The organism is Streptomyces sp. NPDC057010 (genome assembly GCF_042673805.1).
Classification (GTDB): Bacteria; Actinomycetota; Actinomycetes; order Streptomycetales; family Streptomycetaceae; genus Streptomyces.
In genome coordinates this window covers 1-46,429 of record NZ_JBHUSC010000053.1, presented here as the reverse complement: position 1 = coordinate 46,429, position 46,429 = coordinate 1, and the positions used below count along the sequence as shown (strand labels likewise).

44 protein-coding genes and 1 other RNA gene are annotated in these 46,429 nt (G+C 72.8%); 18 read left to right on the top strand and 27 right to left on the bottom strand.

Annotation, left to right across the window (positions count from 1 at the left end):
* Positions 1-801: histidine phosphatase family protein (locus ACFTXQ_RS30490; protein WP_382646873.1), on the top strand; the 801-nt coding region annotated here is incomplete at its 5' end.
* Between the two features lie 20 nt (positions 802-821).
* Here ACFTXQ_RS30490 and ACFTXQ_RS30485 read toward each other — a convergent pair.
* Positions 822-1,898: a hypothetical protein gene (locus ACFTXQ_RS30485; protein WP_382646870.1), complete on the bottom strand. Its 1,077-nt coding sequence runs from the start codon at positions 1,896-1,898 to the stop codon at positions 822-824.
* A gap of 302 nt (positions 1,899-2,200) precedes the next feature.
* On the opposite strand from ACFTXQ_RS30485, the gene ACFTXQ_RS30480 reads away from it, so the two are divergent.
* Positions 2,201-2,839: a hypothetical protein gene (locus ACFTXQ_RS30480; RefSeq protein ID WP_382646867.1), complete on the top strand. Its 639-nt coding sequence runs from the start codon at positions 2,201-2,203 to the stop codon at positions 2,837-2,839.
* 80 nt (positions 2,840-2,919) lie between these two features.
* On the opposite strand, the gene ACFTXQ_RS30475 is transcribed toward ACFTXQ_RS30480, so the two are convergent.
* From ACFTXQ_RS30475 to ACFTXQ_RS30465, 3 genes are all read right to left on the bottom strand, one after another.
* Entirely contained in the window at positions 2,920-3,870 is a 951-nt protein-coding gene (locus tag ACFTXQ_RS30475; RefSeq protein ID WP_382646864.1) for a hypothetical protein, read from the bottom strand.
* Positions 3,871-4,292: 422 nt separating this feature from the next.
* An RNA gene (gene rnpB, locus ACFTXQ_RS30470) (RNase P RNA component class A) lies at positions 4,293-4,694 on the bottom strand.
* A 67-nt stretch (positions 4,695-4,761) separates the two neighbouring features.
* Entirely contained in the window at positions 4,762-6,219 is a 1,458-nt protein-coding gene (locus ACFTXQ_RS30465; protein WP_382646861.1) for a ribonuclease catalytic domain-containing protein, read from the bottom strand.
* Positions 6,220-6,415: 196 nt separating this feature from the next.
* Between ACFTXQ_RS30465 and yaaA the strand changes: the two genes are divergently transcribed.
* On the top strand, positions 6,416-7,216 hold the full coding sequence (yaaA, locus tag ACFTXQ_RS30460; protein ID WP_382646858.1) for a peroxide stress protein YaaA: 801 nt from the start codon (positions 6,416-6,418) through the stop codon (positions 7,214-7,216).
* Positions 7,217-7,249: 33 nt separating this feature from the next.
* Here the strand turns inward: yaaA and ACFTXQ_RS30455 are convergent, their stop codons facing one another.
* A complete protein-coding gene (locus ACFTXQ_RS30455; protein WP_382646855.1) occupies positions 7,250-7,999 on the bottom strand; it encodes a bifunctional DNA primase/polymerase in 750 nt (249 codons plus the stop codon).
* A 165-nt stretch (positions 8,000-8,164) separates the two neighbouring features.
* Complete coding sequence (locus tag ACFTXQ_RS30450) at positions 8,165-8,776, bottom strand: TetR/AcrR family transcriptional regulator (RefSeq protein ID WP_382646852.1); 612 nt, start codon at positions 8,774-8,776, stop codon at positions 8,165-8,167.
* Positions 8,777-8,896: 120 nt separating this feature from the next.
* On the opposite strand from ACFTXQ_RS30450, the gene ddaH reads away from it, so the two are divergent.
* Positions 8,897-9,745 carry a dimethylargininase gene (gene ddaH / locus ACFTXQ_RS30445; RefSeq protein ID WP_382646849.1) on the top strand — a complete coding sequence of 283 codons (849 nt, stop codon included), beginning with the start codon at positions 8,897-8,899 and terminating at the stop codon, positions 9,743-9,745.
* A 108-nt stretch (positions 9,746-9,853) separates the two neighbouring features.
* Here ddaH and ACFTXQ_RS30440 read toward each other — a convergent pair whose 3' ends face one another.
* A complete protein-coding gene (locus tag ACFTXQ_RS30440) occupies positions 9,854-10,849 on the bottom strand; it encodes a small ribosomal subunit Rsm22 family protein (protein WP_382646846.1) in 996 nt (331 codons plus the stop codon).
* A gap of 58 nt (positions 10,850-10,907) precedes the next feature.
* The gene (locus tag ACFTXQ_RS30435; RefSeq protein WP_382646843.1) at positions 10,908-12,227 is read right to left on the bottom strand and encodes a multidrug effflux MFS transporter; all 1,320 of its coding nucleotides are present in this window, start codon (positions 12,225-12,227) and stop codon (positions 10,908-10,910) included.
* A 108-nt stretch (positions 12,228-12,335) separates the two neighbouring features.
* Between ACFTXQ_RS30435 and ACFTXQ_RS30430 the strand changes: the two genes are divergently transcribed.
* The 3 genes from ACFTXQ_RS30430 to ACFTXQ_RS30420 are packed head-to-tail and all read left to right on the top strand — an operon-like array spanning position 12,336 to position 14,598.
* Positions 12,336-13,097 carry an SDR family oxidoreductase gene (locus ACFTXQ_RS30430; RefSeq protein WP_382646840.1) on the top strand — a complete coding sequence of 254 codons (762 nt, stop codon included), beginning with the start codon at positions 12,336-12,338 and terminating at the stop codon, positions 13,095-13,097.
* A 45-nt stretch (positions 13,098-13,142) separates the two neighbouring features.
* Positions 13,143-14,009, top strand: coding sequence for a PhzF family phenazine biosynthesis protein (locus ACFTXQ_RS30425; protein ID WP_382646838.1), 867 nt, complete (start codon positions 13,143-13,145; stop codon positions 14,007-14,009).
* Positions 14,010-14,034: 25 nt separating this feature from the next.
* Positions 14,035-14,598 carry a GNAT family N-acetyltransferase gene (locus ACFTXQ_RS30420; RefSeq protein ID WP_382646835.1) on the top strand — a complete coding sequence of 188 codons (564 nt, stop codon included), beginning with the start codon at positions 14,035-14,037 and terminating at the stop codon, positions 14,596-14,598.
* 77 nt (positions 14,599-14,675) lie between these two features.
* On the opposite strand, the gene efeU is transcribed toward ACFTXQ_RS30420, so the two are convergent.
* From efeU to efeO, 3 genes are read right to left on the bottom strand one after another with little or no spacing between them, the layout of a single operon-like run.
* On the bottom strand, positions 14,676-15,524 hold the full coding sequence (efeU, locus tag ACFTXQ_RS30415; protein WP_382646832.1) for an iron uptake transporter permease EfeU: 849 nt from the start codon (positions 15,522-15,524) through the stop codon (positions 14,676-14,678).
* Between the two features lie 46 nt (positions 15,525-15,570).
* Positions 15,571-16,851 (bottom strand): iron uptake transporter deferrochelatase/peroxidase subunit, encoded by a 1,281-nt coding sequence (gene efeB, locus ACFTXQ_RS30410; RefSeq protein WP_382646829.1) that lies wholly within the window; start codon positions 16,849-16,851, stop codon positions 15,571-15,573.
* Positions 16,852-16,882: 31 nt separating this feature from the next.
* Entirely contained in the window at positions 16,883-18,037 is a 1,155-nt protein-coding gene (gene efeO, locus ACFTXQ_RS30405) for an iron uptake system protein EfeO (protein ID WP_382646826.1), read from the bottom strand.
* Positions 18,038-18,336: 299 nt separating this feature from the next.
* Here efeO and ACFTXQ_RS30400 point away from each other — a divergent pair, with 299 nt between their 5' ends.
* Complete coding sequence (locus ACFTXQ_RS30400) at positions 18,337-19,008, top strand: PhzF family phenazine biosynthesis protein (protein ID WP_382646823.1); 672 nt, start codon at positions 18,337-18,339, stop codon at positions 19,006-19,008.
* Here the strand turns inward: ACFTXQ_RS30400 and ACFTXQ_RS30395 are convergent.
* Both ACFTXQ_RS30395 and map read right to left on the bottom strand, forming a co-directional pair.
* On the bottom strand, positions 18,998-19,645 hold the full coding sequence (locus tag ACFTXQ_RS30395; RefSeq protein ID WP_382646820.1) for a heme oxygenase (biliverdin-producing): 648 nt from the start codon (positions 19,643-19,645) through the stop codon (positions 18,998-19,000). The genes ACFTXQ_RS30400 and ACFTXQ_RS30395 overlap by 11 nt on opposite strands.
* A 130-nt stretch (positions 19,646-19,775) precedes the next feature.
* Positions 19,776-20,633, bottom strand: coding sequence for a type I methionyl aminopeptidase (gene map / locus ACFTXQ_RS30390; protein WP_382646817.1), 858 nt, complete (start codon positions 20,631-20,633; stop codon positions 19,776-19,778).
* 72 nt (positions 20,634-20,705) lie between these two features.
* Between map and ACFTXQ_RS30385 the strand changes: the two genes are divergently transcribed.
* A complete protein-coding gene (locus ACFTXQ_RS30385; RefSeq protein ID WP_382646814.1) occupies positions 20,706-20,942 on the top strand; it encodes a hypothetical protein in 237 nt (78 codons plus the stop codon).
* Between the two features lie 9 nt (positions 20,943-20,951).
* On the opposite strand, the gene ACFTXQ_RS30380 is transcribed toward ACFTXQ_RS30385, so the two are convergent.
* Positions 20,952-21,557: a hypothetical protein gene (locus ACFTXQ_RS30380; RefSeq protein ID WP_382646812.1), complete on the bottom strand. Its 606-nt coding sequence runs from the start codon at positions 21,555-21,557 to the stop codon at positions 20,952-20,954.
* Positions 21,558-21,669: 112 nt separating this feature from the next.
* Between ACFTXQ_RS30380 and npdG the strand changes: the two genes are divergently transcribed.
* Both npdG and ACFTXQ_RS30370 read left to right on the top strand, forming a co-directional pair.
* Positions 21,670-22,386 (top strand): NADPH-dependent F420 reductase, encoded by a 717-nt coding sequence (npdG, locus tag ACFTXQ_RS30375; RefSeq protein ID WP_382646809.1) that lies wholly within the window; start codon positions 21,670-21,672, stop codon positions 22,384-22,386.
* 84 nt (positions 22,387-22,470) lie between these two features.
* On the top strand, positions 22,471-22,665 hold the full coding sequence (locus ACFTXQ_RS30370; protein ID WP_382646806.1) for a hypothetical protein: 195 nt from the start codon (positions 22,471-22,473) through the stop codon (positions 22,663-22,665).
* 5 nt (positions 22,666-22,670) lie between these two features.
* Here ACFTXQ_RS30370 and ACFTXQ_RS30365 read toward each other — a convergent pair whose 3' ends face one another.
* The gene (locus ACFTXQ_RS30365; protein WP_382646803.1) at positions 22,671-23,471 is read right to left on the bottom strand and encodes a site-2 protease family protein; all 801 of its coding nucleotides are present in this window, start codon (positions 23,469-23,471) and stop codon (positions 22,671-22,673) included.
* Positions 23,472-23,544: 73 nt separating this feature from the next.
* Between ACFTXQ_RS30365 and ACFTXQ_RS30360 the strand changes: the two genes are divergently transcribed.
* Positions 23,545-26,904, top strand: a complete 3,360-nt coding sequence (locus ACFTXQ_RS30360) for a BTAD domain-containing putative transcriptional regulator (protein WP_382646800.1) — start codon at positions 23,545-23,547, stop codon at positions 26,902-26,904.
* 59 nt (positions 26,905-26,963) lie between these two features.
* On the opposite strand, the gene ACFTXQ_RS30355 is transcribed toward ACFTXQ_RS30360, so the two are convergent.
* The 3 genes from ACFTXQ_RS30355 to panB form a co-directional block, all read right to left on the bottom strand.
* Positions 26,964-27,818: an ABC transporter permease gene (locus ACFTXQ_RS30355; RefSeq protein WP_382646797.1), complete on the bottom strand. Its 855-nt coding sequence runs from the start codon at positions 27,816-27,818 to the stop codon at positions 26,964-26,966.
* On the bottom strand, positions 27,815-28,804 hold the full coding sequence (locus tag ACFTXQ_RS30350; RefSeq protein ID WP_382646794.1) for an ATP-binding cassette domain-containing protein: 990 nt from the start codon (positions 28,802-28,804) through the stop codon (positions 27,815-27,817). The genes ACFTXQ_RS30355 and ACFTXQ_RS30350 overlap by 4 nt, the downstream gene beginning before the upstream one ends.
* 111 nt (positions 28,805-28,915) lie before the next feature.
* On the bottom strand, positions 28,916-29,782 hold the full coding sequence (panB, locus tag ACFTXQ_RS30345) for a 3-methyl-2-oxobutanoate hydroxymethyltransferase (protein WP_382646791.1): 867 nt from the start codon (positions 29,780-29,782) through the stop codon (positions 28,916-28,918).
* Positions 29,783-30,091: 309 nt separating this feature from the next.
* On the opposite strand from panB, the gene ACFTXQ_RS30340 reads away from it, so the two are divergent.
* Entirely contained in the window at positions 30,092-31,120 is a 1,029-nt protein-coding gene (locus ACFTXQ_RS30340) for an endonuclease/exonuclease/phosphatase family protein (RefSeq protein ID WP_382646787.1), read from the top strand.
* A 59-nt stretch (positions 31,121-31,179) separates the two neighbouring features.
* Here the strand turns inward: ACFTXQ_RS30340 and ACFTXQ_RS30335 are convergent, their stop codons facing one another.
* From ACFTXQ_RS30335 to ACFTXQ_RS30325, 3 genes are all read right to left on the bottom strand, one after another.
* A complete protein-coding gene (locus ACFTXQ_RS30335) occupies positions 31,180-32,934 on the bottom strand; it encodes an NAD+ synthase (protein ID WP_382646785.1) in 1,755 nt (584 codons plus the stop codon).
* 81 nt (positions 32,935-33,015) lie between these two features.
* Positions 33,016-34,656, bottom strand: coding sequence for a multicopper oxidase family protein (locus tag ACFTXQ_RS30330; protein WP_382646782.1), 1,641 nt, complete (start codon positions 34,654-34,656; stop codon positions 33,016-33,018).
* 124 nt (positions 34,657-34,780) lie between these two features.
* Positions 34,781-35,128, bottom strand: coding sequence for a hypothetical protein (locus ACFTXQ_RS30325; RefSeq protein ID WP_382646779.1), 348 nt, complete (start codon positions 35,126-35,128; stop codon positions 34,781-34,783).
* Positions 35,129-35,199: 71 nt separating this feature from the next.
* Here ACFTXQ_RS30325 and ACFTXQ_RS30320 point away from each other — a divergent pair, with 71 nt between their 5' ends.
* Both ACFTXQ_RS30320 and ACFTXQ_RS30315 read left to right on the top strand, forming a co-directional pair.
* A complete protein-coding gene (locus tag ACFTXQ_RS30320; protein WP_382646776.1) occupies positions 35,200-35,901 on the top strand; it encodes a DUF998 domain-containing protein in 702 nt (233 codons plus the stop codon).
* The gene (locus tag ACFTXQ_RS30315; protein WP_382646773.1) at positions 35,898-36,821 is read left to right on the top strand and encodes an alpha/beta fold hydrolase; all 924 of its coding nucleotides are present in this window, start codon (positions 35,898-35,900) and stop codon (positions 36,819-36,821) included. The genes ACFTXQ_RS30320 and ACFTXQ_RS30315 overlap by 4 nt, the downstream gene beginning before the upstream one ends.
* Here ACFTXQ_RS30315 and ACFTXQ_RS30310 read toward each other — a convergent pair.
* The 4 genes from ACFTXQ_RS30310 to ACFTXQ_RS30295 all read right to left on the bottom strand — a co-directional run bounded on the left by ACFTXQ_RS30310 (position 36,806) and on the right by ACFTXQ_RS30295 (position 39,163).
* Entirely contained in the window at positions 36,806-37,225 is a 420-nt protein-coding gene (locus ACFTXQ_RS30310; protein ID WP_382646770.1) for a CBS domain-containing protein, read from the bottom strand. The genes ACFTXQ_RS30315 and ACFTXQ_RS30310 overlap by 16 nt on opposite strands.
* A gap of 138 nt (positions 37,226-37,363) precedes the next feature.
* Positions 37,364-38,044 (bottom strand): DUF305 domain-containing protein, encoded by a 681-nt coding sequence (locus tag ACFTXQ_RS30305; protein ID WP_382646767.1) that lies wholly within the window; start codon positions 38,042-38,044, stop codon positions 37,364-37,366.
* Positions 38,041-38,721, bottom strand: coding sequence for a DUF3105 domain-containing protein (locus ACFTXQ_RS30300; RefSeq protein ID WP_382646764.1), 681 nt, complete (start codon positions 38,719-38,721; stop codon positions 38,041-38,043). The genes ACFTXQ_RS30305 and ACFTXQ_RS30300 overlap by 4 nt, the downstream gene beginning before the upstream one ends.
* A 58-nt stretch (positions 38,722-38,779) precedes the next feature.
* Positions 38,780-39,163 carry a hypothetical protein gene (locus tag ACFTXQ_RS30295; RefSeq protein WP_382646762.1) on the bottom strand — a complete coding sequence of 128 codons (384 nt, stop codon included), beginning with the start codon at positions 39,161-39,163 and terminating at the stop codon, positions 38,780-38,782.
* A gap of 174 nt (positions 39,164-39,337) precedes the next feature.
* Here ACFTXQ_RS30295 and ACFTXQ_RS30290 point away from each other — a divergent pair, with 174 nt between their 5' ends.
* The 3 genes from ACFTXQ_RS30290 (at position 39,338) to ACFTXQ_RS30280 (ending at position 41,730) form a co-directional block, all read left to right on the top strand.
* Positions 39,338-40,699 carry a glutamine synthetase family protein gene (locus ACFTXQ_RS30290; RefSeq protein WP_365167959.1) on the top strand — a complete coding sequence of 454 codons (1,362 nt, stop codon included), beginning with the start codon at positions 39,338-39,340 and terminating at the stop codon, positions 40,697-40,699.
* An 80-nt stretch (positions 40,700-40,779) separates the two neighbouring features.
* Positions 40,780-41,202 carry a helix-turn-helix transcriptional regulator gene (locus ACFTXQ_RS30285; protein ID WP_382646759.1) on the top strand — a complete coding sequence of 141 codons (423 nt, stop codon included), beginning with the start codon at positions 40,780-40,782 and terminating at the stop codon, positions 41,200-41,202.
* A gap of 93 nt (positions 41,203-41,295) precedes the next feature.
* Positions 41,296-41,730, top strand: a complete 435-nt coding sequence (locus tag ACFTXQ_RS30280) for a hypothetical protein (RefSeq protein ID WP_382646756.1) — start codon at positions 41,296-41,298, stop codon at positions 41,728-41,730.
* 34 nt (positions 41,731-41,764) lie between these two features.
* Here ACFTXQ_RS30280 and ACFTXQ_RS30275 read toward each other — a convergent pair whose 3' ends face one another.
* Positions 41,765-43,819 (bottom strand): PIG-L family deacetylase, encoded by a 2,055-nt coding sequence (locus ACFTXQ_RS30275; protein WP_382646753.1) that lies wholly within the window; start codon positions 43,817-43,819, stop codon positions 41,765-41,767.
* Positions 43,820-44,069: 250 nt separating this feature from the next.
* On the bottom strand, positions 44,070-46,429 hold a 2,360-nt coding region (locus ACFTXQ_RS30270; protein WP_382646750.1), incomplete at its 5' end, for a PIG-L family deacetylase.

The window sequence follows — 46,429 nt, the reverse complement described above, 5'->3', positions numbered from 1 at the left end:
GTCGCATCCCGTACGACGGCCCCCGGGGCGGCGCTCGCGGAGGCGGGCGCCGACACCCTGTTCGCGGAGCCCGGCCCCGCCGCGGCGCCGCCGGCCGCGCACCCGGCACCCCACCGCGACCAGGCCGACCACACCCCCAAGGCCCCGGCCCAGGGGCAGGGCTGGGGCCCCGACATGGGACCGCCCGCCACGTTCGTGCTGCTGCGGCACGGGGAGACCGCCCTCACCCCGCAGAAGCGCTTCTCCGGCAGCGGCGGCTCCGACCCCGAACTGTCCCCGGCCGGGCGGCGCCAGGCCTCCGCGGTCGCCGAGGCGCTGGCCGCCCGCGGCACGATCCAGACGGTCATCAGCTCCCCGCTGCGCCGCTGCCGCGAGACCGCCCAGGCCGTAGCCGACCGCCTGGGCCTCCCGGTCACGGTCGAAGAGGGCCTGCGCGAGGTGAACTTCGGCGCCTGGGAGGGGCTGACCTTCGCCGAGGTGCGGGAGAGGTTCCCGGACGACCTCCAGGCGTGGCTGGACTCCCCGAAGGCCGCCCCCACCGGCGGCGGCGAAAGCTTCACCGCCGCCACCCGCCGGATCTCCGCCACCCGGGACCGGCTGCTGGCCGCCCACGCGGGCCGCACGGTCCTGCTGGTCACCCACGTGACCCCGGTCAAGATCCTGGTCCGCCTCGCCCTGGGCGCCCCGCCGGAGTCCCTGTTCCGCATGGAACTCTCCGCGGCCTCCCTCTCGGCGGTGGCGTACTACGCGGACGGCAACGCCTCGCTCCGCCTCCTGAACGACACGTCCCACCTGCGGTAACCGGCCCGGGTGGGGCGGCGTCAGGAGGCGGTGCCGTACCGGTTGACCTTGACCACGTTGAACGAGGGGACGGTCAGGGTCCCGCCGAGGGCCGTCCGGTAGCTGTACGAGCCCAGGCACTGCACGTAGAGGACCACCAGGTCGTCTTCCACGACGTCCTCGATGACGGTGGACACGCCCAGGAAGTAGGCGTTGTCGTCGTAGTCGTACGACTTGGACGCCGCGAGCCGGCCGGGGCCGATGTTCGCCCGGAAGATGTTCCTGCCGGTCGCCGCGTCGAACTGGGTGATCCTGCCGTAGATCTTGTAGCTCTTCCCCACGTGGGCGTCGGGGTCGCGGACCATCTTCTTGTAGTCGCGCTCCTCCAACTCCGTGTAGTCCGACTCCTTGAACACGAACGACGGCGTCGGACTCGGCGTCGGGGTGGGCGTGGGCTTCGGCGACGGGGTGGGGGAGGCCGTCGGGGTCGGCGGCCGGCCCGGGTCCGCGTGGTACGCCTCGTAGGCCTTCACCACGAACCCGCTCGCCTGGTCGCAGGTGTTGGCGTACGAGGCCGTCGCGAAGCCGTCCGCCGGGCTCGGGCCGTTGGGCTGGACCGGGCCGGGGTCCTTCTCCTCGGGGGCGTCGGAGAACGTGACCGTGGTCTGCTGCATGCAGCCCGCGGCGTTGGCTATGCCGATCTTGGAGACGATGTCCTGGGCCTTGCCCGTCCAGTTCATCGCGGTCAACTTCACCTGCACCTTGCCTTCCTGACAGGTGATGCCGGTGACCTGGATGCCGAAGGCCTGGTCCCGGTGTAGGTAGGGGTTCTCGGACTTCTGGCTGACGCCCATGCAGTCCTTCCACCCGGACGCGGCGACGCCGGCCGACGCCGTCCCCTCAGGCCTGTCGGCTCTGCCGGCTCTGTCGGCACTCTCGCCGCCGCCACCGGACAGGACGGCGCCCGCGGCGGCGGAACCCGCCAGGGCCAGTAAGGATGCGGCGGCGACGGCGACCGCCCGCTGGCGGTTCCGCGGCACGGGAACCGGCGGCGCCGCCGCGGGCGGGTCGTACGGGGGTGGCGGGGGCGGAGTCTGGGGCGGAGGCGGGGTGTCCACGGGGCATCTCCTCGAATCGGTCGCGCCCCACCGGCTGTTACCTCAGGTAAGGGCCGGTGGATGTTAACGAGGTATCGGCGACACCTGAAGCCCCGTCTCACGCCCCGGCACTCCCCGCGAGCACACCGACGGGCCAGCGCGCACATGCGCCCGCCCCCGGATTTGCTTCGGACCCCGCGGGGGCTTCGTGCTGCCGTCTCAAGATGCGCACGAGGCCAGCGATTTCACGGCGCTCTGTGTAGCCTCCCCTGGCCGCTGGCACCTTTTGCCGGCAGGGCATCCCGTGACCAGAAGGATCCGTTTTGAAGAAGGCCATCTCCCTCTCGCTGGCTGTCCTCGGTGCCCTGGCGCTGTCCGGCTGCGGCCCGTCGGAAGACAGCGCCAAGCCCGCTGCGGACGTGTCGCCCACGCTGGTGACGTCCACGCCGTCCCCCGCCGCGCAGACCGTCGACCTGACCTGTGCCGTGCCCGGTAAGAAGGTCCCGATCTCGGCGGACTACCGGGTCCTCAAGCCGGGTGACACGACCACCGGCGGGAAGAAGTTCGACATCACCGTGAAGGAGGTCACGGACCCCTACCCGATCGGCAACGAGTACACGAAGCGGGACATGGAGGCGGCGGGCAAGCGTGTCATCGGGCTCACCCTGTCGGTCACCAACAAGGCGGGCGAGCCGCAGAGGTTGGACCGGGGCATCTTCTCCGCGGCCGTGGACGAAGACCTGAACTGTGCCTCCGTGAGCGACGTGCTGGGCGTGGTGGATTCGGATGACCCGAAGTTCCCCGCGTACATGGCGGAGCCGCTGGACAAGAACCTGGGCGCGGGCAAGACCACGGAGCTGCACCTGGCGTACGACACGGGCAAGGACATCAAGACGCTCACCCTGTACTTCGTGACCGGCTCCGACACGGCGTCTCAGGTCTTCGCCGGCGTCGCCCTCTAGCCGCACGCGCCCCTGCGACAGACTGGTCGTCGACTCACTCGCGCCGCCGTGTGCGGACGGCGGCAGCGGTGGGGGCCGGGTCAGTCAGTGCTGCCGTACCGGTCGATCTCCTTGACGTAGAACGTCGGCGCGGTCATGGAGCCGCCCAGGGTGGTCTGGTAGGTGGTGTCGAACCCCACCTGGACCTTGGCCTCGAAGAGATCACCCTTGACGACGCCGTTCAGCTTCCCGGTGGGGACCAGCTCGGTGAGGATGCTGTTCGTGTCGCAATCGGCGAGGAACCCGTACTTGGGCTGCTTCTTCTCCCCGCACGTGTTCGCACGGACCGACGTGGTGCCGGTCGCGGAGTCGGCCTGGACGATCTCGCCGTAGAGGGTGAAGCAGCCCATGAGGTGAGCGGTGGTGTTGCGCACCATCTGCTTGAACTCCCGGTCGGAGACCTTCTTGTACTCGCCGGTCTCGGTGCACGACGGCTTCGGCTTCGGCTGACCGTGCTTGACGGGGCAGGTGGAGCCCTTCTCGATGACGGACAGCTCGACCGTGGACGCGGCGGTAACGGTCACGGTGCTCGAAGTGACCAGGCCGCAGACGGTCATACCGTTCGGGTCCGTGGGCTTGGGCTGGTCGGAGAACGGCGACACCCAGGAAATGTTGTCCTTCGTGATACCGGCAGCGGTCAGAGCGGTCACGGACTGCTCGTAGGGGACGTTCACGACACCGCTGATGTTGGAGATCAGCTTCGTGGGTGTCGGGCTCGGTGACGGGGAGGTGGCAGCGGAGCGGGATGCGCTCGGGCTGCTGCTCGTGTCCGGCGTGGCCGTGCTGGTGGTGTTGCCGCCGGCGAGGAGGTAACCGGCCGTGGCGGCGGTGATGCCGACGACGACGGTGGTGGCGATGACCGGGATGAGCCAGGCCGGGCGCGTACGGGGCTCAGGCTGCGGGGCGGGCACGGTCGGTGGCTGCGGCGGTATGGGCGGGGTGGCCACGGTGCCGGTCTCGGCGGCTTCGGGGCTGTCGGGCTGGTCGGACATGAGGTGGGTTCCTTTCAGGGAGCTGTGGCTGGTGGTGTTCGTCGGGCGTCCTGGCCGGCGTCGCCCTCTGAGGTGCGGTGACAGAGGACGTCCCCGGACACGTCACGGGGTGTTCCTCGGTGGCGTGGGGCGGGGCTGGCCCGGGTCCGGGCAGGCGTGCGCCCACCAGGCGTTACTTCAGGTAAGGGGCGGGTGATGCTAACCAGGGATTCGCGTCACCTGAAGGGCCGTCTCATACGGTGGGAGTCGCCGGCCGGCGGCGCTGCGGATCTCGGCAAAACTCGTTCCCGGAAAGGGACATGGGGGAGCGCCCCTCGGGTCGCCGGCCGCGCCGTGGACCCGGCACCGAGCCCGTCCGAGGAGGGGCCGCGGGGAAAGCGCGAGGCCCTGACCTGGGCACGCCAGGTCAGGGCCTCGGTGGCAGAGCGAGCCGGCCTGTACGCCGGGTTCTGTCGCCCGGTGACCTCGCGGTCGCCGGGGAGACGGCCATCCATCTAGGACCGGCGTTGCCGCCGGCCTCGTGCGGTCTACCCGCGAACTCGGGCGAGCAGCCCTCAAGCGTCCGCGCAGACCCGTCCGGGGACGGATCCTCTTGACCTTGCTCCAGGTGGGGTTTACCTAGCCGCCTGAGTCACCTCAGGCGCTGGTGGTCTCTTACACCACCGTTTCACCCTTACCGGAGGCCGAAGCCCCCGGCGGTCTGTTTTCTGTGGCACTGTCCCGCGGGTTACCCCGGGTGGGCGTTACCCACCACCCTGCCCTGTGGAGCCCGGACGTTCCTCGGCGGGATCCGAAGACCCCGACGCGGCCGTCCGGCCGACTCGTCTGCCGTGGTGGCCATGTTACCCGGGGCGACCGGCTCGCCCGACCGTGCCCGTGGCCCGGCGGCCGTCACGGCACGCTGAAGAGGATCTTCTGTACGTTGAGGCCCGCCTCCGGGTCGGCCAGATCGAGCTTGGCGTGGATGCTCGCACCGAGCACGAGGCCCGCGCTCGCCGACGTGACCCGCCCCATCACGGGGGGCTCCGCCAGGTACGCCAGACCCCCCGACGCCGGCGCGGGCGCGTCCACGTCGGTGTCGATGACCGCGGCGTCGAAGATCTCGCCCTCCCGCTTCCTGAGCAGGGCCGCCTCCACGATGTCCACGGATTCCCGGTCCGCCGTGCCTCCCTTTCCGCCGGCCATCCTGGCCGGCAGGCCGTCCAGGGCGGCGAGCACCCAGGCCGGCGGGGGCTGGCCCGCGCAGGCGGCCACGCACAGCTCACCGCCGTACCGGTCGACCAGGCGCCGCATCGGAGCCGTGCAGTGCGCGTACGGGGCCGCGATCGACGCGTGCAGGGGGAACGGGGGGAGGACGCCGTCGCGGAAGGTCGTGTACTCCGCCCGCTTGAACAGGCGGGTGGCCTCGTGGAGGAAGGCCGCGTGGTTCTGCAGGGCCGGGTCGAGGGTGCGGATCCGCTCGGCGTACGACATGTGGTCCGGCCAGTCGATGCCGAGCTGCCGGGCGATCACGCGCAGGCCCGGCACCGGGTCGGGCGTCCGCTTCCGCTGGGTCCGCAGGACGCCCGCACCCGTGTCCAGCATGATCTTCGCCGCGGCCATTCCGGTCATGAGGGAGATCTGCTCGTTCCAGCCGTCCGTGCCGAGCGGCGCCCGGTAGTGCAGCCGGAACTCTCCGTCCTCGAAGGTGACCTCCTGCTCCGGCAGGAGGAGCGAGACGGCGCCGCGCTCGGCCTCGACGGCCTCGCGCAGCGTGCCGATCTCGCGCAGCAGGGCGACGGACTCCGGGGCCGTACCCGCCTCGATGTCGTGCTGGACGCCCGCGTAGTTCAGCTTGGCCTGGCTGCGGACCAGGGCGCGGCTCACGTTCGAGTCGGTCACCTCGCCGTGGGCGTCCAGGTCGTGCTGCCACAGCAGGGCGGGGACGGTCTGGTACGGCAACAGGCTGGCCGCGCCCTCGGAGAGCACGGGCGGGTGCAGGGGCACCTTGACGTCGGGGAAGTACAGCGTCTCGACGCGTTTGTTGGCCTCGGCGTCCAGCGGGCCGCCCGGCGTGACGAAGGCGGCCATGTCGGCGATGGCGTAGTGGACGCGGTACCCGCCGCCCGGCCGCCGTTCCAGGTACATGGCCTGGTCGAGGTCCTGCGATTCCGGCGGGTCGATCGTGAAGAACGGCAGGTGGGTGGCGTCCTTGTGGGACAGCGCGGGTGCCTGCGCGGCCGCTGCGGCGGCCTCGAGCACGGGCGCGGGGAAGTCCGCGGGGGTGTGCAGCTCGGCCCGGAGCTTCTGCAGGGCGGTGCGCAGTGCGGCCTTGGCCGCGTCGGACATGTGCATCGGACGACGGGGCATGGCCCGAGCGTAGGTCGGCGGGCACGGAGCGGCACGGCGAGCGGGGCCGGGCGGGGCCGGGCGGGGCCGGGGCGGGCCGGGGCAGGGGCCGGGGCGGGGCCCGGCCGGGCGAGGGGGAGGGGTGCCGCGCGGGAGGGCCTACGCTGTCATGTCGGGGCCGCACCCCCGCGCTCGTACGCGAAGAAGGAGAACCACCGTGCTCGTGCTGCTGCCGCCGTCCGAGGGAAAGGCCGCCGGCGGCTCCGGCGCACCCCTGAAGCCGGAGGCGCTGTCCCTGCCCGGCCTGGCCGGGGCGCGCGCGGCCGTCCTGGAGGAGCTGGTCGAGCTGTGCGCGGCGGACGAGCTCAAGGCCCGTGAGGTGCTCGGCCTGAGCGAGGGGCTGCGGGGCGAGGTCGCGAAGAACGCGGAGCTGCGCACGGCGGTGGCCCGCCCGGCGGGGGAGATCTACACGGGCGTGCTGTACGACGCCCTGGGGCTCGCCGGCCTCCCGGCGCAGGCGCGGGCGGCGGCCGAGGACGCGCTGCTCGTGTTCTCGGGGCTGTGGGGCGCGGTGCGGATCACCGACCGGATCCCCTCGTACCGCTGCTCGATGGGCGTGAAGCTGCCGGGGCTGGGGGCGCTCGGCGCGTACTGGCGCGGCCCCATGGCGGAGGTCATGCCCGGGGCGGCCGGCGAGGGCCTCGTCCTGGACCTGCGGTCGGCGGCGTACGGATCCGCCTGGAAGCCGAAGGGGGAGGTGGCCGGGCGGACGGCCACCGTGCGGGTGCTGCACTCGCAGGTGGTGGACGGCGTGGAGAAGCGGTCGGTGGTCAGCCACTTCAACAAGGCGACGAAGGGCCGGCTGGTGCGGGACCTGCTGCTCGCGGGCGCGGCCCCCGCGTCCCCGGCGGAGCTGGTGACGGCCCTGCGGGACCTGGGCTACGTGGTCGAGTCCGAAGCGCCTGCCAAGCCGGGCAAGGCGTGGTCCCTCGACGTGGTGGTCACCCAGATCCACTGACCCCCGGGCCCGCACCCCCCTGCGTCACCGCCGTCAGCGGCCCAGGGGCCAGGCGACTGCCGCCGGGGTCTGGGCCGAGGTGCCCGCGTACTCGGCGCAGGCGTCCGTCAGGGTTTCCAGGAGGGTGAGGGGGTCCGGCAGGGGGAACTCCATGCCGCGCAGCCAGGTCACCGACTGGTCACCGGGGAGGGCCGCCGGCGGGACCAGGACGTAGCTGCCGCGGCAGTGCCACCGCAGCCCCGGGTGCTCGTCCATCGTCTCGGGATGGCAGTCCAGTTCGCACGGCCACCACTCGTCCTCGTCCTCCGGGGTGCCCCGCGTCGCGGTGAAGAACAGCATGCGGGCCTGGTCGCCCGTACCGCCCGACTCGGCCACGGGTCCGACCTCGATGCCCGCCTCCAGCAGGCGGGCCAGGGCGGCGGCCCCGGCCTCCAGCGGGACGTCGAGCACGTCGTGGACCATGCCGGTCGCGGTGATGAAGTTGGCCTGGGGCTGGTTGCGCGCCCAGCGCTCGACCTGTGCGCGGTCGGTGGTCGACTGGGTCTGCCAGGCGAAGGAGAGCGGGTGCCGGGCCGGCGTCGGACAGCCGATCCGGTCGCACGAACATCGGTAGCCGGCGGGATGGGCGGCGGGGGCGAGCGGCAGACCGGCGGCGGCGACAGCCAGCAGGAGGGCCTCGCGTTCGCGTCCGGGGTCCTCGGCGGCGGGTTTCCGGCGCCGAAGCAGCCACTGGGAAATCCTGCTCTGCTCGCCGCGTTTGAAGCGGCCGGACTCGGACCCCATCTAACCCCTCACCTCACCGTTGCCCCGGCGGACCTTCACATGGTCCCACCATCCTGAGCCCCGGGTGACCGCTCTCCACGACCGGGGGGTTCCGGATGGGCGGCCGTCAATCCCCATATACGTGTGGAATTCGGGCAATTGGGCTCCGGCGGGGCTGCGCTCCGGCTAGTCCGCGGTGACGGATGCCACCCCGCCCAGCACCCGGTCCACCAGCGCATCGGCATAACCATGCGTCAGCGGAGCGGTCCGCAGCAGCCAGCGGTACGTCAGCGGGCCGACCAGCATCTCCACCGTCAGTCGCAGATCCGTGTCCGGCGCGAGCCGGCCGGCCTCCCTCGCCGTGCGCAACCGCGCCTCGTACAGGGCCAGCTGCGGCTCCAGCAGCTGCTCGGTGAAGCGGGCCCCGAGCGCGGGGTCGCTCGCCCCGGCCGCCGTCAGGGCGCGGAGGGGGGCCTCGTACTTCTCGTCGTTCAGCTCGTCCACGGTCGCCCGCAGGACGTACTTCAGGTCGGCCGCGAGGTCCCCCGTGTCCGGGAAACCGGCCCACCCGTCCGCCGCCTCCGCGTCCCCGGCGAGCGCCAGCGAGGCTTCGAGGAGGACGGCGGCCTTCGACGGCCACCACCGGTAGATGGTCTGCTTGCCGACCCCGGCGCGCGCCGCGATGGCCTCGATCGTCAGCCTGTCGTAGCCGACCTCTCCGACGAGGGCGAGCGCGGCGTCGAGGATGGCGCGCCGGGAGCGGTCGCTGCGGCGGGTGGCGTCAGGGGTCTTGGACATGCGGCCAAAATATCAACCGAGACGTCTCGTCTTCCCCGCCTTCTCCTCGTCCCGTAAACCACCCGATCAGTTCACTGCGTTGTCCTGCTTGAGGAGAGACGATTCTCTCCACTGCTCGTCGTGAGTCGTGAAAGTCGTGTAAGTCGTGAGGAGCCTTCTTTGCGCAGAGACGCCACACCCCGGCGCTACCTGATGTGCCCACCCGCACACTTCAAGGTCACGTACTCCATCAATCCGTGGATGGACCCCACGAAACCGGTGGACCTGCCCCTCGCACTCGCCCAGTGGGAGGACCTGAGGGACCGCTACCGCTCCCTCGGGCACACCGTCGAAACCCTCGTACCGGACCCCGCCCTCCCCGACATGGTCTTCGCGGCCAACGGGGCCCTGGTCGTCGACGGCCGGGTGCTCGGCGCCCGGTTCGCCTATCCGGAACGGGCCCCCGAGGCCGAGATCCACCTCGACTGGTTCCGCGCCCACGGCTACCAGGACGTCCACGAGCCCTCCCACGTCAACGAGGGCGAGGGGGACTTCGCCGTCACGGCGGGCTACATCCTGGCCGGCCGCGGCTTCCGCTCCAGCCCGCTCTCGCACGACGAGGCGCAGGAGTTCTTCGGCCGCCCGGTCATCGGCCTCGACCTGGTGGACCCGCGGTACTACCACCTGGACACCGCGCTCAGCGTGCTCGACGGCGACGAGGTCATGTACTACCCCGGCGCCTTCTCGGCGGGCAGCCAGGCCGTGCTCAGGCGGCTCTTCCCGGACGCGCTGCTCGCCGACGACCAGGACGCGGCCGCGCTGGGACTGAACGCGGTCTCGGACGGCCTGCACGTGCTGCTGCCGCAGGCGGCGACCGGGCTGCTGGGGCCGCTGCGGGACCGCGGGTTCGAGCCGGTGCCGATGGATCTGGGCGAGCTGCTCAAGGGCGGCGGCAGCGTGAAGTGCTGCACGCAGGAGCTGCGGCCCTAGCGGGTCCCGGGCCGTCGGCGGTCTCCGGGCCGTCGGCGGTCCTCGGGCCGTCGGCGTTCCCCGGCCGTCGGCGGTCCTGTGCCGCCGACGGCCCCCGGACGCCCCCGGCTACGGCTGCGGCGGCCAGTCCTGGCCCCAGTCGGCGTCCCGCGCCGCCTTGTAGAGGTCGCCGTGGCGCTTGGTCACGGTGGCCCGGGTCAGCCCCGCCGCAGGACCTTCCTCGGGACCGCACAGGTCCAGCAGGACGAGCCCCTTGCGGATCTGCGGCTTCCGCGTGATCCGGGAGGGCGCCGGGCGGACCGGGAAACGGGCCGCGGCGACGTAGCTGAACTTCTCGTCCTCGTACGGCAGGGAGCCGCCCTTGACCTGCCGGTGCAGGGAGGAACGGCTGACGCGCGCCGAGAAGTGGCACCAGTCCTTGCCGACCTCGATCGGGCAGGTCCCGTCGTGCGGGCAGGGGGCGGCGACCTTGAGGCCCGCCGCGATCAGCTGGTCGCGGGCCTCGCGGATGCGGAGGTAGCCCTCCGGGGTGCCGGGCTCGATCAGCACCACGGCCTGGCCGGCGCGGGCCGCCTCGGCGACGACGGCGGTGCGGGCCTGCGGGGTCAGTTCGCCCAGCACGTACGAGACGGTCACCAGGTCGGCGTCGGGCAGGGACAGCCCGGCGCCGATGACGGCCCGCCGCCAGTCCGCCGCGCGGAGCACGGGCGAGCCGGAGGCCGCGGCGAGCTCCTTGCCGAGGGCCAGCGCGGGCTCCGCCCAGTCGAGGACCGTGGTCTCGCGGGGGCCGTCCCAGGTGGCGTCCACCGCCCAGGTCGCGGCGCCGGTGCCGCCGCCGACGTCCACGTGCGAGCCGGGGGCCCAGCCGGCCGCGGCCTCCGCGAGCCCGTCGAGGGCGGACCGGACGGCCTCGAAGGTGGCGGGCATCCGGTACGCCGCGTACGCCGCCACGTCGGAGCGGTCGCGCAGGACGGGGGAATCGGTGGGGGTCTGCCCCCGGTAGCTGGCGATGAGCCGCTCGACGGCGGCGGACGCCTGCTTGGGCGGGAGCCCGTCGAGCAACCCGGCGAGGGCGCTGCGGAGGGTCTCGGCGGTGGTGTTCACCAGCGAAGTTTACGGCCCCGCCCGGCCCCGCCCCCGCCGTCGCCCCCGCCCCCTGGGCTTACTCCGGGCGCGGACGCCAGGGGCGGCACATCGTGAGGAAGCAGGCCACCGACAGGAGGGCGCAGGTCACCTGCACCAGGGCCATGGGGACCGCCGTGGCCTCCCCGGCGATGCCGACCAGCGGGGACGCGATCGCGCCGACCAGGAAGGAGGACGTGCCGAGCAGCGCGGAGGCGGAGCCCGCCGCGTGCGGGGTGCGCATCAGGGCCTGGGCGTTGGTGTTCGGCAGGACCAGGCCCATCGCCGACATGAGGACGAACAGGGCGGCCGCGATCGGGGCCAGGCCGACCTCCCCGAACACCCCGGTCGACATGAGGAGGAGGGACACCGAGGCGAGGGTGATGACGCCGAGTCCGACGGCCAGCGCCTTGTCCAGGCTGACCCGCCCGACCAGCAGCTTGCCGTTGATCTGCCCGACGGCGATCAGGCCCACCGAGTTGACCCCGAAGAGGAGGCTGAAGGCCTGCGGCGAAGCACCGTAGATCTCCTGCACCACGAACGGGGACGCGGAGATGTACGAGAAGAGGACCGCGAAGGCGAAGCCTCCGCAGAGGGTGTAGCCGGTGAAGACGCGGTCGCCGAGGAGGCCGCGCATGGTCCGCAGGGACGAGCCGACGCCCCCCGTGTGCCGGCGCTCCGGCGGCAGCGTTTCCGCGAGACCGCGCCACACCGTCAGGGTGAGGACGGTGCCGACGGCCGTGAGGATGACGAAGACGCCCCGCCAGTCGGCGAAGCGCAGCACCTGGCCGCCTATCAGAGGGGCGATGATCGGGGCCGTGCCCGAGATCAGCATCAGGGTGGAGAAGAACCTGGCCATCTCGACGCCGTCGTACAGGTCGCGTACGACGGCTCGTGCGATGACGATCGCGGCCGCCCCGGCCAGCCCCTGGAGCAGGCGGAAGGCGATCAGCAGCTCCGCCGTCGGGGCGAGGGCGCATATCGCGGTGGCGAGGACGTACACGATCATGCCGGTGAGCAGCGGCCGGCGGCGGCCCCACTTGTCGCTCATCGGGCCGATGACCAGCTGGCCCAGCGCCATGCCGGCGAGGCAGGCGGTGAGGGTGAGCTGCACGGTCGCGGCCGGGCTGCGCAGCGCGGCGGTGACCTCCGGCAGGGCCGGGAGGTACATGTCCATGGACAGCGGGGGCAGGGCGGTGAGCCCGCCGAGTATGAAGGTGACGAGCAGGCCGGTGCGGCGTGCAGCCGTCAGGGGGGTGACGGCGACGGGGGAGGAAGGGGACGCGGGCGACGGCCCCGTCGCCTCGCTCGCCTCGGTGGGCTCGGCTGCGGGGGGCGTCGCGGGGGCTCTTTCCGACATACGGAACTCCAGTCCTCTGATCTGCGCTGTGCACCCCTGACCGCCCCATGCTCTCAGCTATCGGAACGTCCCGGGGCCGGAGCCCGGTGTGACGTACCCTGCGGCCCCATGAACGCAACTGCCAAGAAGATCGCCGTGGTGACCGGAGCCGGCTCCGGCATCGGCCGTTCCGTCGCCCTGGCCCTGGCCGCGGCCGGCTGGGCCGTGGCCGTGGCGGGCCGCCGGGCCGAACCGCTGCAGGAGACCGCCAAGGCGGCCGGGGACGACGCCGACGTGCTGTGCGTGCCGACGGACGTGAGCGATCCGGGTGAGGTGACTGCTCTGTTCGAGGCGGTCCGCGCGCGCTACGGGCGCCTCGACCTGCTCTTCAACAACGCGGGCACCTTCGGCCCGGGCGGGGTCCCGCTGGAGGACATCGGCTACGAGGCGTGGCGCTCCGTCGTGGACGTCAACCTGACCGGCGCCTTCCTGTGCGCGCAGGCGGCCTACCGGCAGATGAAGGAGCAGGACCCGCAGGGCGGCCGGATCATCAACAACGGCTCCATCTCCGCACACGTGCCGCGGCCGAACTCCATCGCCTACACGGCGACCAAGCACGCGATGACGGGCCTGACCAAGTCGCTGTCGCTCGACGGGCGCCCGTACCGCATCGCCTGCGGCCAGATCGACATCGGCAACGCGGCGACCGAGATGACCGAGCGGATGCAGACCGGCATCCTCCAGGCCAACGGGCAGCTGGCCGTCGAGCCGGTGATGGACGCCGCCGACGTGGCCCGCACGGTGCTGCACATGGCCGAGCTGCCGCTGGAGGCGAACGTGCAGTTCGCGACGGTGATGGCGACGACGATGCCGTACATCGGGCGGGGCTGAGCAACCCCGTTGCCAGGGCGGTGGGACGCGGTTGATCATGGTCGGATGACCACCGATACCGAAGTACTGCGCTACACCGCCTTCTCCCGGGACCCCGAGGGCGGCAACCCCGCCGGGGTCGTGCTCGACGCGGCCGGGCTGGACGACGCGGCCATGCTGGAGATCGCCGCCGGGCTCGGCTACAGCGAGACGGCCTTCCTGACGGCCCCGCCCGAGGGGCTCGGCGGGGAGCCCGGGCGGGCGTTCACCGTCCGCTACTTCAGCCCGAAGGTGGAGGTGCCGTTCTGCGGGCACGCCACCGTGGCCACCGCCGTTGCGCTGGGCGAGCGGCTCGGGCCGGGCGACCTCCTGTTCGCGACACGGGCCGGGACCGTGCCGGTTTCCGTCGCCGCCGAGGAGGGGGTGCTGCGGGCCACGCTGACCAGCGTCGAGCCGCACACCGAGGAGATCGGGGCGGCCGACCTCGCCGAGGCGCTGGCCGCGCTGGACTGGCCGGAGGCGGACCTGGACCCGGCGTTCCCGCCCCGGATCGCCTACGCGGGAGCCCGCCACCTGGTGCTCGGCGCCGCCACCCGGGCCCGCCTCGCGGACCTCGCCTACGACTTCGCCCGGCTGGAGGCGCTGATGCGGCGGCTGGACCTCGTCACGGTGCAGCTGGTGCACCGGGCGGGGCCGGCGGAGTTCCACGTACGGAACCCCTTCCCGGTCGGCGGGGTCGTCGAGGACCCCGCGACGGGCGCCGCGGCGGCCGCCTTCGGCGCGTACGCGCGGGAGCTGGGCCTGGTGCCCGAGGAGGCCGTCCTCACCCTCCACCAGGGTGCCGACATGGGGCGGCCGGGGGTGCTCACGGTGACCCTGCGGGCCGGCGACCCCCGGGTCAGGGTCGGCGGTACGGGGGTGCGGATCCCGTGAGCGGGTGCGGCCCGTGGGTCCGCGGATGAGGGTGCTCGGGTTCGCGGAGGCCGACGTGCCCGAGGGGCTGGCCCGGCAGGTCGCGGAGCTTGAGGACGCGGCCTGGCCGGGGGCCTCGCCCGGGCACGATCCGGCGCTCGCGCCGCGCGCACTGCTGCTGATCGACGCCGACGGCAACGTGGCCGCCTCGCTGGCGCTGCTGTTCAAGGAGATCCCGCTGGCGGGACGGACGTACCGGGCGGCCGGGCTCAGTGCCGTCGTCACCCGGCCGGAGGCACGCGGCCAGGGGCTCGGCGGCCGGCTCGTGGCGGCGGCCCGGGCCGCGCTGGCGGGCGATCCGGCCGTGGACCTGGCGGTGTTCAGCTGCGACCGGCCGCTGGCGCCGTTCTACGAGGCGGCCGGCTTCGCCGAGCTCCCCGGCACGGTCCTGGTCGGCGGGACGCCCGCGGAGCCGCTGGCCACCGACCGACCCGGCTTCGACAAGGCGGTGGTGGCGGCCTTCTTCACGCGGACCCCGGACCGGGACCGGGCGGCCTTCACCGGCGTCCGCGTCCCGCTGTACCCGGGCGTGATCGACCGGCTCTGGTGACCCGGATACGGCTCAGGGGCCGTCGGTGACCGGCGCGAACGCCGCTCACCGACAGCCCCTGCGGACGCCGGCTCCCGTCAGCTGACCTGCGTCGTGTCCTGCGGCTGCGCCTTCGGGGCCGCCGGGCGCGCCGAGTCGTAGAAGAACAGCACCAGCACCGGGATCACGTACAGCGCCCACACCGACAGCTGGAGCACCGTCGGGTCCGGCTGGAAGTTGAAGACGCCCTTGAGCAGGGTTCCGTACCAGCTGTCCGGCGGGATCGCCGAGCTGATGTCGAAGGCCCTGGTGTCCAGGCCGCCCAGGAAGCGGGCCTCCTGGAGGTCGTGCACCCCGTACGCGAGCACGCCCGCGGCCACGACCACCAGCATGGCGCCGGTCCACTTGAAGAACTTCGCGAGGTTGATCTTCAGGGCGCCCCGGTAGAACAGCCAGCCCAGCACTATCGCCGTCGCGATGCCCAGCAGCACGCCGATCAGCGGCGCCGACGAGCCCTCGCCGCTGGCCCGTACCGACGCCCACACGAACAGCGCGGTCTCCAGGCCCTCGCGGCCCACCGCCAGGAAGGCGGTGGCCACGAGCGCGCCGGTGCCCATGGCGAGCGCCGAGTCGAGCTTGCCGTGCAGCTCGGCCTTCAGGTGCCGCGCGGTGCGCTTCATCCAGAAGACCATCCACGTCACCAGACCCACCGAGATGATCGACAGGCTGCCGCCCAGCAGCTCCTGCGCCTCGAAGGTCAGCTCCTGCGTGCCGAACTCGAGCATGGCGCCGAACGTGAGCGAGAGCGCGCACGCGATCCCGATGCCGAGCCACACGGGACGCAGGGCGTCCCGGCGCTCGGTCTTGACCAGGTACGCGACGAGGATGCAGACGACCAGGCTGGCCTCCAGCCCCTCGCGCAGGCCGATCAGATAGTTGCCGAACACGGCGGTTGTTCCTCTCCAGGCTCTACGAGCGGTACGGCGACGGGGGCTACGCGAACAGCGTCCGGCCCCACCAGTCGTCCTTGTCGCGGACGCCCGGCGGGACGGCGAAGATCGCCGAACCCACGTGCTGGATGTACTCGTTGAGGACGTCGGACTTCGCCAGGTTGCGCTGGATCGGGATGAAGCCCTTGCGGACGTCGCGCTGGTAGGCGAGGAAGAACAGGCCCGCGTCGAGGCGGCCCAGCCCGTCCGTGCCGTCCGTGAAGGAGTAGCCGCGCCGAAGGATCGTCGCGCCGTTGTTGGTGTCCGGGTGCGCGAGGCGGACGTGCGCCTCGGGCTTCATCGCCTTCAGGAACGGCTCGTCGCGCTCCTTGGACTTGCCGACGGGGGCGCCTTCGCCCTTGTCGCGGCCGAAGATGTCCTCCTGCTCCTGGAGGGGGGTCCGGTCCCAGATCTCGATGTTCATCCGGATCCGCCGGGCCACCAGGTAGGAGCCGCCGGTCATCCACTCGCTGCCGTCGCCGGCGCCGACCCACACGTGCTTGTCCAGGGCCGCCTTGTCGGTGCCCGAGATGTTCCGGGTGCCGTCCTTGAAGCCCATCATGTTGCGCGGGGTCTGCTCTTCGGGCGTCGTCGACGAGGTCTTGCCGAAGCCCAGCTGCGACCAGCGCACGACGGTCTTGCCGAAGCCGATGCGGGCCAGCTGGCGGATCGCGTGCACGGCGACCTGCGGGTCGTCGGCGCAGGCCTGGACGCAGATGTCGCCGCCGGAGCGGGCCGCGTCCAGGTTGTCGCCGGGGAACAGCTCCAGGTCGACGAGCGCGTCGGGGCGCTTGCCCTCCAGACCGAACCGGTCCTTGGCGAACAGGCCCGGCCCGAAACCGATCGTCAGGGTGAGGCGGGAGGCCTTCAGGCCGAGGGCCTCGCCGGTGTCGGTGGGCGGGGCCTCGGGGGAGCCCTCGTACACGTCGCCGACGGGCAGGCCGGCCGTCATCAGGCGGGCCGCCTCGGTCCACTCCTTGAGGAGCTTGATCAGCTCCTCGCGGCTCTTCGTCTTCACGTCGAAGGCCGCGAAGTGCAGCCGGTCCTGCACGGCGCTCGCGATACCGGCCTGGTGCTCACCGTGGAACGGCACGGCCGAACCGGCGGAGGCCGCCGAGACCATGTCCGAACCGCTGCCGAACGCGGCCACCGCGCCGCCGGCCGCGGCCGCGCCGAGCGCGAGCCCGGCACCGCCCCAGCCCAGGAGGGCGCGCCGCGAGGGCGCGGCGGCTTCCTGCTGCTCCTGCTGCTGCGGCTGCTGCGCCGCGGACTCCGACTCGGTCATGGTGTTCTCCCGCCTCCTTCGACCCTGCTCGTTACTTGGTGACCGCGGCGGCGAGCTTGGAGAGCGGCTCGCCCAGCGCGCTGACGCCGTCCGAGAGCTCCTTGCGCTCCGGCTCGCCGACCTTGTCGTAGGCGGTGAAGTCGTAGGAGGCCTTGTCGGCGCGGTACTTGTCCAGCAGCTCGTTCATCGCCGTGAACTGGGCGTCCAGCTGCTTGACGAGCTCCGGGTCGTTCTTCGAGGCGATCGGCTTGAGCAGCTCGTACGCCTTCTGCGCGCCCTCGACGTTGGCCTTGAAGTCGACGAGGTCGGTGTGGGAGTAGCGCTCCTCCTCACCCGTGACCTTGCCGGAGGCGACCTCGTCGAGGAGCTCCTTGGCACCGTTGGCCATCGAGGAGGGGGTGATCTCGGCGGTGCCGACCTTCTTCTGCCAGTCGGTCAGGTCCGCGATCAGGGTGTCGGCGAGCTTCTTGTCGTTCTCGTCGATCTTGTTGTCGGCCCACAGGGACTTCTCCAGGCGGTGCCAGCCCGTCCAGTCCTTCGCCGGGTCCTGGCCGGCCTCCAGGCCGTCCTCGCGGACGTCGACCTTCGGGTCGATGTCGCCGAAGGACTCGGCGACCGGCTCGGTGCGCTCCCAGCCGATGCGGGAGGCGGCGTAGAGCTTCTTCGCGGTCTCGATGTCGCCGGCCTTGACGGCGTCGGCGAAGGCCTGCGCCTTGGGGAGGGTCTCCTCGGCCTGCTGGACCACGTACGCGCGGTAGGCGGCGACCGCGGCGTCCGCCTCGGGGCTGCGCTTCTCCTCGGCGGCGCCCTTGCCGGTGGCCTTGACCTTCTGGCTGATGCCGTCGCCCTTCATGCCCGGCTTGCAGACGATCTCGTACTCGCCCGCCTTGATCTCGGCGGTGATGGAGGCCTTGGTGCCCGGGCCGATGTTCTCGCGCTCGGTCACGATGCGGGCGTCCGGGAAGAGGACGTAGACCTCGGTGACCTTGGAGCCCTTGTTCTCGACGTCGATCTGCACCTTGCCGGCCGGGAACTCGGTCTTCGACACCTCGCAGGCGCTGTCCGAGGCCGCCACCTTGATCGCGCCGTCGCCGCCCGCGTCGCCCTTCTGGGAGCAGCCGGTGACGGCGGTCAGGGCCGCCGCGACGGATGCGGCGGCGATGACGGTGAGGCGGGCGGGGCGCATGGGGGCTCCTGGGCGTCGGACGTGGGGCCCGTCCCAGGGGGGAGGGCCGGTGAGGCGGACCTAACTTAACCGAGGCTTACCTGACCCATACCCACTCGTCCAGTGATTCAGCTCTCACCTCGCGGCGCCGGACACGGCGTCGTCACGGCACTGCCATGGCAAACCCATGGCCGAGTCAAGCGGAAGTCAAGTCGGAGTGACCGTTCCGTACGGTGGGACGGCCTTCGCCGCGTACTGGGACCACAAGCGGAGCGGCGGCGCACGCCCCCGCTCCGATCGGGCCGTGCTTGAATGCCCGGGTGAACGATCTCGACGTCCTGAGGGTCTTCTGCGCGGCCGACGGCCGGTTCGGCAACCTGCTCGGTGTCGTACGCGAGGGCCGCACCTGCCCCGACGACGCGTCCCGGCAGGCGCTCGCCGCCGAACTGGGCTACAGCGAGACGGTGTTCGTCGACGACCCCGAGCGCGGGGTCGTCGACATCCGCACCCCCGGCACGCGGATGTCCTTCGCCGGGCATCCGCTGGTCGGGCTGGCCTGGCTGCTGGACATCGAGGAGCTCCAGCCGCCGGCCGGCTCCGTATGGGCCCGTGACGACGGGGAGTTCACCTGGATCACGGCCCGCGCCGAGTGGGTCGAGGGCAAGCGCACCGAGCAGTACGGATCCGTCGCCGAGGTCGAGGCGCTGCCCGCCCCGCCGCCCGGCGACGGCTGGCTGTACGCCTGGGCCTGGGAGGACGAGGCCGCGGGCCGGGTACGCGCCCGAGGCTTCCCGCGCCGTGCCGACGGGGTCATCGCCGAGGACGAGGCCACCGGCTCGGCGGCGATCCTGCTGACCGCGCAGCTGAACCGCGCCCTGAACATCACCCAGGGCGCCGGCTCCCAGATCCTCACCGCCCCCGGCCCCGACGGCACGGTCGAGATCGGCGGCCGCGTCCGCTTCGCGGCGCCCCCCGCGGCGGCTACGCGCTGAGCGGGAACTGCTCGCCCAGCTCGCGGAAGACCGCGCCGTTGAAGTCGAAGGCGCGCTTGCACTCGTCGATGATGCGCTGCTTCTCCAGGTCGTCGGCGGCGATCGCGTCGAGCAGCTCGCGGTAGGTCCGCTTGAAGGCGGCCGGGTTGGAGATGTCGGCGAAGACGTAGAAGCGGACGCCGTCGCCCTTGCGCTCGAAGCCCCAGGTCCGCTCCGCCTTGTCGCGGATGATCTGGCCGCCGGAGAGGTCACCCAGGTAGCGGGTGTAGTGGTGGGCGACGTACCCGCCGGGCCACTCGGCCGCGCACTGCGCCACCCGGGCGGCGTAGGCCTCGGTCGCGGGCAGCGCCGTCACGCTGCCGCGCCAGTCCGGGCCCCGCAGGTGGGCCAGGTCCCGCTCGATCTCGGCGACGCGCATCAGCTCGGGCCGGATGAAGGGTCCGGCGACCGGGTCGTCCCTGAGGGACTCGGCCGCGTCCTCCAGCGCCCGGTACACGAACCACAGCTGCTCGGTGTAGCGCGTGTAGGCGTCGACGCCGAGCCGCCCGCCCAGCAGGTCGCTCATGAAGGTCGACGTCTCCGCCTCGGTGTGCTGCTCGTGCGAAGCGACGCGGATGACCGTGGAGAAGGCGTCCAAGACCGACCTCCGGAAATGGGGGAACAGGCGTGGCGGCCGCGCCGCCACACCCGATCCTCCTGCTTAGGTATGCCTAAGTCAATGTGTTCCCGACGCCTTGTCGGTAAAAAATGGGCCCGGCCGCGCGGAGCTACGGCAGGGTCAGGATGTCCGCCCCGCTGTCCGTCACGACCAGTGTGTGCTCGAACTGCGCGGTCCGCTTGCGGTCCTTCGTGACGACCGTCCAGCCGTCCGCCCACATGTCGTACTCGTGGGTGCCCAGGGTCAGCATCGGCTCGATGGTGAAGGTCATCCCGGGCTCGATGACGGTGGTGGCGTGCGGGCTGTCGTAGTGCGGGATGATCAGGCCGGAGTGGAAGGACGAGTTGATGCCGTGGCCGGTGAAGTCCCGGACGACGCCGTAGCCGAAGCGCTTCGCGTACGACTCGATGACCCGGCCGATGATGTTGATCTGGCGGCCCGGCTTGACGGCCTTGATGGCCCGGTTCAGCGCCTCGCGCGTCCGCTCCACCAGCAGCCGCGACTCCTCGTCCACCTCCCCGCACAGGTAGGTGGCGTTGTTGTCGCCGTGGACGCCGCCGATGTACGCGGTCACGTCGAGGTTCACGATGTCGCCGTCGCGCAGGACGGTGGAATCGGGGATGCCGTGACAGATGACCTCGTTGACCGAGGAACACAGGGACTTCGGGAAGCCCCGGTAGCCCAGCGTCGACGGGTAGGCGCCGTGGTCGCACATGTACTCGTGCGCGACCCGGTCCAGCTCGTCGGTGGTCACCCCCGGGGCGATCAGCTTGGCGGCCTCTTCCATCGCCTGGGCGGCGATCCGGCCGGCGGTGCGCATGGCCTCGATGGTCTCGGGCGACTGCACCTCCGGTCCGGTGTACGGGGTGGGCGCGGGCTTGCCCACGTACTCGGGCCGGCGGATGTTTCCGGGAACGGAACGGACGGGAGAAAGCTCCCCTGGTACGAGCAGCGACTGGCCAGACATGCAAGCGAGTGTATCCAGCGGGGATGGGGCAGCATGGCGGCAGAGACCGGTATCGAGAGGAGCCCGACAGCGATGCCCCTGTTCAAGAAGCGCCAGGTGGGCAAACCGGGCGAGTGGTACTACTGCCTGGTCCACCAGAAGGTCGAGGAAGGCCCCGAGTGCCCGGCGAAGGACCGTTTCGGCCCGTACGCGACGCCCGATGAGGCGGCCCACGCCATGGAATCGGCGCAGGAACGCAACCTCGAATGGCAGAACGATCCGAAGTGGAACGACAAGACCCGCGAGGACGAGGAAGGCACGGCGCAGTAGGGGCGCCGCCTACCAGCGACTGGGCGGCGGGGCGGTCAGCTGATCGGCCAGCCGCGCCAGCCGGTCCCGGAAGCGGCGCGGACCGCGCTGCACCGGCAGGCTGTTCTCCCCGGCCGCCGCGCTGACCAGGTGCTGCACGGTGTCCAGATCCAGCTCGGCGGTGCCCTCCGCCACCGACAGCGCCTCGTGCGCGAGCGTCCGCAGATCCGGATCCCCGCCGTCCAGCGACAGCACGGTCGCCCCCGCGCGCCGGGCGTCGTGCACCCGCTCCAGCAGCCCCTCGCCCGGCTCCTGCGGAGCCACCACCAGCAGCGTGTGCCCGCGCCGGGCCGCCGCCAGCCTGCCCAGCCCCACCGACAGGTGCGGCGGTTCCCCGGGCAGCACGTGGTGCCGTACGAGCGTGGGCGCCAGCTCCGGCAGCCCCGACCAGGCCGCCTCGTCCACCAGGTGCGCCGCCAGGTGCCAGGGCTCGTACTGCTCGGTCCCCACCAGCAGCAGGTTTCCCCCGGCCGGCACGACCGAGCGCCGCAGCGACCCGGCGAACCGGCGCGCGGCGCCCGGCCACTGCGTACCGGCGAGTACCTCGCGCAGCAGCGCGACTCTCACGGCGTCCATTCCCGCATCCTGCCGTATGAAAGGGACAGAGGGGAGCGGTTCCTGCCCGGCCCACCCCATTCGACCTTCGACTCTGTGGATCTCATCGGTGCCCTCGCCTACCCTCGCCCCCATGACCTCCACAGACAGCACGCAGCAGCCCCCCGCGAAGGCGCCCGCCAAGGACCCGTGGGACCTCCCGGACGTCTCCGGCCTCGTCGTCGGCGTCCTCGGCGGCACCGGCGACCAGGGGCGCGGACTGGCCTACCGGCTCGCCCGGGCCGGACAGAAGGTGATCATCGGCTCCCGCGCCGCCGACCGCGCGCGGACCGCGGCCGACGAACTGGGCCTCGGCGTGGAGGGCGCCGACAACGCCGAGTGCGCGCGCCGCAGCGACATCGTCATCATCGCGGTGCCGTGGGAAGGCCACGCCAAGACCCTCGAAGCCCTCCGCGAGGACCTCGCGGGCAAGCTCGTGGTCGACTGCGTCAACCCGCTGGGCTTCGACAAGCAGGGCGCGTACGCCCTCCAGGTCGAGGAGGGCAGCGCCGCCCAGCAGGCCGCCGCCCTGCTCCCCGACTCCCGCGTCACGGCGGCCTTCCACCACCTCTCGGCGGTCCTCCTCCAGGACGAGTCGATCGACGAGATCGACACCGACGTCATGGTCCTCGGCGAAGCCCGCGCGGACACGGACATCGTCCAGGCCCTGGCCGCCCGCATCCCCGGCATGCGCGGCGTCTTCGCCGGCCGCCTGCGCAACGCCCACCAGGTCGAGTCCCTGGTCGCCAACCTCATCTCGACCAACCGCCGCTACAAGGCCCACGCGGGCCTGCGCATCACGGACGTCTGAGCCCCGTCCTTACGGGGGTACTGCGGGGCATGGGGGACACTGGAGGGGCTCGACCCCGTTTCGTGTTGCCGAGGAGCTCTTCCCATGCCCCGCCTTGCCGTCTTCGCCGTTGTCGTCTGCGTCTGTGCCGTGGCCGCGGCCGTCGTCGCCTTCGTGGAGGGCAGCTTCCTCGGGATCGTCTGGGTGCTGCTGGCGGGGCTCACGTCCAACATGGCCTGGTACTACATCCGCAAGGCGAAGGCCGAGAAGGCCGCCGCCTCCGGGCCCGGCGCCCTCTAGACGGCCTAGGAGCGGGGGGCGTCGCAGAAGCCGTTGGTGTCCTGCCAGAAGCGGTAGAGGTCGCGGCCGCAGTAGGTCTCCAGGTCGGAGACGCCCAGGCCGGACAGCACGCCGCGCACCACGTCGAAGAAGAACGCGTTGACCTCCGGGATCCAGAGGAGGGCGAACACCGCGATCAGGCCGAACGGTGCCAGCGGGGCCACCTCGCGGCGGACCCGGTACGACAGCCAGGGCTCGATCACCCCGTAGCCGTCGAGGCCCGGTACCGGCAGGAAGTTCAGGATCGCCGCCGAGACCTGGAGCAGGGCGAGGAAGGCCAGCGCGAAGCGGAAGGCCTGCGGGACGCCGTCGAGGGCGTCCAGCCAGAACGGGGCCGTGCACACGACGGCGAACGCCACGTTGGTCAGCGGGCCGGCCGCCGAGATGAGGCTGTGCTTCCAGCGGCCCCGGATCCGGTCGCGCTCGATGTACACCGCGCCGCCGGGCAGGCCGAGACCGCCCAGGATCACGAAGATCACCGGCAGGATGATGCTGAGCAGCGCGTGCGTGTACTTCAGGGGGTTGAGGGTCAGATAGCCCTTGGCGCCGACCGTGAGGTCGCCGCCGTGCAGGGCGGTGCGGGCGTGCGCGTACTCGTGGAGGCAGAGGGAGACGATCCACGCCGAGGTCACGAAGAGGAACACCGCGAGCCCCGTGCTCGTCGAGTACCCGGTCCACACCGCCCAGCCGGTGACCGCCATGACGGCGACGATGCCGAGGAATACGGAACTGATCTGCCGCTCGCCGCGGCTGCCCTGGTGACCCATGCGGCGAAACCTATCCCGGGCGGGGAAGGGAAATGGGGTCGGGGTCGAGCACGGCTCCGGGGACAATGGGCCGGTGCGTTACGCGATTCTCGGCACCACCCAGGCCATGAGCGACGACGGGACCCCCGTCGCCGTCGGCGGAGCGCGCCTGCGGGCGCTGCTGACGGCGCTCGCGCTGCGGCCGGGGCGCGCGGTCCCGGCGCACCTGCTGGTCGCCGAGGTGTGGGACGGGGACCCGCCGGCCGACGCGGTGGCCGCCCTGCAGGCACTGGTCGCGCGGCTGCGGCGGGCGCTGGGGCACGAGGCCGTGCGCTCCGCGGAGGGCGGCTACCTGCTGGCCGCCGAGCGGGAGGACGTCGACCTGTACCGCTTCGAGCGGCTGGCCCGGGCCGCGGGCGAGGCCCCGGAGCCGGCCGCGGCGGCCGCCCTGTACGACGAGGCCCTCGCCCTGTGGCGCGGCCCGGCGCTGGCGGACCTGCCGGACCCGGCCGCGGAGGCCGCGCGCTGGGACGCCGTACGGGCGGACGCGCGCCGGGGCCGGCTCGCGGCGGCCCTGGCCCTGGGCGGAGCGGAGCAGGCGCTGCCGGAGCTGACCGCGCTGTGCGCGCAGCACCCGCTGGACGAGCCCCTCCAGGCCCTGCGCATCCGGGCCCTGCGCGACGCGGGCCGCCCCGCCGAAGCCCTGGCCGCCTACGAGGAGGTCCGCCGGGACCTCGCCGACCGCCTGGGCGCCGACCCGGGCCCCGCCCTGCGCACCCTTCACGCCGACCTCCTGACCCCGCAGGCCCCGGCCCCCGGCCCGCAGAACCGGTTCGGCAGCACCGAGGGGCCGGGCCCGTCCCCGGCGGCGGCACCCGAGGCGGTCCGGCAGGGGAACCTGCGGGCGCGGCTCACCACCTTCGTCGGGCGGGAGGAGGACATCCGCGTCATCGGCGGGGACCTCGGCCGGGCGCGGCTCGTCACCCTCCTGGGGCCCGGCGGGGCCGGGAAGACGCGGCTGTCGCAGGAGGCCGCCGAGGCGCACGCCGCCGGGGGCTGGCCCGACGGGGTGTGGCTCGTCGAACTGGCCCCCGTGGACGACCCGGAGGACGTGGCCGAGGCCGTGCTCGCCGCCCTCGGGGCGCGCGAGACCAAGCTCCGCGGCGCCGCCGCCGAGGAGCTGCGCGCGCTGACCGACCGCACCGGCGACGACCCCGTCGAGCGGCTCATCGAGCACGTCGCCCGGCGGCGGCTGCTGCTCCTGCTCGACAACTGCGAGCACGTCATCGGGGCGGCCGCCAAGCTCGCCGAGGAGGTCCTCGCCCGCTGCCCCGGCGTGCAGATCCTCGCCACCAGCCGCGAACCCCTCGGGGTGCCGGGGGAGTTGCTGCGCCCGGTGGAGCCGCTGCCCGATCCCGTCGCGCTGCGGCTGCTCGCCGACCGCGGGGCCGCCGCCCGGCCCGGCTTCCGCACCGCCGACGACCCGGCCGCCTGCGCCGAGATCTGCCGCCGCCTCGACGGCCTGCCGCTGGCCATCGAGCTGGCCGCCGCCCGGCTGCGGCTGCTGACCCCGCGCCAGATCGCCGACCGCCTCGACGACCGTTTCCGTCTGCTGACCAGCGGTTCCCGTACGGTCCTGCCCCGCCAGCAGACCCTGCGCGCCGTCGTCGACTGGTCCTGGGAGCTCCTCGACGAACCCGAGCGCACGGTCCTGCGCCGGCTGTCCGTCTTCGCCGGCGGCTGCGACCTCGCCGCCGCCGAAGCCGTCTGCGCCGACGGGACCGGCCCCGTCGCCGCCGAAGCCGCCGCCGAAGCCGCCCTCCACGTTGCCGACGTCGCCGACGTCCTCGGCTCCCTCGTCGACAAGTCCCTCGTCGTGGCCGCCCCGGGCCCCGACGCCTCCGGCATGCGCTACCGCCTCCTGGAGACCGTCGCCGAGTACGCCGCCGAGCGCCTCGCCGAAGCCGGCGGCGACCGCCGGGACACCGAGCGCCGCCACCTCGTCCACTACCGCGAACTCGCCCGCACCTGCGAGCCCCTGCTCCGCGGCCACGGCCAGCGCGCCGCCGCCGACCGGCTCGCCACCGAGTACGAGAACCTCCGTACCGCCCTGCGCCGGGCCGTCGCCGCCCGCGACGCCGGCGAAGTGCTCTGCCTCGTCCACGCCCTGGGCTGGTACTGGCACATGCACGACCTGCGCGGCGAGGCCCGGCACTGGTCCGAGGCGGCCGTGGCCCTCGGGCCCGATCCGTTCCTGCCGCCCTTCGTCCCCGCCGAGCCCGTGTACGAGCGGCTCGTCGACACGCCCCCGCCCTACACCGGAGAACAGCTCGCCGAGGCCTGGCGCGCCGTCCACCTGGTCCTGCTGGCCGCCCGCGACCAGACCAACTCCGACTGGAACAGCCCGGAGGTGCGGACCCGGGTCGACGGCGTGCTCGCCACCTACCGGCCCGGGCTCCCGCAGACCTGCCGGACCCCGGCCTCCCTCTGGATCTACGCCGTCATGATCGCGGGGGACCCCGGACTGCTCAAGGAGGTCGTCGACGCGACCGTCGACACCGCCCGCGAGCTCGGCTACCGCTGGGAGCTCGCCTCCGCCCTCCAGCTGCGCGCCAACATCCTCGCCAACCGCGCCGACTGGGCCGGCGACGCCTCGCGCGACGCCGACGAGAGCCACGCCCTCTTCCGCGAGCTCGGCGACGACTGGGGCTGCGCCGAGGCCCTCTCCGCCCGCGCCGAGTCCCGCGAGAGGCGCGGCCAGTACGGGCCGGCCACCGAGGACTACCGCGCCGCCATCGAGCACGCCGAACGCCTCGGAGCCAAGGCCCAGGTGACCGTGTTGCGCGTACGCATGGCCGGGAACCTCGCCGAGGACGGCCAGATGGAGGAGGCCGAGGAGATCCTCGGCGGCGTCGTCGCCACCGTCCAGCAGTTCGGCAACGAGGCCATGCCCGCCGCCCGGATGTTCCTCGCGTACGTCCTCGGCCGCACCGGCCGGATCCCCGAGGCCCGCGCCCAGATCCAGGTGCTGCGCGAGGAGTTCGCCTTCGGCGCCTACGCGGTCTTCGACGTGTTCCTCCGTGCCACGATGGCCTGGCTCGACAACCAGGCGGGCGAGTTCGAAGCCGCGCTGGCCCTGGTCCGCGATTCGTCGACCGCCGTGCAGGACCCGCTCGCCAAGATGGTCGCCCCCCAGCTGGCGGCCGTCTACCTGCTGACGGCCGCCGTCTCCCTCGGCTCGCTGGGCGGCCCGCAGCGCTGCCATGACGCGGCCCGCCTGCTCGGCGCCTACCGGGCCCACCTGCCGCCCGGGCACTTCCCCGTCACCACGGAACGCGAGGACGCCGCCCGTGCCGAGGAGCTGACACGGGCGGCGCTCGGTGACGCCGCCTACGAGGAGGCGTACGCCGAGGGCGGCGGCCTCACCCTGGAGGAAGCCGCCGCCCTCTTCTGACCCGGCCCCCGGTCAGGGGTCCGTCCGGGACGCGATCCGAACGGACCGGCCGGCCCGGATCAGGTCTTCTGGCGGAACTTGCGGACGGCGATCGGCATGGTGACCGCGGTGATGGCCAGCGACCAGGCCAGCGTGATCCACACCGAGTTGCCGATCGGCGTCCCGTTGATCAGGGCGCGGGCCGCGTCGGCCAGGTTGGACAGCGGGTTGTAGTCGGTGAAGCTCTGCAGCCAGCCCGGCATCGTGGACGGCGGGGCGAAGATCGAGCTGCCGAACTGCAGCGGCATCAGGACGATCATCGCCATGCCCTGGACGGCCTGGGCGGTCTTCAGGGTCAGACCGAGCAGGATGAAGATCCACATCAGGGAGGCGCCGAAGACCGCGGACAGGCCGATCGACAGGAGCAGGTCGAGGACCGAGGTCTTGATCGACAGGCCGAGGATGAAGCCCATGCCGAGCAGGATCGCGATGGCGACCATCATCCGGCCGAGCTCGACCACGATCTTGGCGATGAGCACCGAGGACCGGGCGATGGGCATGGACCGGAACCGGTCCATCACGCCCTTCTTGAAGTCGTCGTTGACGCCGGTGCCGACCCCCATCGCGATGTTCATGCCCATCATCGCCATCAGGCCGGGGACCACGTAGTTGACGTACTCGCCCTGGTTGCCCTTGCCGGAGATCGCGCCGCCGAAGACGAACACGAACAGCAGCGTGAAGATGATCGGCATGAACAGGACGTCGAACATCGACTCGGGGTCCTGCTTGATCTGCAGGGCGTTGCGGCGCACCAGGGCGCCGATGTGCCGCAGGTTGGCCCGCAGCCCGATCCGGCCCTCGCCGGTCGCGGCGGCCGCGCCGGCAGCCGGGGCGGCCGGGGTGTCGGCCGGCTTCGTCGTGGTGGCGGTGCTCATGCCGCGACCTCCTCGGTCGTCTCGATGGTGGGCTTCTGGCCGGTGATGGAGAGGAACACCTCGTCCAGGCTGGGCAGGTAGGTGCCGAGGTCGGCGATCGCGTACCCGCGGGCGGCCAGCAGGCCGACGACGGCGGTCAGCTGCTCGTCGCTCAGGATCGGCACCAGCAGCACCCCCTCGTCCGGCACGGCTTGCGAGCCGGCCACCCCGTCCAGCCCGGCCTCGGCCAGCGCGCGGGCCATGCCCGGCAGGTCCGAGGCGGCCACGGGGCGGATCCGCAGGGTGCGGCCGCCGACCCGGGCCTTCAGCTCGTCGACCTTGCCGGAGGCGATGACCTTGCCGCGGTCGATGACCGTCAGCTCGCTGGCGAGCTGCTCGGCCTCCTCCATGTACTGGGTGGTGAGCAGCACGGTGGCGCCCTCGGCGACCAGCCGCTGGACCTCGTCCCACACCTCGTTGCGGGTACGGGGGTCCAGGCCGGTGGTCGGCTCGTCCAGGTAGAGCACGGCCGGGTTGCCGATGAGCGAGGCGGCGAGGTCCAGGCGGCGGCGCATGCCGCCGGAGTAGTTCATGGCGGCCTTCCTGGCCGCCTCGGTCAGGGAGAACCGCTCCAGCATCTCGTTGGCGCGCAGGCGGGCGTCCTTGCGGGACAGGTCCAGCAGCCGGCCGATCATGTAGAGGTTCTCCCAGCCGGAGAGCTTCTCGTCGACCGAGGCGTACTGGCCGGTGAGGCCTATGGTGCGGCGCAGCTGCCGCGGCTGGCGGACCACGTCGAAGCCCGCGACCGTCGCCGTGCCCGCGTCGGGGGTGATCAGGGTGGACAGGCAGCGCACCAGGGTGGTCTTGCCGGCTCCGTTGGGGCCGAGGACTCCGAGGACGGTGCCCTCGCGGACGTCCAGGTCGACCCCGTCCAGGGCCTTGGTGTCGCCGTAGTGCTTGACCAGCCCCCGCACTTCGACGGCGTTGTTCTTGTCGTTTCGCGTCATGTCCACCATGGGACCAGCCGCCACTGACAACCCACCGACAAACAACCGACAGCCCGCCGACGCGCTGTCGGCGGGCTGTCGGTCACTGCTTCACCGAGCCGTCGTCACGGCTCAGTGGAAGGCGTGCTCCGCCTGCGGGAACGTTCCGCCGACCACGTCCTGCGCGAAGGCCTTCGCCGCGTCGCCCATCGTCTGGCGCAGCTGCGCGTACTGCTTGACGAACTTCGGCATCTTCCCGCCGGTCAGCCCCATCATGTCCGTCCACACCAGCACCTGCGCGTCGCACTCCGCGCCCGCGCCGATGCCGACCGTCGGGATGTGCAGGGACCGGGTGACCTCGGCGGCCAGCTCGGCCGGGACCAGCTCCAGCACCACCGCGAAGGCGCCCGCGTCCTGCGCGGCCTTCGCGTCGCGCAGCAGCTGGTGCGCGGCCTCGTCGCCGCGGCCCTGCACCCGGTAGCCCATGGCGTTGACGGACTGCGGGGTCAGACCCAGGTGGGACATGACGGGGATGCCCGCCTGCACGATCAGCTCGGTCTGGTGCAGCGAGCGCTCGCCGCCCTCCAGCTTGACCGCTCCGACCCCCGCCTCCTTGACCAGCCGGGTGGCGCTGCGCAGCGCCTGCACGGCGCCTTCCTGGTACGAGCCGAACGGCATGTCGCCGATGACCAGGGCGCGGCTGGTGCCGCGTACGACGGCCGCCGACAGCATGGTCATCTGGTCCATCGTCACCGGGACGGTGGAGTCGTAGCCGAGGTGGCAGTTGCCCATCGAGTCGCCGACGAGGATCACCGGGATGCCGGCCTCGTCGAACACGGACGCGGTCATCGCGTCGTAGGCGGTGAGCATGGGCCACTTCTCGCCGCGTTCCTTGGCGAGGGTCAGGTCGCGGACGGTGATGCGCCGGGTGCCCGTGCCTCCGTACAGGGTGGGGGAGGCCTTTGCGGGTTCGCGGGCAGGCGAAACGGCATGCGTCATTGCAACTGCTCCTTGTGTCATCTCGAGGCACCCTCACGGTGTCCCCGGACTCACCCACCATGGTGGCATCCGCCGGGCCCGCGGCGGAAGTGCCCGCGGGGTCGCGCCGGGCACACATCGGCCCACGGCCGGCCTCCGCGCGCCAATGTGCGCGTTTCGTGACAAGCGGAACCCGTGGCGCACGGCCGTTCGTCCTCCCGGACGTACGACCGTGACAGGCGGTCGTGACGTAGGGCACGGAAGGCTCCGTACATCGCCTAGGGTCAAGGGGCGGGGACGGAGCGCGAGCACGGCAGTGAGGGCAGCGGCATGGCACAGGCGTATCTGACGGAAAAGGGGAACGGCGGCTCGGAGCCCGAGCCCTCCGGATCCCGCTTCCGGCGCCGGCTGGCCGATCTGAGAGGGGACCGCGGCATCTGGCGCCGCGGGCTGGTCCTGGCGGGGCTCGCCGTACTGATCTCGCTCGTCATGATCTTCCACGCGGAGCTGCCCAACGACGTGGGCAACCTCGGCAGCCTCACCGAGACCTTCCTGCCCTGGCTGGGCCTGGCCGTCCCGGTCCTGCTGGCGGCCGCCGTGTACCGCAGGTCGGCGACCGCGCTCATCGCGATAGTGCTGACGGCGGCGGTCTGGGTGAACCTGTTCGGCGGACTGGTCACCGACAAATCCGGCGCCGGCGGCAACCTCATGGTCGCCACCCACAACGTGGACGCCGACAACCCCGATCCGAGCGGCACCGCCAAGTCGGTGGCGAAGTCCGGGGCCGACGTACTGGCCCTGACCGAGCTGAAGGGGAGCGCCGTCCCCGTCTACGAGAACGCCCTGGCGGACACGTACAAGTACCACGCGGTCGAGGGCACGGTCGGCGTGTGGAGCAAGTACCCGCTGACCTCCAGCGGGCCCGTGGACATCAAGATGGGCTGGACCCGCGCCATGCGCACCACCGTGTCCACCCCCGAGGGCCCCATCGGCGTCTACGTCGCCCACCTGCCCTCGGTCCGGGTCAAGCTGAACGCCGGCTTCACCGCCAACCAGCGCGACAACAGTGCCGACGCGCTCGGGGCCGCGCTCGCCGCCGAACCGCTGCGGAAGGTGCTGCTGCTCGGCGACCTCAACGGCACGATGAACGACCGGTCCCTGTCCGAGGTCACCTCGCAGATGCGGTCCACCCAGGGCGCGGCCGGCGACGGCTTCGGCTTCAGCTGGCCGGCCCAGTTCCCGATGGCCCGCATCGACCAGATCATGGTCCGCGGCATGAAGCCGGAGGCCTCCTGGACCCTCCCGCGCACGGGCAGCGACCACCTCCCCGTCGCGGCGCGGCTGACGGTGAAGAAGTAGCAGGAAGCAAGGGGTCCTCGCCGCGCCGGCGGCGAGGACCCCCTGACCGGGCGGAGCGGCTACGGGTGCTCGCGCCAGCCGTTCGTGATCGGCAGCCGGCGGTCCTTGCCGAAGCCCTTCGCGGAGATCTTCGTGCCCGGCGGGTACTGGCGGCGCTTGTACTCCGCCGTGTCCACCATCCGGATGGTCCTGGCGACCAGCTCCCGGTCGAAACCGGCCGCGACGATCGACTCCAGGCCCTGGTCGCGGTCCACGTACAGCTCCAGGATCGCGTCGAGCACCGGGTAGTCCGGGAGCGAGTCCGTGTCCACCTGGCCGGGCCGCAGCTCGGCGCTCGGCGGCTTCACGATGGAGTTCTCCGGGATCGGCGGGGTCTCGCCGCGCTCGGCCGCCGCCCGGTTGCGGTAGTGGGCCAGCCGGAAGACGTCCGTCTTGTAGACGTCCTTGATCGGACCGTAGGCGCCGACCGAGTCGCCGTAGAGGGTGGAGTAGCCGACGGCCAGCTCGGACTTGTTGCCGGGGGCCAGCACGATGTGGCCCTCCTGGTTGGAGACCGCCATCAGCATCGTGCCGCGCAGCCGGGACTGGAGGTTCTCCTCGGCCAGGCCGGTCAGGCCCAGCGAGCCCATGTACGCGTCGAACATCGGCTCGATCGACACGGTCCGGAAGTTCAGGCCGGTCCGCTCGGCCAGCTCGGCCGCGTCGCCCCGGGAGTGCTCCGAGGAGTACTTCGAGGGCATCGAGACGCCGTACACGTTCTGCGCGCCGATCGCGTCGCAGGCGATGGCCGCGACGAGCGCGGAGTCGATGCCTCCGGAGAGCCCGATCAGGACGGAGCGGAATCCGTTCTTCTTGACGTACGCGCGCAGGCCCACGACGAGCGCGTCGTAGATCTCCTCGTCGTCGTCGAGGCGGTCGGCGTACCCGCCCGTGACGACCGGTTCGTACGGGGCCAGCGGCTCCTCGGACAGGATCACGCGGTCGATGCGCAGCCCGTCGTCCACCACGCCCTCGGTGGCGTCGGCGCGGGCGGCCGGCAGGTCGAGGTCGACGAGCACGCAGCCCTCGGAGAACTGCGGTGCGCGGGCGATGACCTCGCCGGCGCCGTCGACCACGATCGAGTCGCCGTCGAAGACCAGCTCGTCCTGGCCGCCGATCATGGCCAGGTAGGCGAGGGTGCAGCCGGCCTCCTGGGCCCGCTTGCGCACCAGTTCGAGGCGCACGTCGTCCTTGTTGCGCTCGTACGGGGAGGCGTTGATCGAGATCAGCAGCCCGGCCCCGGCGGAGCGGGTGGCGGGGACGCGGCCGCCCTCCTGCCAGAGGTCCTCGCAGATGGCCAGGGCCACGTCGACGCCGTGCACCCGGATCACCGGCTGGGTGTTGCCCGGCACGAAGTAGCGGAACTCGTCGAAGACGCCGTAGTTGGGAAGGTGGTGCTTGGCGAAGCGCAGCACGACCTCGCCGCGGTGCAGCACGGCCGCCGCGTTCTCCGGGGAGCCGGCCGGGCGGCCGAGCCGGTGCACGGCCTTCTCGGTCCGGTCGAGGTAGCCGACGACGACGGGCAGTTCGCCGAGACCCTCGGCCGCGAGGCGCGCCGCGAGCTCCCGCAGCGCGGTGCGGGAGGCCTCGACGAAGGACCCGCGCAGGGCGAGGTCCTCGACGGGGTACCCGGTCAGCATCATCTCCGGGAACGCCACCAGGTGGGCGCCCTGCTCGGCGGAGTGCCGGGTCCAGTGGACGACCGAGTCCGCGTTGGCGGTGATGTCGCCGACGCGCGAGTCGATCTGATTCAGAGCGAGGCGTAGTTGAGGCACGCGGCCCAGTCTAATCGTCTTTCTGACGCGATATCCTGGGCCGCGCGTGATTCGCCTCCGCGCAACGGGCCGTGAGGGGCGTCAGAGCCGGTAGCCGAGGACCGTCATCATCCCGGACTCCGAGTGGTAGACGTTGTGGCAGTGGGTCATCCACAGCCCCGGGTTGTCCGCGTCGAAGTCCACCGTCAGCCTGCCGCCCGGCAGCATGATCGCGGTGTCCTTGCGGGCCCCGCCGGCCTCGCCGCCCAGGGCGAAGGTGTGGCCGTGCAGGTGGACCGGGTGCCACATCGGGGTGGCGTTGGCGAACTCCAGCCGGACCCGCTCGCCCGCCTTCACCGGGTGCCGCTGGTCCGGGGTGTAGGGCGCGCCGTTGAAGGCCCAGTTGTACCGGGCCATGGAGCCGGTCAGCCGCAGCTGCACCGTACGGTCCGGCTCGCGCGGGGCCAGCGCGGCCGACTCCGCGGGCTTGAGCGCGTCCGCCATCAGCGGCTGCCCGTCCAGCTCGGCCGGCCGGGTCGCGGGGGTCGGCGCCGTCCCCGCCCCCGTGCGCAGCACCGCGAGCGCCGACTGCCCCTTGCCCTCGGCGAGCGCGGTGAGCGGGAACACCCCGTCCTTGGCGGTGACCAGGACGTCGTAGCGCTCGCCCATCCCCAGCAGCAGGGAGTTCGTCGTCGCGTGCTCCACCGGGAAGCCGTCCGCGTGGGTGACCGTCAGCTCGTGGCCGCCGAGGCACAGCCGGAACGCCGTGTCGCCGCCCGCGTTGATGATGCGCAGCCGGATCCGGTCGCCGGGGCTCGCGGTGAAGACGGACGGGTCCTCCCCGACCCGCCCGTTGACCAGGTAGTACGGGTAGGCGACGTTCCCCGCCTCCGTGCCGAGGATGTCGCTGTCGGAGCCCACGAGCAGCCGCGGGATCCTGCCGGCGGCCCCCGGTGCCTTGGGGCTGGCGCTGTGGCCCGGGGCCCCGTGCGCGGCGTGGGCCTGGGGGTTGGTGCCCTTGCGGAGCTCGGCGAGCACCGCGTCCGGGGTGGCGCCGTCGACCCCGTCGATCCAGTCGTCCAGGACCACCACCCACTCCTTGTCGTACGAGAGGGGCTCCTTCGGGTCCTCGACGATGAGCGGCGCGTACAGCCCCCGGTCCTGCTGGACGCCGGTGTGCGGGTGGAACCAGTACGTCCCGGGGTGCGTGACGGCGAACCGGTACGCGAACGAGCCGCCCGGGGCGATGTCCCGCTGGGTGAGCCCCGGGACCCCGTCCATGTCGTTGCGCAGCGCGATGCCGTGCCAGTGCATGGACGTGGCCGCGGGCAGGTTGTTGGCCAGGGTGAGGGCGAGGGTGCCGCCCGCGGTGACCCGGACCTCCTGGCCCGGCAGCTGGTCCCCGTACGCCCAGGAGCGGACGGAGCGCCCGGCCCCGAGGTCGAGCGTGGCGGCCGTGGCGGTGAGCTTGACCTCGGTGACGGGGCCGGTGGCCTTGCGGGCGGCCTCGGCGGCCTTGACCTCCGGGCCGGCGGGGTCGACGTAGCCGGCCACGTCGGCGGCGGAACCGCCGTGGTTCATGCCCCCGTGGCCGCGGCCGGAGGAGTCGGCGGGGCCGGAGCGGGGGCCGGCGGGCCGGCCGCAGGCGGTGAGCAGCGCCGAACCGGCGACGGCGGCGACGGCGGACGCGGAGGCGCCGAGCACGGCGCGTCGGGAGGGGGAACCGGAGGGATGAGCGGGCATGGGGGGAGCACCTCGTGGGGTCGTGCACGGGCGGATGGGCGTGGCACGGGCGGCCGGGCGCGGCAGGGGCGGGCGCGCCGGGGCCGCCGCCCCCGGGCCGGCGGGGGCGGCGGCGGGACGGGTCCTATATCCGCAGCACCATCGGCCGGGGTCCGCCGGACCGCCCGGGAACGCGGGCCGCACCCCCGAGCGGCGCGGCATCGCGGGCGCCGGCGGGGCCGGCGCCGAGGACCGGCAGGGCGGGCTCTTCGAGCACGGCGAGGCCGGAGGCCGGCTCGCCCCCCTCGGCAGCGGGTGCCGGGGCCGAGGCAACGGAGTGGCCCGCGGGCACGTCTACCAGGGCGTGGGATCCAGCCGGACGGCCCACGGCGTGCAGGGTGACGACGTGCAGGGTGACGACGCCCAGCAGCAGCGCGGCGCACAGCACGAGCAGCCGGGGCCACGGGGCGGCTCGCTGGGCACTGCGCGTCATGATCGGAACCCTACCCGGGGTGGGTATCCGATCGGAGGAGCGACCCCGGTCTGTTTAGGATTAGTCACACTATGTCCCCTCATGGCCTCTCTCCGCGCACCGCCTGGCCGGTCGCCGCCCTCATCGGGCTCGGCGCGGCCGCCTACACCGCGTGGGTGCTGGAAGTGGTCCTCTCCACGGGCCTCAACCCCATCGAGACGTACGTCAGCGAGCTCGCCGCCCGGAACCAGCCGCTCGGCGGCCTGTTCCGGGCCACCGACTTCAGCGCCGGGCTGTTCGCCTTCGCCGGCGGCCTGCTGGCCCTGCTCCGGCTGGTCCGGCACGCCGAATCCCGCCGCGCCTGGGCGGCCGCCGGGTGGGCCGGGGTCACCCTGTTCGGCGCGGCCACCGCCGCCGACGCCTGGCTCCCGCTGAGCTGCACGCCCACCGTGGACCCCGAATGCGCGGCCCGCGAGACCGCCGGCCTCGTTCCGGCCACCCATCAGGCCCATGCCGTCAGCAGCAGCCTCGCCATGACCGGCGCCCTCGTCGGGATAGTGGCCCTCACCGTCGCCGCCCGCCGCTACGGCTGGTTCGCGCCGCTCGCCCGCTACGGTCCCGCGCTCGTCGTCCTGGAACTGCTCGCCACCGTCTGGACCCTGACCGCCATCGCGCTGTTCACCGCCGGGCGCGGGACGTGGGCGCTGGGGGCCGGGCAGCGGCTCCAGGTGCTGTTCGTGGCGCTCTGGCTGGGCCTGCTCGCGTACTCCGTGCACGAGGAGCGCCGTACGTGACCGGGCCCGGACGGTCGCGGTTCGTCCGGGTGGACGGGGTTGCGCTGCACGTGGTCGTCGAGGGGCGCGGGCCGGTGGTGGTGCTGAGCGCCGGGCTCGCCATGGCCTGGTTCGACTGGGACCCGGTGGCCCGGCCGCTCGTCGCCGCGGGCCGCACCGTCGTCCGCTTCGACCGTCCCGGACACGGCCTCAGCGCCCCGGCAGCCGAGCCGCCGACCGCCGCCGCGGAGGCCCACCGGATCGCCGCCCTGCTGGACGCGCTGGCGGCCCCGGCCGCGCCGGCCACCGGCCCCGGCCCGGGTTCCGTCACCGTCGTCGGGCACTCGATCGCCGGATTCCACGCCGAGGCCTTCGCCCGCCTGTATCCGGAGCGCACCGCGGCCCTGGTGCTCCTGGACTCCAGCGTCGAGGAGGCCCCGCGCGCGCTGCTGCCCGCAGGGCTGCGCACCGCCGCCGCCCGCGCCCTCGGCCGGGCCGTCACCGCCGCCGGGCTGCCGGCCGCGCTGGGCCCCGCGGCCCGCCGCGCGGCCGTACGGGCCTCCCGCACCGGCGGCGCCGACCCGGCCGCCCGGGACCTCGTACGCCGCTGCTACCGCACCGGCCGCGTCTGGCGCGGCGCCCTGCTGGAGAACTCCCGCTACCCGGACGTGGCCGCCGAGGTCCTCGCCCTGCGCGCCGCGCACCCGCTGACCGCCCCCGCCACCGTCCTCGCCGGCCACGCCGGCAGCGGAACGGGGCGCGGCGCCCTGCGCTGGCTCGCCCGCCAGGCGGCGCTCGCCGACCGGCTCGGCGCCCGCTTCGAGGTCGCCGAGCCCGCCGGACACCTGGTCATGCTGGACCGCCCGGACCAGGTGGCCCGGGCGGTCCTCGAAGCAGGGGAGCCTGGTACGGATCGGGGAGGGGGTCAGCGCCTCGCGTAGACCTTCTCGACGAACTCCGCGATCTGGCCCTCCGACAGGTGCTTCGCCAGGTCGGCCTCGCTGATCATGCCGACCAGCTTCTTGTTCTCGATCACCGGCAGGCGCTTGATCTGGTGGGTTTCCATCTCCGACAGCACCGCGGAGACGTCCGCGCCGGCGTCTATCCACCGCGGAGTGCCCTGGCACATGTCACCGCACGTCATCTTCGCCGGGTCCTTGCCCTTGGCGATACAGCCCACCACGATGTCGCGGTCGGTGATGATGCCGCACAGCCGTTCGTCGGCGTCGCTGACGGGCAGGGCGCCCACGTTGAGGCGGGCCATCAGCTCCGCCGCCCGGTCCAGCGTCTCGGTGGCGGGGATCCACTGGGCCCCGGAGTGCATGATGTCTGCGGCGGTGGTCATCGCTTACCTCCTGAACGCGCCGTTCGCGCCCGGCGCGGACGCGCCCGGCGCGGCGCCCCGTCGCGATGAGGCCGTTCGGCCCCGTACACGCCCGTACGGGTGAGAGGCGCCCTCCCACCACCGTACGGGCGTGTCCCGTCACCCGCGCGGCGCAGCTCCGCGCCGCCCCAGCATGTCCGCCATCAGGGTGAGCTCCGAGCGCTGTGCGTCGACCATGCCCTGCGCCAGCTCCCGCTCGGCCGGGGTCCCGCACAGCCGGGCGCAGCCCTCGGCCATCGCGACGCCGCCCTTGTGGTGGTCGGTCATCAGCTGGAGGTAGAGCACCTCCGCGTCCCGGCCGGAGACGGCGCCCAGCTGCGCGAGCTCCTCCTTGGTCGCCATGCCGGGCATGAGCGGCCCGCCGGGCTGGGCGGCGTGCCCTCCGTGCCCGGCATGGCCGTCACCCGCGGCCCCCATCCAGGACATCGCGGGCTCGTCGGCCAGCACCTTCGGCAGCCCCCACAGGTCCAGCCAGCCGAGGAGCATGCCCCGCTGATTGGCCTGGGTGTTGGCGATGTCGTAGGCGAGGCTGCGGACCGCCTCGTCCTGGGTGCGGTCGCGCACGACGAAGGACATCTCCACCGCCTGCTGGTGGTGCACGGCCATGTCCCGGGCGAAGCCCGCGTCGGGGGAGCGCAGCCCGGGCGCGGCGGCCGCCGGCGCGGGCCCGTCGTCGCCGTCCCCGTTCGCGGCGGCGGCCATCGTGGCCACGGCCGCGAACAGCAGCGCCAGCAGGACCGCCGTGCCCGAGACCCAGTACGTACGGGGGGTGCGGCTCACTTGGCCAGGCCGTTCGTGCAGGCGGCGCCCGGCTCCGGGGTCTGCTCACCCTGCACGTACTTGGTGAGGAACTGCGCCACCCGGGGATCGTCCGCCGTCTCCACCGTCAGCTGCTTGCCCCACGCGCTGAGCATGATCGCACCGGCCTGCTCCTTGACCGGGCTCATCAGCGTGTACGGGGTCTTCTCCACCCGCGCGGACAGCTTGTCGAGGTCGGCCTTCGCGGCCTTCTCGTTGTACGTCACCCAGACCGCGCCGTGCTCCATCGAGTGCACGGCGTTCACCTCCGGGACGGCGTTCTTGTAGACGTCGCCGTTGCAGTTCATCCAGCGCGGGTGGTGGTCACCGCCGACCGGCGGGTTCATCTCGTACTTCACCGGGGTCTCGACGTGATTGCGGCCCAGCTTCTTCGCGTCCCAGACCTGCTCGCCCTCGACGGGCTGCTTGCGGATCTCCTGCTGCTCCTTGAGGAGCTTCTCGGCGGCCTGCTGCTTGCGCTGCTCGGTCTGCTTCTGGTCGATCAGCACCCACGCGCCGAAGCCGACCAGGCCGACGACCACGGCCGACGAGACGGTGATCGCGATGGCCTTCATGCGCCGCTCGCGCGCCTTGTCGGCCCGGCGCATCTCGGCTATGCGCTGCTGGCGGGAATGGTTGTCCGTAGTCCTGCTGGCCATGTGCCCTGGTTCCTTCTGCTGATGATGGGGGGTGGAATGGAACGGGAAACCGGACCCGTCAGTTCCGCAGCACCTGGAGGACATGCAGGTCAGGGGCGCGCGCGAGCGGCCCGCGCGGCCGGATCCGCCCCTCCCCGCCGGTCGCGGCGGCGGGCGGCGGATCGCCGCCCGCCAGGACCACGGCGGGCGGCGGCGCGGGCAGCAGGCCCGGGATCGTGTGCGCGAGGGGCGAGCAGCCGGGCAGGTCGTACGGGGACACGCAGACGGCGTGCGCCGGCCGAGGGGCCTGCGCGGCCGCAGGGGCGTTCGGCGCATGCGGTTCACCGGGCCGGGCGCAGAGCAGGAGCACCCCGGCCAGCACCCCGAAGGCCGTCAGCAGGACGGCGCGCAGCAGTCCGGGACGTACCCGACGCCCCCGCTGTGTGTCCTGCCGGCCCCCCATGGCCGCAGATGGTAATGCTCATGACGGGTCCACGGTCAGTGCGGGGGTGCCGCGACCTTTGGCGGGTGCGTAATGTGGCGGAAACCACCGCTGGCGATACTGGGCCGGCCCGACTGTGCCCGCACCCCCCGGGGGCGGTGGTGCACAGGCCGTCTGAACTGCGAGGATGAAGGCATGGACAAGCAGCAGGAATTCGTCCTCCGGACGCTTGAGGAGCGCGACATCCGGTTCGTGCGCCTGTGGTTCACCGACGTACTGGGCTTCCTCAAGTCCGTCGCGGTCGCCCCCGCGGAGCTGGAGCAGGCCTTCGACGAGGGCATCGGCTTCGACGGCTCCGCGATCGAGGGCTTCGCGCGGGTCTACGAGTCCGACATGATCGCCAAGCCGGACCCGAGCACCTTCCAGATACTGCCGTGGCGCGCCGAGGCCCCCGGGACCGCCCGGATGTTCTGCGACATCCTGATGCCGGACGGCTCCCCGTCCTTCGCGGACCCGCGCTTCGTCCTCAAGCGCATCCTGGCCAAGACCTCCGACCTGGGCTTCACCTTCTACACCCACCCGGAGATCGAGTTCTTCCTGCTGAAGGACAAGCCGCTGGACGGCACCCGCCCCGTCCCGGCGGACAACTCCGGCTACTTCGACCACACTCCGCAGAACGTGGGCATGGACTTCCGCCGCCAGGCGATCACCATGCTCGAATCCATGGGCATCTCGGTGGAGTTCAGCCACCACGAGGGCGCCCCCGGCCAGCAGGAGATCGACCTCCGCTACGCCGACGCCCTCTCCACGGCCGACAACATCATGACCTTCCGCCTGGTCATGAAGCAGGTCGCCCTCGAACAGGGCGTCCAGGCCACCTTCATGCCGAAGCCCTTCTCGGAGTACCCCGGCTCGGGCATGCACACCCACCTGTCCCTCTTCGAGGGCGACCGCAACGCCTTCTACGAGTCGGGCGCCGAGTACCAGCTCTCGAAGGTCGGCCGCTCCTTCATCGCCGGCCTGCTCAAGCACGCCGCCGAAACCGCCGCGGTCACCAATCAGTGGGTCAACTCCTACAAGCGCATCTGGGGCGGCTCGTCGCGCACCGCAGGCTCCGGCGGCGAGGCCCCCTCGTACATCTGCTGGGGCCACAACAACCGCTCCGCGCTGATCCGCGTCCCGATGTACAAGCCGGGCAAGACGGGCTCCTCCCGCGTCGAGGTCCGCTCGATCGACTCGGGCGCCAACCCCTACCTCACGTACGCCGTCCTCCTCGCGGCGGGCCTCAAGGGCATCGAGGAGGGCTACGAACTCCCGGCCGGCGCCGACGACGACGTCTGGGCCCTCTCCGACGCGGAACGCCGCGCGATGGGCATTGAACCCCTCCCGCAGAACCTCGGCGAGGCCATCGCCCTGATGGAACGCAGCGAACTGGTCGCCGAAACCCTCGGCGAGCACGTCTTCGACTTCTTCCTGCGCAACAAGAAGCAGGAGTGGGAGGAATACCGCTCGGAGGTCACCGCCTTCGAACTCCGCAAGAACCTCCCGGTGCTGTAGCACCACCTCTCCGGGCCGGCGGTCACCGACCGTCGGCCCGGGCTCGTTTCGCGCCGGGGCATCGGCTACGGTCCTTGGCTGTGAACCGTACCGAGCGCCTGTACGCCCTGGTGGAGGAGTTACGGGCGGTCTCGCCCCGGCCGCGCAGCGCCCGGTGGCTCGCCGAGCGCTTCGGCGTCAGCACCCGCACCATCGAGCGCGACCTCAGCGCCCTTCAGCAGTCCGGTGTGCCGCTCTACGCCGAACCGGGCCGCAGCGGCGGCTACGTGGTGGACAAGGACCACACCCTGCCGCCCCTGACCATCACCGCGGCCGAGGCGGCGGCGTTGACCGTCGCGCTGCACGCACTGTCCGGGACCCCGTTCGCCGCGGACGCCCGCTCGGCACTGCACAAGGTGCTCGCCGTCATGCCGGAGCGCGAACGCCAGGCCGCGGGCGAGCTCGCCGCCCAGGCCCTCGGACGGGATCGAGTCCCACTCGACAAGCTCTACGGTTTCGCTTGAGCCGCCGCCCGGAGGGCTAAACACCGACAGGGGGTTGTCGCCGACGGCCCGGAGGCTGGTGACCACGAACCGACCACGGAAGGCACGGCACCCATGTCTGTGACGACGACCGCCACCACCGACTCCGCACTGCTGACCCGGGAGGCCGGCACCCGGCTGGTGGAGGGCTGGGCGGCGCTCTGGAACGGGGACGTCGCCCTCGCCGAGCAGATCCTCGCCCCCGGCTTCCGGCTGTACTTCGCGGACGACTTCGGCGGCACCGGCTCCGGGGGCGCCACCTTCGGCCAGGACGAACTGAAGGCGTTCATCTCGGCCAACAGCCACGCCCTCACCGGCCTGACGTTCGTGGCCGACGCCGCACCCCTGGTCGACTCCGAGCGCGGCGAGATGGCCTGCCGATGGAGCGAGAGCCAGGCCGACGGCGGCAGCGACGTCGCCGTCAGGAGCGGCATCGACATGTTCGCCGTCACGGACGGCCGGATCTCCGCCGTGTGGTCCCTCACCGGAAACCGCCGCTTCGCCGCCTGACCCGCACGGTGCGCCTCCGGCGGGTCGTGCGGGGTCAGCGGACCGCGGCGTGCCAGGTGGGGCGGGTGGCGGTCGGTGGGGTCGTCGTGGTGTGGAGTTGTGCATCCAGGCCCAGGACCGCCGTGGTGATGGTGCCGGCCGGTTCGAGGACCGCTGACGGGGCGCCCGCGTAGAGCATGCGGGATTCCGACCAGGCGGGCGGGCCGCCGAGGCCCGTCGTGCCGACCGTGCCGCTGTCCGCTCGGCCCGAGATGAGGCGGCCCGCGACGCCGACCGCACCGTAGCCGGCCCGGCCGCCCGCCTCCGTGATGCTGGAGACCTGCGGCTTGCCCGGGCCCGCCGTGACCAGGGCGGTGCGGACGACCCCCGAGTCGGGGCGGCGGAAGTACAGGCGGACGCCCGCGCCGTCCGGGGCCGCCGACAGCGGGACCGTGGTGGCGGGCAGGCCCGTCGGCGACGGCCCGAGGAGCGGGCCGCCCACAGCCGCCTGGTGCCAGGCCAGCACCGAGTCGGTGGTGGTGGCGTACACGTGGCGGCGCCCGGCGGAGTCGACCGCCGTCACCGGATCGCTCTGCAGGTCGTCGCCGCCCAGCCGCTGCCAGGTGGAGAAGCCGCCGTGCGGCTGCTGGGTGGCGGCGCGCAGGGTGCGGCGGGCGTCGCGGAGGTAGACGGTGACGCGGCCTTCGGCGTCGACGGCGGCCGCGGGCGAGCTGATGGCCGACGTGCCCTCCTCGTCGCCCCGCTCGGGGGTGCCGAGCGACTGCCACGGGCCGAACGGGCCGTCGGGCGCGGACTGGACCGCGTACACGACCTCGCGCCGGTAGTCGGCGGGCGCGGAGCCGAAGACCGTGCGGGTGGCGAGGACCCCGATCCGGCCGTCGGGGAGGCGGGTGGCGGTCGGGCCCGGGTCGATGCCCGTGCCGGGGAGGAGGGCCGGGCCGGCCCAGTCGCCGCCGGGGCTCCGCGTCCAGTACGCGCCCTGCCCGTCCAGCGTGGCGAAGGCCCAGAGACGGCCGGGCGTGCCCTCCGCCAGCCAGGAGGCGTGGTCGGCGCGGCTGTAGCGCATGGACTGGGCCCAGTTGCGCCCGGTCGGATTGCCCGCGACCTTGCGGTCGCCGCAGCCCGAGGGGGAGCTGCAGTAGTTCTCGCGGTCCTGCCAGGCGTAGGTGCGCAGGTAGCCGGTCTTCGTCTCGGCCGTCTGCGGGTCCAGCGCGTGCGGGAGGTCGCCGTTGTGGTAGCCGAGGTAGTTCTGGACCGAGAAGCGCGGGCGGTTCGTGACGCGCTCGGCGTAGGCGGCGGTGGCGGCCTGAGCGAAGCGCGCCCCGTACATGTGGTCCTGGTGGTCGGTGTACCTGCCGGACTCGTACCGGCCCGGAGTCGGGTCCTGCATCCGTATCGTCGTCGGCCGGTACCGCTCCAGGATCCCGGCTATCGCCTGTATCAGCTGGTCCTTCGTGTACGTGTACGTCCGCTTGACCGGGGTGCCGGAGGTCAGCTGCGAGGGCAGGGCCGGTATCCGCCCGTTCCACAGGCCGCGCAGGCTCTCCGGGGTGTCGTCGCCGGTGGTGCGGGCCTCGCGCATCTGGAGCCACACCAGGTTGATCTCCGGCTTGGCGACGAGGACGTCCAGCTCGGCCTGGCCGCCACCGGTGGTGGGTATGACCGTACGGCGCCACACGCCGGTCCGGTCCCCGAGGGCCATCTGCGCGTAGGCGGAGCGTATGCCGTTCTGCCGGGCCTCGGCGTAGTGGGCGCGGTCGGCGGGCTGTTCGGGGTCCTTGGCGGCGCCGCCCCTGGCCTCGTTGCGGCCGTCGGCCTCGCCGGAGGTGAGGTAGACGGTGGTGACCGGTATGCCCGCCAGCAGCGAGCGGCTGAGGTCGGGGTTCATGAAGAACAGGTCGTCGTCGGGATGGGCGACGACCTGGACCACCGATCCGGCCGTGGCGCTCGCCGGGAGCGCGGCCGCCGGGGCCTGCTCCTGCCCGGCCGCGGCCGGCGTCTGCTGGCCGGAGGCGACGGCGAGCACGCCGGTGGTGCCGACGGTGAGGACGGCTGCGAGTGCCGCGAAGCGGCGGCGGGTCATGGGCATCGGGTCACGCCTTGGGGTCGTTCCGGGTGCGGAAAAACCGCTGGGCAGTCAGGGAGAGGCGAATTTCGGCAAGTTGGTTCACCGATTTCGCCGATGACTGCCGGTTTCCGGAAAAGACCGGACGTGATTGCGTCCTATGGAGTTTTTGGTCCGGATATGTGACCAAAAAATGGACGCTGTTCGTCCGCTCCTCAGGGCAACCGGCGTGCGCGCAAGGGCAGTCCGTGGGGAGGGCCGCGTTACACCGTTGCTACGGGGCCGTGTTGCGCGGCCCCACCGGCTGCCACGGCGCCAGGTGGGCGTCCGGGGCGTCCGCCGACGAGGTCACGTACAGCCGTGCGTCGAGCCCCACCACCGCCAGGCTGACCATGTTCTTCCCGGTCATCGTCGAGGACGGCGCGCCGACGAACATCAGCGGCGACCGCTCCCACGGCCGGCCCGGCCCGAGGTCCGAGCCCAGCTGCCCGCCCGCCGTGCGCCCGGCCAGCACGTGCCCGCTCGCCGTCACCGAGCCGAAGCCCTGGAGGCCGCCGAGGTCGGTGAGGTTGTTCACCTTCAGCCCGCCGTCACCGGTCACCAGGGCGGTACGGACGTTGCCGGATCCCGGCTTGCGGAACCACAGCCGCACCCCGCCCTCGCGGCCCTCCGCCGTGAGCGGCAGCGTGGTGTCCGGCAGTCCGGTGGCGGTGGCCGGGCCCAGCGGGGCGCCCGGCTTCGGCTGCACCCAGCCCAGCACCGTCTTGGAGGTCGAGGAGAACACCATCCGCCGGCCGGCGCCGTCGGTCGCGGTGGCCGGGGTGCCGTGCAGGTCGGTGCCGCCGTAGCTCTCCCACGGGCCCCAGCTGCCGTCCGCGTGCTGCACCCGGCCGCGCAGGCCGTACGAGCCGTCGCGGACGTACGCCGCCGGCCGGCCGGTGCCGTCGAGCGAGACGGCGGGCGCGCTGATGTCGGAGGTCCAGTTCTCGTCCGCCGTCTCGGGGGTGCCCAGCGACTGCCACGGGCCGAACTCCTCGGAGCCCGGGGCCTTCTGGGCGGCGTGGACGACCTCGCGCCGGTAGTCGGCGGGCTTCGTGCCGAAGGAGGTGCGGGTGCCGAAGACGGCGATGCGGCCGTCGTTCAGGGTGACGGTGGACATGCCCTGGTCCATGCCGGTGCCGGGCAGCAGGGTGGGCCCGCTCCAGCGGCCGATGAGGCCGCTGCGGTGCCAGACGGCGACCTGGCCGTCGAGCACCTTGAAGGCCCACAGGCCGTGCTCCGCGTCGGAGGTCAGCCAGGAGGTGCTGGTGCCGCGGGCGTAGTTGACGGTGTCCGTCCAGCGGTTGCCCGCCGGGTGCTCGGCCACCTTGAGGTCGCCGCAGCCGGCGTCGCTGCCGCAGTGGTTCTGCCGGTCGAGCCAGGCGTAGGTGTCCAGGATGTCCAGCTTGGCCTTGGCCTCGTCGGGGTCCAGGGCGCTGGGGAGGGAGCCGTTGAAGTAGCCGACGTAGTTCTGCACCGCGAAGTGCGGGCGGTCCTTGACGTCCTTCGCGTAGGCGGCGGTGGCCAGCTGAACGAAGCGGGCGCCGTAGAAGTGGTCCTGGTGGTCGGTGTACCGCTTGGTGTCGGGGAAACGGCCGGGGGTCGGGTCCTGCGCGCGGATGGTGGTCGGCTTGTACTGCTCCAGGACACCGGCCAGGGTCTGGACGACCTGGTCCTTCGTGTACGAGAACCTCTGCTTGACCGGGGTGCCGGAGGAGAGCACCGACTCCAGGCGGGGGACCTTGCCGTCCCACAGGCCGTGGAGGCTGTCGGGGGCGGGGTCGTAGACGGTGCCGGCCTCGCGGAGCTGCAGCCAGACGAGGTTGATCTGGGGCTTGGCGACGAGGACGTCGACTTCGGCGTGGCCGCCGCCCTTGGTGGGGACGACGCCGCGCTGCCAGGCGCTGGTGCGGTCGCCGGTGGCCATCTGGGCGTAGGCGGCGCGTATGCCGTTCTGGCGGGCTTCGGCGTAGGCGGGCTTGTTGGGCTTGGCCGAGCCCTGCTTGCCTTCGGCGGCGTTGATGCCGTCGGCTTCGCCGGAGGTGAGGTAGACCGAGGTCACGGGGTGGCCGGCGGCTATGGAGTAGCGCAGGTCCGGATTCATGAAGTAGAGGTCGTCATCCGGGTGGGCGACGATCTGGAGCACGCGGCCGGGGTCGGGGGCGTCGGCCGGGGCGGCGGGGGCGGTGGCCCTGCTCTCGGGGCGTGCGGGGGCGGCGAGGCGGTCGAGGGCGTCGTTGCCGCGGAGCACGAGCATGCTGCCGGCGGCGGTGGCGGCGAGGAACGCGACCGCCTTGACGAGGCCCCTCCACTGGCCGTGGTGGCGGGCGGGGTGTGCCCCGGCTCCGGCCGTACGGCGCCCCCCGGGGGAGCCGGCCCGCGGCCCGCGGGCGGCCTCGCCCCCGGCGCGACGGTCCCGCCCGGCGTCGGCCCCGCCGTCCCCGGCTGCTGCTGCCGCTGCCCCGGCCGCGCGGCGCCCGCCGGGGTCGCCGAGGTCGTGGGGGCCGCTGCCGACGAGGGCCGTGAGGGCCTGCAGTCCGTCGTCGAGGTCGGCGCCCGGCTGCTCGACGAGGCCGTCGGTGCACAGGATCAGTG

Coding starts and splice junctions, on each gene's coding strand:
- panB (WP_382646791.1), bottom strand. CDS start 29,782: ATGACGCATGCCGTTTCGCCTGCCCGCGAACCCGCAAAGGCCTCCCCC.
- ACFTXQ_RS30365 (WP_382646803.1), bottom strand. CDS start 23,471: ATGGGTCACCAGGGCAGCCGCGGCGAGCGGCAGATCAGTTCCGTATTC.
- ACFTXQ_RS30435 (WP_382646843.1), bottom strand. CDS start 12,227: ATGTCGGAAAGAGCCCCCGCGACGCCCCCCGCAGCCGAGCCCACCGAG.
- ACFTXQ_RS30385 (WP_382646814.1), top strand. CDS start 20,706: ATGCCCCTGTTCAAGAAGCGCCAGGTGGGCAAACCGGGCGAGTGGTAC.
- ACFTXQ_RS30340 (WP_382646787.1), top strand. CDS start 30,092: ATGGCACAGGCGTATCTGACGGAAAAGGGGAACGGCGGCTCGGAGCCC.
- ACFTXQ_RS30280 (WP_382646756.1), top strand. CDS start 41,296: ATGTCTGTGACGACGACCGCCACCACCGACTCCGCACTGCTGACCCGG.
- ACFTXQ_RS30430 (WP_382646840.1), top strand. CDS start 12,336: ATGAACGCAACTGCCAAGAAGATCGCCGTGGTGACCGGAGCCGGCTCC.
- ACFTXQ_RS30475 (WP_382646864.1), bottom strand. CDS start 3,870: ATGTCCGACCAGCCCGACAGCCCCGAAGCCGCCGAGACCGGCACCGTG.
- ACFTXQ_RS30300 (WP_382646764.1), bottom strand. CDS start 38,721: ATGGCCAGCAGGACTACGGACAACCATTCCCGCCAGCAGCGCATAGCC.
- ACFTXQ_RS30330 (WP_382646782.1), bottom strand. CDS start 34,656: ATGCCCGCTCATCCCTCCGGTTCCCCCTCCCGACGCGCCGTGCTCGGC.
- ACFTXQ_RS30380 (WP_382646812.1), bottom strand. CDS start 21,557: ATGGACGCCGTGAGAGTCGCGCTGCTGCGCGAGGTACTCGCCGGTACG.
- ACFTXQ_RS30370 (WP_382646806.1), top strand. CDS start 22,471: ATGCCCCGCCTTGCCGTCTTCGCCGTTGTCGTCTGCGTCTGTGCCGTG.
- efeB (WP_382646829.1), bottom strand. CDS start 16,851: ATGACCGAGTCGGAGTCCGCGGCGCAGCAGCCGCAGCAGCAGGAGCAG.
- ACFTXQ_RS30325 (WP_382646779.1), bottom strand. CDS start 35,128: ATGACGCGCAGTGCCCAGCGAGCCGCCCCGTGGCCCCGGCTGCTCGTG.
- ACFTXQ_RS30295 (WP_382646762.1), bottom strand. CDS start 39,163: ATGGGGGGCCGGCAGGACACACAGCGGGGGCGTCGGGTACGTCCCGGA.
- ACFTXQ_RS30350 (WP_382646794.1), bottom strand. CDS start 28,804: ATGACGCGAAACGACAAGAACAACGCCGTCGAAGTGCGGGGGCTGGTC.
- ACFTXQ_RS30320 (WP_382646776.1), top strand. CDS start 35,200: ATGTCCCCTCATGGCCTCTCTCCGCGCACCGCCTGGCCGGTCGCCGCC.
- ACFTXQ_RS30425 (WP_382646838.1), top strand. CDS start 13,143: ATGACCACCGATACCGAAGTACTGCGCTACACCGCCTTCTCCCGGGAC.
- ACFTXQ_RS30310 (WP_382646770.1), bottom strand. CDS start 37,225: ATGACCACCGCCGCAGACATCATGCACTCCGGGGCCCAGTGGATCCCC.
- npdG (WP_382646809.1), top strand. CDS start 21,670: ATGACCTCCACAGACAGCACGCAGCAGCCCCCCGCGAAGGCGCCCGCC.
- ACFTXQ_RS30420 (WP_382646835.1), top strand. CDS start 14,035: ATGAGGGTGCTCGGGTTCGCGGAGGCCGACGTGCCCGAGGGGCTGGCC.
- ACFTXQ_RS30355 (WP_382646797.1), bottom strand. CDS start 27,818: ATGAGCACCGCCACCACGACGAAGCCGGCCGACACCCCGGCCGCCCCG.
- efeO (WP_382646826.1), bottom strand. CDS start 18,037: ATGCGCCCCGCCCGCCTCACCGTCATCGCCGCCGCATCCGTCGCGGCG.
- map (WP_382646817.1), bottom strand. CDS start 20,633: ATGTCTGGCCAGTCGCTGCTCGTACCAGGGGAGCTTTCTCCCGTCCGT.
- ACFTXQ_RS30450 (WP_382646852.1), bottom strand. CDS start 8,776: ATGTCCAAGACCCCTGACGCCACCCGCCGCAGCGACCGCTCCCGGCGC.
- ACFTXQ_RS30275 (WP_382646753.1), bottom strand. CDS start 43,819: ATGCCCATGACCCGCCGCCGCTTCGCGGCACTCGCAGCCGTCCTCACC.
- ACFTXQ_RS30290 (WP_365167959.1), top strand. CDS start 39,338: ATGGACAAGCAGCAGGAATTCGTCCTCCGGACGCTTGAGGAGCGCGAC.
- ACFTXQ_RS30465 (WP_382646861.1), bottom strand. CDS start 6,219: ATGCCCCGTCGTCCGATGCACATGTCCGACGCGGCCAAGGCCGCACTG.
- ACFTXQ_RS30455 (WP_382646855.1), bottom strand. CDS start 7,999: ATGGGGTCCGAGTCCGGCCGCTTCAAACGCGGCGAGCAGAGCAGGATT.